Source organism: Aquimarina atlantica, from assembly GCF_000626715.1.
GTDB lineage: Bacteria > Bacteroidota > Bacteroidia > Flavobacteriales > Flavobacteriaceae > Aquimarina > Aquimarina atlantica.
Genome location: NZ_AQRA01000003.1, coordinates 115,343 through 173,013 on the forward strand (window position 1 = coordinate 115,343; position 57,671 = coordinate 173,013).

The following is a 57,671-nucleotide window of genomic DNA, read 5'->3' on the forward strand; positions in this document are numbered from 1 at the left end:
AAACCGTTCAGTTGCTCTATGGAAATAATGACCATATTGATCAGATAAACTTATCCTATAATATGGCTATGAGTACTGAGCAAGCTATCGCATTTTCTAAAAAAATTGAAGAAGATCTTAAAGAAAAATTTAAAGTAGCACCAGATGATCAAAGTGCAATCAGAGTACGAAGTTTTGCCGAAGATATAAAAGAAACCATGGTTATTCTTGGAGGTATTTATATGATCATATTTGTTGTTGGGATAGGAACCTTAATCTCTGGAGTTATTGGTATTGGTAATATCATGACGTTTAGTGTTAAAGAACGTACCAAAGAATTAGGAATTAGAAAAGCACTGGGAGCATCACCAAGATCAATCATAGCTATGGTGCTTCAAGAATCGGTTTTAATAACATCTGTTGCAGGATATCTTGGTTTAATTTTAGGGATTCTTGCATTAAAACTCATAGGTAATAATCTGGAAGAGTTTTTTATTCTTAATCCTAAGGTTGATACAGGTATTATTATGACTGCCACATTGGTATTGATATTTTTTGGACTTTTGGCAGGATATATTCCGGCAAGAAGAGCAGCAAAAATAAAACCTATAATTGCGTTGAGAGATGAATAACTAAAAATCGAATTGGCATGAAATTTATATTTGAAAGAGATACCTGGCAAGAAATTTATGGAGCTATTCGTAAGAATAAAATAAGAACCATAATTACAGTTATCGGGGTAACCTGGGGTGTGTTTTTATTTGTGTTTCTTTTAGGAATGGCTAAGGGACTGGATAATAGTTTTAGAAGTCAATTTAATGATTTTGCAACCAACACGATGTTTGTTTGGGGGCAACAAACCAGTATACCTAACGAAGGCTTTAAGAGAGGGAGACGAATGCAGCTTACATTGGATGATGTCGAAACATTAGAATCTCAGGTTGATGATATAGAGTATATCGCTCCACGTAACGTTACAGGACAATGGGGAACCCCACCAGGACAATTTGTAAAAGGCTCTAAGTCGGGTGCATTTAAAGTGTTTGGTGATTATCCAACAATAGATAAAGTATCGAAGAAGAAAATATTTGATGGAGGAAGATTTATTAATGAAGAAGATATAAAATACGAGCGCAAAGTCTGTGTTATTGGCGAGGATATTTATAAGCAATTCTATGATAAAGATGAAGAAGCAATAGGAGATTTTGTAAGAATAAATGGAATTTATTTCAAAGTAATAGGAGTATATAAGCCTACTCAATCTGGATTTGAAGGAGATGATTCTATTTTTTTGCCATTCACAACGTTTCAAACCATTTTTAACCAGGGTAAAAATATATCCTGGATGGTGATCACTGCCAAACCAGATAAGAATATTGTAAATACAGAAGCTACAATAAAAACTACACTTAAAAGAATACATAATGTACATCCAGATGATACACAGGCTTTTGGAAGTTTTAATCTAGGTGAAGAAGTAGCAAAAGTTAACGGATTTCTATCTGGCATGAGGTTGATAACTTATATTGTAGGAATCGCTACTCTTATTGCGGGAGTAATAGCAATAGGTAATGTTCTTCTAATTACAGTTAAAGAACGTACAAGAGAGATTGGAGTGCGTAGAGCATTGGGAGCAACACCAGCAGAAGTAAGAGGGCAAATCATGCTAGAATCTGTATTGCTTACGTTTTTAGCAGGTTTATTAGGTTTTATTTTTGGTACACTGTTACTTTGGGGTATAAATACTGCAATCGGTAATAATGATGATATACCCATTTTAAATCCTACGGTCGATTTCTTTGCGGTAACAGGAGCATTATTGTCTATAGTCTTATTAGGAACAATTATAGGACTTATCCCAGCACAAAAAGCCGTAAGCATAAAACCAATTGAAGCATTAAGAGAAGAATAAAATAAATAACCAGAATAATCATCAATCCAAATGAAAAAGTTTTTTAAAATTTTATTAGTTGTAATTTTCGTGGCCTTACTAGGTTTTTCAGGTAAGTACCTTATAGATTCTAACAGTAAATCTCCGATTGTATTTACAACAGAAAAAGCATTTAAAACTTCTATTGAAGAAAAAACAGTAGCGACAGGGAAAGTAGTTCCAGAGGATGAAGTAGCAATCAAACCTCAAATTTCAGGAATTATAGAGAAGATTTATGTAGAAGAAGGAGCAGCAATAAAAACGGGAGATTTAATAGCTAAGGTAAAAGTAGTACCTAATGAACAATCTTTAAATAGTGCAAGAGGACGTGTTAAAAATGCACAAATCGTTTTAAATAATTCTAAAGTAGAATATGATAGAAATAAAGCACTTTTTGATAAAGGAGTGATCTCTAGCCAGGATTTTAATAATATTGATCTAAGATATAATCAGGCAAGACAAGATCTTTCGAATGCACAGAGTGATCTTCAAATCATACGTTTAGGTTCTGCAGGAGGTTCTTCTACAGCTAATACTAATATACGAGCAACCGTATCAGGAACGATTCTTGAAATTCCTGTTAAAGAAGGTGACCAGGTGATTGAAAGTAATAACTTTAATGATGGGACCACAATTGCTACAATTGCAGATTTGAACAAAATGATTTTTGAAGGAAAAGTAGATGAAGCAGAGGTGAATAAGCTGAAAATTGATATGCCTTTAAAAGTTAGTCTTGGAGCTATACGAGATAAAGAATTTGATGCAAAACTAAAATTTATTGCACCAAAAGGAGATGAAGAACAAGGTGCAGTTCAGTTTAAAATTGAGGGCGAAGTTTTTCTTGATAAATCATATTTTATAAGAGCAGGATATAGTGCAAATGCATCAATTGTTTTAGAAACAAAAAATGATATTCTTGCCGTAAAAGAAGCGCTTTTACAATTTGATAAAGAAACAGAAGATCCTTATGTAGAAGTACGAACAGGAGATCAAAAATTTGAAAGAAGAGATGTTGAAATTGGTATTTCTGATGGTATTAATGTTGAAATTCTATCAGGAATAACAGAAGAAGATGATATTAAAGTTTGGAATAAAACAGAACCTGTTAAAAAAGAAGATGAAAAAGAGTAAAGCCAGCATGTTTTAAAACAATATTTTTGATAGTGGTTAGATAATTAAAAATATTTTTTAAATAATCTGTAACAACATCAATCAAATATATACCTATACCATAGTATGAAAATAATAGTAAAAGATTTAGGCAAGTTCTCATCACAAAAGGACACTATAGATTTTAAACTTATGAGAATTAGAATTTTAATTTTATGTATTACTTTCTTTGGCGTGCTGGAAACTCAGGCACAAGAAAAGAAATGGACATTACGCGAATGTGTAGAATATGCTTTAGAAAATAATATTGCAATAAAACAATCGGCATTAGATGTAGAAGCAACAGATATTGATAGGATTGATGCTATAGGAAATTTTCTGCCATCATTAAACGCATCTGCTTCTAATTTTTGGAGTTCTGGTTTATCTACAGACCCTATTACCAACGAAAATAAAACACAGACATTTAGAAGTTCTAATTATGGTGTAAGTGCAGGAGTAACCATATTTAGTGGTTTAAGAAATATAAAAAGATTTCAAAGAGCTAAACTGAATAAGTTACTTAGTCAATATAATTTAGGTAAGTCTAAAGATGATATTGCATTATTTGTAGCAAATAGTTATCTGCAAGTACTTTTAAATAAAGAATCTTTAAAAGTGGTAGAGAAACAACACGAAATCACATTAGAACAATTACAACGTACTAAGGATCTGGTAGAAGCAGGAGTATTGCCTCAGGGAGATCTTCTCGAAATTGAAGCAACTTCTGCAGATGAATTAACAAGAATTGTACAGGCAGAAAATGCAGTACAGATTGCGTTAATTGGATTAGCACAGCGATTGTTGATTAAAAATTATGAAGATTTTGACATTGCAGAACAAGAGTATTTGGTTCCAGGGTCTGAGATGTTAGAAAAGCCAATTGATCAGGTGATTGCGCAAGCTAGAGAATCAAGATATGAAGTACAGATTGCAGAGCAGAATAAACTTATAGCAGAAAAAGATCTTGAAATTGCCAGAGGAGCATACTACCCTACATTAAATGGTTCTTTTAATTACAATACCAGAGAATCGGGAGCTAAATCTTTTGCACGTGTTTTGGATGCGAATAATCCTGTATTAACGCAAAGTATAGGTGTTGTAGAAGCAACAGGACAGAATGTTATTACCCAAACTCCTAATCTACTTCTTGTAGAACAGGATGCTGCACCATTTATCGATCAGTTATATACTAATGATGGTATTTCTTATGGGTTATCTCTTCAAGTACCAATTTTTAATGGATTTTCTGCAAGGAATGCTGTAAAAAGAAGTAAGGTTAATGTAAAGCGTACAGAATTTCAATTAGAGCAAGCAGAATTAGATTTGGATAGCAATGTATATCAGGCATATCTCGATGCAAAAGGAGCTGCAGAAGCATATGAAGCAGCTCAGGTTTCTGTAAAAGCACAGGAAAGAGCATATGAATATGCAAAAGATCGTTATGATGTAGGGCTAACTAATGCCTTTGATTTTAGTCAATCAAAATTTAGATTAGAAAATGCGCAAAGCCAGGAAGTACAAAATAAGTTTGACTTTATTTTTAAATTAAAAGTGCTAGAGCTGTATTTCGGAATAAAGATCGCTGATATAAAATTATAGAATAGTAGCATTCAATTTTTTTGACTACTCTATATAGAAAAAGGTTGTATTTTCATAGAATTAACGTTAAAGTAAGTCATGAATAAAAAAAGATTACTCTTCATTTTAGGTATAGTTGTCATTGTAATTGTACTACTTGTTTATGGTAAGAAAGCTGGATGGTTTGGTGAAAGCGGAAACTTTAAAGAAGTATCAGTTACCAAAATTGACAAAATCGATATTGTAGAAACCGTTTCGGCTACAGGTAAAATACAGCCAGAAGTAGAGGTTAAACTTTCTTCAGAAGTATCAGGAGAGATCATTGACTTGCCGATCAAAGAAGGGCAACAAGTTCAAAAAGGTGATCTTTTGGTTCGTATAAACCCCGATATTATTCAATCTGGATTAAACAGATCCCAGGCAGCATTAGAAAATGTAAGAGCGGGATTGCGACAAGCCGAGGCTAGTTTAAAAGAATCAAAACTAAGCTATGACCGTAATAAGGCGTTGTTTGATAAAGGAGTGATTTCTAAAGCAGAATGGGATAGAGCAATCTCTGCATACGAAGGAGCAGAAGCAGCTAAGCAATCAGCATATTATAATGTAAGAAGTGCTCAGGCTACTGTTAATGAAGCCAAAGATAATTTAAGCAGAACTACAATTTATGCTCCTATGACAGGCACAATTTCTAAGCTATCTGTAGAATTGGGAGAAAGAGTAGTAGGTACTCAACAAATGGCGGGTACAGAGATCGTGCGTGTTGCAGATCTTAGCAATATGGAAGTAGAAGTAGATGTTAATGAAAATGATATTGTTAAAGTTTCAATCGCAGATTCTACAATTGTTGAAGTAGATGCTTATCTAAAAAAACAATTTAAAGGAATAGTTACAGAAATTGCTAATTCTGCAGAAAATGCTGTAAGTGCAGATCAGGTAACTAATTTTAGAGTAAAAGTTAGAATTTTGGAGGAATCATATGCAGATTTGCTAGAAGGGAAGTCCGAAAACTATTCTCCGTTTAGACCAGGTATGACTGCAACGGTTGATATTATTACAGATAAAAGAAAGGACGTAATAGGTGTTCCTATAAGTTCTATCGTAATTAAAAATGATACCTCGAGTGTAAAAGAGGTTCCTTCTAAGGATGAGATATCATCAGATACCAATAAAAAATTCGAATGTGTATTCGTTAAGAATGGAGAAACAGCCAAGCTAAGAGTGATAAAAACGGGTATTCAGGATGATAGTAATATTGAGATAACCAATGGATTAAAAGAAGGGGATGAGGTTATAACAGGACCTTATAACGTGGTTACCAAAATTCTTAAGACAGGAGATAAAGTAACTACTGAGAAAGAGAAAAAATCTACCAAATAAAACCAGTAGTAGTTTAGGTACTCGTCAAAATTCTATTAGTTAAAACTTCAATAAAACATTTGGGAATGAGTATGCCTAATTAGATTATCTTTGCCTAAATTTTTGATAGATGGCTTATATCCTTTGTATAGAAACTTCAACAACTAATTGTTCTGTCGCTTTAGCTAATGACAAAGAAGTGATTGGATTAAAAGAGGATTATGATAGTACATATTCTCATGCAGAACGGTTACATAATTTTATTGATAAAATTATAAAAGAAGCTGGATTAACCCCAAAAGATCTTTCTGCAGTTTCGGTTAGTAAAGGTCCTGGTTCATATACAGGATTACGAATTGGTGTATCGGCGGCAAAAGGGTTATGCTATGCATTAGATATCCCATTAATAGCTGTTCCCACTCTACACGCATTAGCGTTGCAGGTATCGCAAGAAAAAGATAGTTATATTGTTCCTATGCTAGATGCTCGAAGAATGGAAGTGTATTCTGCCGTTTTTTCGAATACATATGAAGAAATAAGAAAAACAGAGGCAGAAATTCTTACCGACACTTCTTTTGAAACATATTTACGGGAGAAAAAAGTATATTTTATAGGAAATGGTGTAGAAAAATTTTCAGCGATTTGTAACGATACTAATGCTGTATTTGTACAAAACAAATTGCCATCTGCAAATGAGATGGCAATGTTAAGTTATCCTAAATTTTTGAAAAAAGATTTTGAAGATGTTAGTTACCTCGATCCGTATTACTTAAAAGACTTCGTGACGGGCTAGAATCTGAGCTTTTTAATGCATTATATCTAGCTACAAGACGAATTAAATCTTCTTCTTTTCTCAAACGAATACGTTCCTTTTTTAGGTAATCCTTTAATTCGTTTTCTTTATCATTAAACGCTGCAAGCATTTCTTTTTTATTCATTGGTAATTCCATGATAACACCAGATTCTTCAAGGTAATATGAAGTAATCATTCTAAGTGTTCCGGGCTCAGAAGGGCCACTGATTATAGGACCCTTTTTTTCGGGATCTTTTATCTTTAGTGTAAATTTCTTATAAATACGATATCTATCGGTTAATTCTACTAATACATAATAGCCATCTCTATTGCTCCCTCGTTGATTTTTAAATTCACAGTAATAGAAATAATCACCATCGATTCGAGCATGAATAGTGGGGCTTTTAACCACTTCATATAGTTTGGATTGCGAGCTATATTCTAGAGCATCAGAATAAATGTTGTATTTAAGTTTGGCATCAAAAGTTCCAGATTTCTCATCAATAACACTAGATTCTTTATAACGACTCTTCATATATATACTACCATCATAATCATCATATAAAGAAACTCTGGTAGTAGATGTGAGTAAATTTCGGGGTAATTGTGCAAATAATGCAGACGATGCTATTAAGCATAAAAAAAGTAATATTCTTCTCATAGTTTTTCGATTTAGGTATGATAAACTTAAAGAAATAACATTTTAAATACAATTAATATGCTTTTTTGATCAAATTTTTACGAATTTCATAATTCAAACATGTAAAGCGTTAAATTATTAGGAATAAAATTGCGATTTTAACAAATAATTCACATAGGTGTTTTACGGCAAAACCGTAATAATTGTAGGATTTAGACTACGATAAAAATATTTAATTAAGGTTTAACGGTTTTAAAAAATCTATAAAAAACGCTTTTTTAACACTTTTAGAGTAGATTAAAATAAAAAGCGATTAAGCGTTTTTTACTGTCTTTTTAAAAAAAGTATTACAATGTGCTATAGAAATTTACTAATTTAACCAGGTCTTTTTCTTTCTTTAAACTTAACTTTTCTTTACCAATAAAATCTTTTACTTCTTTTTGATTGTTAGGAAAGATACTTATCGTTTTCTTTTTACTTGAGCTAACTAGGAATAGTTTTTCGCCTATTTCTAAATAATAAGTATGTTGATCTGTAAACTTTGCGGGAGTATTTTTGTGGTATGAAGTATTTGCAGCTTTGGCTTTGGTATATTTTTTTACAAGTAACTTGTACAAACTAATTTTGGTATTGCTTCTTAGTTTGATTAAATACCCCTTCTTGGTTTGATTGTTTAAATCTTTATACCTCTTATAATGATATTCTTTATTATTAATACGGGCATATATATGATCACTTTTAAGAAGACCATGTAATTCAGACGCTTCTAAGGTTTTGCTTACTTCTATCTGATCATTAAATGCATTATACCGTAAAAATAATTTTTGTATTTTTTGCTTAGAATTCGTATGTACGATTTCTCCTAATTCAAGTTTTTCATTTTCATATGGAGTTCCTATAACTTCACTAAGAATACCATTAGGATTTTTGTTATTAGTAAAAGATTTGTGTATATGGAATAAAGGAGTTAAAAAATTAGTTTGACTATGATTACCCATTTTTAGTTGTGCATTTGCAGCAAACATAAACATGGAGGTTATAAAAAATAAGATCATTTTTTCCATAATAAATGAATTTTGGATTAGTGTTGAAATAGTATGTTATACAAATCTGGCTCAAAAACCACGCCAGTTTAAATTAAAATTCAATATTGGCTTCAGGTAAATATCGTATAGGTTTTTCCCAAATTTATTTTAAGGGTAAAATATCTTCAAATTCTTCAACTGGATATTTACATGAATTATTTACACATAAATAAAACAAAGTTTTGTCTTTAACAAATCTGTTTTTTAATAAGGCAGTATCAGAATCTGATGTACCGCCCGCTATTAGTTTATTTGGAATATAAGTTTGACCTACTTCTTTTAATTTGATTTTTGCTTCTTTACCTATTATAACTAATTCATAAAAGTCAAAAGAAAAATTGAGCATAAGATCTAACCAATTAGAGTATCCCGACGCATAAGACTTGATTTGTGGTTTAATATTATGTAACATTTGTTCACTTATTTCTTTGTAATTAGAACGATCAAAATAATGAGATAATAGAAATAAGTTCTTAGCCATTATCGAATTAGATGCAGGGATTACATTATCACTGTATTCTATAGTACGTGTAATAAGTTTTGGATCTTTATCAGAAGTAAAGTAGAATATGTTTTTGTTTTCATTGAAAAAGTGGTGCAAAGTATATTGTGTAAGTTGCTCTGATATCTTTAACCATTCTGGATCAAATGTATTTTGGTATAAGGTTATAAAAGCTTCAATAACTAATGCATAATCTTCTAAATATCCATTAATGGTACTTTTGCCGTTTTTGTAATTATGAAATAAAGATGTATCATTTTTTAATTGAGTAGTCTTGATAAAATTTGCATTTTTTATCGCAGCATCCAAAAACCTTTTCTCGCCAAAAACTCTATAGGCATCCAAATAGCCTTTTAGCATTAAAGCATTCCACGAGGTTAATGTTTTGTCATCTAATCGTGGTCGAGAGCGTTTTTCGCGCTCATGAAATAAAATTTGCTTCCATTGAGCGATCTTTTTAATCAAAACTTCACTATCGATGTTATTATCACTACAAAATTTTTGATGAGCATCCTTTCTAATTAAAACATAGTTTCCTTTTTCCCAGAAACCATACGAATTTATATTATAATAATCAGTAAAGAGAGTGTAGTCATGATCAGGTACTATTTTTTTTAATTCTTCTTTGGTCCATACATAAAAAGCCCCTTCTTCTAGTTCTCCGTCCAAAGTGTTACTATCTGCATCCAAAGACGAATAAAATGCTCCTTCTTTATTAGTAAGCTCTCTTGCTACAAAATCTAAAGTCTCATAAACCACATCTTTAAACCAGGGATCTTTGGTAACTAAAAAGGCATCAGAATACAGACTTACTAATTGCGCATTATCATATAACATTTTCTCGAAGTGGGGGACATGCCATTTCCCATCTGTAGAATATCGTGCAAACCCTCCACCGACATGATCATATACCCCTCCATATGATATTTTTGTCAAGGTGTTTTTTACAAATTTTAATAGTGTTTCGTCTTTAGTTTGATACGCATACCGAAGAAGGAAATGATAATTATTGGGCATCATAAATTTAGGAACTCGTTTTGTACCTCCTTTTTGATGATCAAAATGAGAACTCCATTCTTTTACAGAAGATACTATAAATTCTTTGTCAAAATTAATAGCATTAGTGTTTATTTCGATGAGATCTATGGCTTTAATGCCTTGTTCCAGTTTTTCGGCATATTCTATTAGCTTATCAGGTTGTTTTTCATATAAACTTGCAATTTGTTTTAAAGCATCAACCCAATTTCCTTTAGGAAAATAGGTGCCTCCCCAAACAGGTCTTCCGTCGGGTAATACAACCATATTAAGAGGCCAGCCACCACTACCAGTCATTAATTGCACTGCACTCATATATACTTGATCTATATCGGGGCGTTCTTCACGATCTACTTTAATATTCACATAATTTGTATTCATGATTTCTGCTACCTTAGGATCTTCAAAGCTTTCATGCTCCATAACATGACACCAATGGCAAGCTGCGTATCCTATACTTACAATAATAAGTTTGTTTTCTTTTTTGGCTTGTTGTAGTGCTTCTTCTCCCCAAGGTTTCCAATGTACAGGATTGTGAGCATGTTGCAAGAGATATGGACTGGTTTCATCAATAAGATCATTAGTATAAGCATGTTGTTCCATAGGTGGTTTATTTTGACTTGTGCATGTCGTGAATAATAGCGATAATGTAATGATACATAAATATTTCACCAGAGTCGATTTTAGTAATGTATAAAAATATAAAAAGCATCCCGAATACATCAGGATGCTTTTTATAAAGAAGTAATAAAACTTGTTATTTTACTTCAAAAGAGATTTTTAGGTTTACTCTGAATTCTGTTACATCATTGTCTTTAACCACAACACTTTGATCTGCAACATAAGCAGATCTAATGTTTTTTACAGATTTACTAGCTTGTTTTACAGCATTTCTAGTAGCATCTTCCCAGCTTTTTTCAGAATTTGCTAATACTTCGATAACTTTAATAATCGCCATGTTGTGAGTTTTTTAAATTAAAAAATATAAGAATATCTAAGATACAACAAACTGTTGCTTTTTAGAAAAAATAGCATGTATTCTTTTCCAGAATTTTTCGATATAATTATAAATTTATCGTTAAAAAGCATGTTGGTGTAAAATCATCTAGTTTTTTGATGAATAACCGTTATTCTGCTCCTATTAATTTTTTATACGCATTAGCATCTAATAGATCGTTAATCTCATCTGGATTAGAGATTTCTATTTTAGCAAGCCAACCATCGGTATAAGGATCAGAATTTACCATTTCCGGATTTGACTCCAGCTCTTCATTAATTTCAATAACAGTACCCGAAACTGGCATAAAAATGTCAGAAACGGTTTTAACTGCTTCAATAGATCCCATTACTTCTCCTTCATTAAGTTTTTCATCCAAAGATTCGAGTTCTACATACACGATATCTCCTAGCTCACTTTGCGCAAAATCTGTAATGCCTATATGAGCAATATTGTTCTCTACTCTGATCCATTCGTGATCTTTACTATATTTTAATTCTTCTGGAATGTTCATAGTTTTATTTTTTTATAAAAGGTGTTTTTTTAACTACTGCTTTGATGCGTTTATTTCTAATTTCGATAAAAATGGTACTATCTGCTTTAGCGTGGGGAATAGTTACATAACCAAGTCCTATTCCTTTTTCTAATATAGGTGATTGACTTCCTGAAGTTACTTTTCCGATACGTTCATCATTTTCATTATAAATTGCATATCCAGCTCTTGGGATACCTTTTTCTATCATTTCAAAACCAACTAACCTTCGCGTAATTCCCTCTGCTTTTTGTTTTTGTAAAGCTTCAGAATTGATAAAAGGTTTGGTGAATTTTGTAATCCAGCCTAATCCTGCTTCTAATGGAGAAGTGGTATCATCAATATCATTTCCATAAAGACAGAATCCCATTTCTAATCGTAATGTATCTCTTGCTCCAAGTCCGATAGGCTGAATGTTATCTTCTTTTCCGATTTCGAGAATTGCATCCCAAAGCTGTTCTGCTCCAGAATTAGGAACATAAAGTTCAAAACCTCCTGCACCAGTATATCCTGTAGCAGAAATGATTACATCTTGTATTCCTCCTATTTCACCCATAACAAAAGTGTAATATGGAATATCAGCAAGTGTTACTTTTGTAAGTTTTTGTAAAACCTGGCTTGCAAGTGGCCCTTGTACGGCAAAAAGTGATATTTCATTAGAACGATCAATCATCTCTACATTATCTGTATTATGACTTTTTATCCAGTTCCAGTCCTTCTCAATATTAGAGGCATTAACTACCAAAAGATATTCTTCGTCACCTAGTTTATAGATAATAAGATCATCTACAACACCACCTTTATCATTGGGCATACAAGAATACTGTGCACTCCCAATATTTAATTTAGTGGCATCATTACTGCTTATTTTCTGAATTAAATCTAACGCTTTAGGTCCTCTAAGGATAAATTCACCCATATGGGATACGTCAAATATACCAACACCTTCTCTTACAGTTTTATGCTCCTGTACTACAGAGGTATATTGAAGTGGCATTAAATATCCTGCAAATGGGACCATTTTTGCTCCCAATTCCTGATGCTTAGCTTCGAGAGCTATACTTATTAGTTCTGTTTCCATATTAGTTTATAGTTATTTCTGCATTCTTTGTATCTTCTTCAAAAGCCGAAACAGGTAGACAACTACACATTAAATTTCGGTCTCCATGGGCATCATTTACACGACCTACACTAGGCCAGAATTTATTACTTTTTATATGTGGTAGCGGAAAAGCTGCTTTTGTTCTAGAATACGGCATATCCCAATTATCCTTAGCGATAAACTCCATCGTATGAGGAGCATTTTTTAATACATTTTGCTCTCTAGAGGCGGTTCCGTTTTCTATTTCTTTTATTTCATTTCTGATACTAATCATAGCATCAATAAAACGATCTAGTTCTTCTATAGTTTCACTTTCTGTAGGTTCTATCATAATAGTTCCTGCAACAGGAAATGATACTGTTGGAGCATGAAATCCGTAATCCATAAGTCTTTTAGCAATATCGGTTACGGTAATGTCTTCTTCTTTAAATGCTCTACAATCGATAATAAGCTCATGGGCATTGCGACCTTTTTCTCCGGTAAACAGGATTGGATAATGATCAACAAGCTTTTCTTTTATGTAGTTAGCGTTTAGAATTGCCATTTTTGTAGCAGAGGTTAATCCTTCGCCACCCATTAATGCGATATATGCATAAGAAATAGAAAGAATACTTGCGCTACCCCAGGGAGCTGCAGAGATAGCTGCTATAGCCTTTTCTCCTCCTGCATTTTTTACTACAGCATTACCGGGAATAAATGGAGCAAGTTCTTTACTTACTGCAATAGGTCCCATTCCTGGTCCACCACCACCATGCGGGATACAAAAGGTTTTATGAAGATTAAGATGACATACATCTCCGCCGATAATTCCAGGGCTAGTTAATCCTAATTGAGCGTTTAGGTTTGCTCCATCCAGATATACTTTTCCTCCATTATCATGAATAATCTCACAAGCTTCTTTGATGTTTTCTTCAAAAACACCATGAGTAGATGGGTAGGTAACCATTAATGCCATTAAATTATCTTTATACTTTTCGGCTTTAGCCCGTAAGTCATCGATATCGATATCTCCATTTTCTCTACAGGATACAATAACTACTTGTTGTCCTGCCATAGTTGCTGTTGCTGGGTTGGTACCATGCGCAGAAGAGGGAATAAGAGTTATGTTTCTATGCGTTAGGTTTTTATCTGCATAATATGCTTTTATAACCATTAATCCTGCAAGTTCTCCCTGGGCTCCACTGTTTGGTTGTAGAGAAGTAGTATATAAACCGGTAATTTCTGCCAGCCACGAAGCCAAATGTTCAAACATTTGATGGTACCCTTTTGCTTGATTTATGGGAACAAAAGGATGAATATTGGCAAGCTCACCCCAAGATAAAGGCATCATCTCTGTTGTGGCATTAAGTTTCATAGTACACGAACCTAAAGCAATCATAGAATGCACTAACGAAAGATCTTTGTTTTCTAATCTTTTTAGATATCTAAGCATTTCGTGCTCTGCCTGATAAGAATTAAATACAGGATGTTCTAAATAAGAAGATTTTCTTTGCAAAGAAGCAGGGATTGCAGTTGCATTAATTTTCCAATCTGTTATGTTTACCGTTTTACTTTTTGCTGTAGCGAAGATTTCGACGATATCTTGTAGATCTGTTAATGTCGTTTTTTCGTGCAGTGATATCCCTATATGATTGTCATCAAAATACCTGAAATTAATTTCTTTATCGAGTGCTATTTTTTTGATACTTTCTTTGTCTTCTACTTCTATTTTTAAAGTATCAAAAAAGTGAGTATTGATTTGTTTGTATCCAAGTTTTTCTAATTCCTGATTAAGCTTCGAGGTTGATAGATGGATTTTGTTGGCAATCTGAGATATACCATCTTTTCCGTGATAGACTGCATACATCCCGGCCATTACAGCAAGTAATACCTGTGCGGTACAGATATTAGAAGTAGCTTTTTCTCGTTTAATGTGTTGCTCTCTCGTTTGTAGTGCCATTCGATATGCAGGACGACCATGGCTATCTTCTGTTACTCCAATAATTCTACCAGGAATATGACGTTTATACCCTTCTTTTGTAGCAAAATAAGCGGCATGTGGACCTCCATATCCCAGAGGTACTCCAAATCTTTGCGAAGTACCAACAACCACATCTACTCCCATTTCACCTGGTGCTGTAATATGTGTTAATGCCATTAGATCTGATGCTACGGCAATTTTTACTTCATGCTTTTGTGCTTCGGTAATATATGGTGTTGGATCAGTGATTGCTCCATCACTATCAGGATATTGTATAAGAAGTCCGAAAAGGTCAGGGTCTGACATATCAAGTTGGGCAATATCTCCAACAACCACATTAATGCCAATAGGTTCTGCACGGCCTATGATAAGCTCTATAGTGTGTGGAAATGTTTTTTTATCAATAAAGAATGTACTGGCTTGTTTTTTCGCTCTACTTTTTACGCGATATAACAGTGTCATAGCTTCTGCTGCAGCTGTAGCTTCATCCAAAAGAGAAGCATTGGCAAGCTCCATCCCAGTAAGATCAGTTATCATGGTCTGATAGTTGATCAAGGCTTCTAGTCTACCTTGTGCAATTTCTGCCTGATATGGTGTGTAAGCTGTATACCAAGCAGGGTTCTCAAGAATATTTCGTTGAATAACGGGTGGTACAATACAATCGTGATATCCCATTCCTATAAATGAGCGGAATACTTTATTGTTTTTCATCATAGATTTGAAGCTGGTAAGAAACTCCAATTCTGTTTGGGCTGCTGGTAATGTTAATGGTTTTGCAGAACGAATGTTTTTTGGAACCGTTTCATCAATTAACTGTGTTAATGACGAAACACCAATCACGTTTAGCATTTGATCAATTTCCTTTTTACCTGGACCTATATGTCTGGGTAGGAATTCTTGTTTAAGTGTAATTAGATCTTTCATCTGTTCTTTTTATTGTTCTTTAACGGTCAGATGGAATTCACCATTCAAAATTTTCGATAAATACAAACTTGGTTTATATGGCTCATTTCATAATATAACTATCCGCTAGACTGTTTTTATTTATACAATGGAAAATTTTTCATCCAGTTATTTACTTCTGCTTTTATAGATGAAATCTTAGCATCATTATTGTGATTTACTAATACTTCATCTATATAACCAACCATAGTATACATATCATCTTCTTTCATTCCTCTCGTCGTAATAGCCGATGTTCCTAATCGCATACCAGATGTTACAAATGGTGATTTATCATCAAAAGGTACCATGTTCTTATTAATAGTGATATCTGCTTTTATCAATGTGTTTTCGGCTAATTTTCCTGTGATATCTTTTGATCGCAGGTCAATAAGTGCCATATGATTATCGGTCCCGTTAGAGATAATATCATACCCTCTTTCTATTAAGGCAGCACACATCGCTTTGGCATTTTTTGCAACTTGCTCTACATATACTTTATAATCCTCGGTAAGTGCTTCGCCAAATGCTACCGCTTTTGCTGCGATTACGTGCTCTAATGGTCCTCCTTGAGTTCCAGGAAAAACAGCCATATCCAAAATATTAGACATCATTTTGGTTACTCCTTTTTTGGTTGCATGGCCCCAAGGATTTTCAAAGTCTTGCCCCATCATAATCATACCGCCTCTAGGTCCTCTTAATGTTTTATGTGTTGTGGTAGTTACAATATGACAATGTTTTATCGGATCGTTTAATAAACCTTTGGCAATTAATCCTGCTGGATGAGAGATATCTGCCAATAATAAGGCGCCTACCTGATCTGCAATAGCTCTTAATGTTTCATAATCCCAATCACGACTATAGGCAGATGCTCCGCAAACAATTAGTTTAGGCTTTTCTCTTTCTGCTGTTTCTGCTACAGTATCCCAATTGATGAGCCCCGTTTCTTTTTCTACTCCATAAAAACTAGGCTGATAAAGTTTACCAGAAAAGTTAACCGGTGACCCATGAGTAAGATGACCTCCGTGTGACAGATCAAAACCTAATATTTTATCACCAGGATTAAGGCAGCCTAGCATTACTGCGGCATTTGCTTGTGCTCCAGAATGTGGTTGTACGTTTACCCATTCTGCTCCGAAAAGTTTTGCAGCTCTATCAATAGCAAGTGTCTCTACTTTATCGACCACCTCACAGCCACCATAATATCGTTTACCAGGAAGACCTTCTGCATATTTATTGGTTAGAGAAGAGCCCATTGCAGCCATAACCTGTTTAGATGTAAAGTTTTCTGAAGCAATTAGCTCTATTCCGTATTCCTGGCGTTCTGTTTCTTCTGCGATAAGATTTTTTATCTCATTGTCCTGAATATCTTGTACCATATTTTCTTTTTTAACATATTACATCCAATATCGTGCATCGGATTTTGGTTACTATATTTTTTTTAAAATGTTGATTCTTGTTTTTTGATGTATAGAATCTTTACCAATCAAAAAATAATGGATGCAAATTGTGAAGAATAAAATTGAAAAAATAGTACAAAATTGCACTCGAATAGTTGTATCGATTCTTTAAAACAAATAAGAGGGCAGTATGTTGTTTTGTAGTCTTTAAGAGTGTTACTTAGGTAATTACCTTATTGGCAAATTGCTTAGGAGTAATACCTATTATTTTTTTAAAATGCCGGGTAAAATGACTTTGATCAAAAAAACCAGATTGGTATGCAACTTCTGTAGCAGACAATCTTTCGGTGAGTAGTTTTTTTGCTTTTTCTATTCTGAGATTTACCAGATATTGATGTGGAGGAAGTTGATAATGCTGTTTAAATGATTTGATCAATCCATATTGTGAAATACCTGTTAGGTTAGAAAGATCATGAATAGAAACTTCTTCGAGATAATGGTTGTGTAAGTATTCTTTAATTTGTTTTGCTACAATAAATTTTTCTGAAATTGGCTCGTTATTTATTTCAGTATGTGCATACCTTTGAATAAGCTCTTTAAGAAAATCCATGAGTAAATATTCGGACTTTGGATGATGTTGATTGTATATCAGATTTGGGAATACAGCTTTTCCTTTTTTAAATAATACCTTATTAGTTATAATATTTTCTTTGAAAACAGGTAATTCTATAGGCGAATTTAAGGTGCCCATGGCTTTTTTCATGATCCCAATAGGAACATACATTGTAAGAAAATTCCATGGCGAATTTTTTACAGGCTTTCCTGTATGCACTTCATAGGGGTTGAAAACGAGAATTGAGCCAGTAGATAAAATAAAATTAGAAGAATCGTTAGAATAATCACCAATACCATAATCCATAAAAATTATAGTATAACTTTCATGAAAATGGGGTTTAAATTGATGCGATGTAAATGACCCTTTAAACAACTCTAAATTATCGAGAGCATTATTTATAAAATGCTGGACATTGTTATGTTTATTTTTGTCATACATTATCTCAATAATTTATTTTTGAGTGATTTTTTAGTCATTCAAAACCTAAAAACTATTTTTTACTTCTCTTACGTGGCTAATATATGTCGGTTTTATAAATTATCTATGATCAATAGTTTGAAATGTATTAAAAAGTGTATGTTTTGATGTTTTAGTATTAGTATATGGATAATTTAGTATAGCAGTGAATAGATAAAAAACTATTTTGAGATACTTTATACATATATTAACCATTTATAGCTTCTACATATTCTACTTTATCTTTTAACATCTCTTTTAGCATATTTTCGATTCCGTTTTTTAATGTAAAAGTAGAAGACGGGCATCCACTACATGCTCCTTGTAAAATTACTTTTACGCCTTTGCTCTCCGGATCATAAGAGTCAAATAATATGTTACCTCCGTCACTAGCTACAGCAGGTTTGATATATTCATCAATAATATTTACAATATCTTTTGAGACATCATCCAGGTTTTCAAAATCTAAATCAGATTGTTTTTTTACTTCTTCTTTTGTCACTGCAGCATTTGCGGTTAAAACTTCTTTACCTTGCTCTAGATAAGTGCGTATAAAATCTCTGATTTCGGTGGTAATATCATTCCAATCTGCCATATCATATTTCCCTATAGAAATATAATTTTCATCAATGTATACTTCTTTTACAAACGGAAAATGAAATAACTCTTGTACCAAGGGCGCTTCGCTGGCATCATCAATGTTTTTAAATTCATGTCCCGCAGTAACTAGTTTTTTATTAGCAACAAATTTTAACACAGCAGGATTAGGTGTACTCTCTGCATAAATAGTAATAGGAACTTTTTTTGTGGCTTTCGTTTCAGTTTCAATTATAATAGGCTGACCACTATTGAGATAATTTTTGATTTGTTGTGCAACTTCTTCTTGCACATCAGGCCATTCTACAATATCATACTTATCGATAGCAACAAAATTTTGTGCAATAAATACCCTTTTTACAAATGGCAGATAAAACAATTGTTGTGCAAGAGGAGCATTTTTTGCCTGATCTATATTCTCAAATTCATAACTGGTATGCTGGGTTAGAAAATAATTAGCTTCAAATTTAACAATACCTGGATTTGAAGTAGGCTCTATTTTTATTTCAAAACTCTTTTCCATGCGCTATTTTTTTGCAAATCTACTAAAAAGCAACACGATATTAGTAATGTATGTGTAATGCTAACAATTTTTAACTAATCTTGAATACATCTAGACAGGTATAGTACATAATTTTGACTTTTGTTATTGAAGTAGATAATAATTGTAGAGGCATAGAGAAAAGCAAGATTATTGATTAAAATTTATCGCAAAATCTAAATTAAACATAGGCTTATCATGGAGTGCAGCTATGTTTGTGCAAAAAAGTATAATGGTCAAAAACTGATTTCTAATGCCTATAATTGATTAAAAATAATAACCAGAAGATAGAATATATTCTTTAACTCGTCTTGACCTCAAAAAGTATTGATCTTGTATTCTGACAAAAATTTATATCTTTGGAGCGATTGAAATACAATGATTTATTTAAAAAAATAAGGTGAAGCCTCACAATATAAACTGTTTTTAATAGTTTAAATTGAATTCACAAATTCTATTTAGCCCCTAAATAATAGTGCTCAAATGAACTTAAAAACATTCTATGTAGTAGTATTAGTACTGGTATCTCCATTTGTCTTTTCGCAAGAAGGTATTCCTGTATACTCTGATTATCTCTCTGATAATTTGTACTTGATACATCCTGCAATGGCTGGTGCATCAAATGCTAATAAAATTAGGCTTACTGCCAGAAAGCAGTGGTTTGATGTGAACAATGCACCTAATCTACAGACTTTAAATATTAATTTTAGAACTGGCGAGAAATCGGGTTTAGGAGGAATTGTATATAGAGATGAAAACGGTAGATTTTCTCAGACAGGACTGTATGTAACATATGCTTATCATCTTTTGTTTTCGAGAGATAGAACAGATTTGAATATGTTATCTTTTGGTCTTAGTGCCGGATTAATACAATCTAATGTAGATTTAAGAGGACTTGACGATCCTTTTGATCCAGATCCTGTAATTCTGGATAGGGTGCAAAAAGATGTATATTATAATGTTGATGTAGGGCTATCGTATAACTATTTAGAGTGGTATGCACATATTACTGTTAAAAATATATTGCCAACTGTGCGTGATATTTTTGATAATGATACCCCGATACGAGAATCTAATAATCAACGTAGATATATTTTTTCTTTAGGATATTTGTTTGGTATTGGTGCTACTCCCTGGAGTTTAGAACCATCCATCATGTATCAGGCGACAGATGAAACTCAAGAAAGTACTATTGATGCTAATTTAAAAGTATACCGGGATTTTAGTACCAGTACTTTATGGGGAGGGATATCATACAGACGTAGCCTGGATGGAGCAGAGTTTTCTCAGGATGGTACTTCTGTAGAAAGTCAGCAATTGCAATACATAACCCCATTTTTGGGGATTAATTATAAAAAATGGATGGCTGGGTATACCTATAGTTATCAATTAAATTCGGTAGTGCTTAGCAATGGAGGTTTTCATCAAATTACCCTAGGATACGATTTTGGTAAACGTAAGGAGAGATGGGATTGTAATTGCCCTGCGGTTAATTCTAAAAACTAATCATAGCATAAAAATTATTACATAAAAGATAAAATAAATGCCTGCAATTTGCAGGCATTTATTTTATTTGGTAAACGTACCATCAAATTGTAGTCTTTGATCTTTTATAGGAACCAAAGAGGATAATTCATATACATTTTTATAACCATACCCATAGAGATTTATAAATGTTGGGATATTTAATGCCAGAGGAGCCTTTTTGGAAGCAAAATTAATTGAATCTCCATTGATATTGTTATTACAATAAATCAAAATACGAGTCTTTTTAGAAGGTATTTTTTTTGCTAGTTTACCTGCTGTAAAATCAGAAAAATTGATATGTGTTGCTCCTTTAAGATGTTTTTGTTTGTAAGCGCTTTCAGAACGAGTATCTAGTAAAATAGTATTCTCATCTGTCATATACTGTAGAAAAGTTTCTAGAGGGATTAATCGTTCTTTTCTATATGCTAAAATTTCTTCAGATATTTCTAGAAAAGAATCATAATCAACATTTGATTTTGATAACTTATTTTGTTGTTGTGCCTGCATAGACATAGGTATCAGAATTAGTATAATCATTTTTATGACCTTTTTCATCTTAAGTTTTATTTTTTTGAATAGACTTTTTTATGATTTATTCTTCCCAAGAGAAAGATTTTTTTCTTCCTTGCTTTTTGATAGCATTTAGTAAAGCAGCTTCCAGGTTGGTGTCATCTTTTTTACTATTTTCTTTGATATACAATACACGCTTTTTATTTAACTCTTTAATTTTTTGTTGTATCTCTTTACGAGTTTTACTTTTTTCTGCGATATATTGCTTTAACTCGGCTTTAGATTTTCCTTTAAGCTCTTTTGGTAATTCGTCTTTTGCTACTTTTTCAACTTCAAAAGCTTCGTCCTCAGCTGCATCGATTAGATCCCAACTTTTGTTTTTATAGAAACCAGAGCTCTTACTAACGGTTCGACTTACAGCATTAGCAGAACTGTAGGATCTTGCATTACTATCCTGTTCGGCTTGCAATTGTCTTTTTTGAGCACCTTGACGACCATAATATATATATGTACCATTTAGTTTATGATTAAGCTTAAGAATAATATCATCATATGGTGTTGCAATATGTACGGTTTCACGATTATGATCAATTGCACTATATTCTCCGGTTGTGATATCGGCTCCGTGTTTCCACATCGTTTCAATACCTTGTCTGTAGTTACCACAAAAAATAGTGTTAATCGTAATATCTTTTTCTAATGCATCTGTTGCAGCATCTTTATAATCGACCGGTCCCTGGGTAAAGGGTTCGTTGCCGGCTATGAAGATTAGTTTTAAATGATCATTATTTTTTTTCCAACCTAATTGGTTAATTGAAGTATTGATCACTTTACCACAATATTCGTTTCCTCCATTAGTTGTAAGTGCAAAAAGTTCTTTTGATATTTCATCTAGGTCATCAGAGAATGGTAAGACCTGTCTAATAAATCCTTCTTGAGATGGTAAACCATCATTACCATATTCGTATAATGCTATTTCGAGTTTTATTTTGTTATGACCGCATTTCGCATAAGAAAGCTCATTTACGATTTCCCATAGTTGAGCTTTGGCCTGATCAATAAGTCCATCCATACTATTGCTGGTGTCTAATAGTAAAGCTACTTGTATGTTGCGTGTATTAGGATCAGTTTTGGTAGTTTGTATTAGGTGATTTTTTTCTTTTTGAAATGCCAGATCGGAGTTCGGTTTATTATTTGCGTTACAAGAAATAGTAACCAACAAACACAACATACTCCATGTAAAAAATGTCTTCATAGTTTCCTTTTTTAATTTTGGATAAAACTATAGTTAACTTTTTTGACTAAAAATCTATAATGAGGGATTGGTTGATATAAATGAGGGAACTTACTTTTTTGATTAGGGAAGTTTCTTTTTTACCCTAAAAACCTACTGTAAAACAGTATAATCACGGGATCCGAATTTTATTATCCCATTTAAATGGGTTAAGTTTACCTTGTTTTAATAGTATATAATGAAGAAGATTGGCTTGATAATAGTATTTCTTTGGCTCCTTCCAGTATTGGTTTTGGGGCAAGAAAATGCTAGAATGAAACGACCAGAATCAATGAGTATTAAAGGTTCTGTGAAGGAAAAGAGTACCCGAAAGGCAATTAAGGATGTTGATGTGACTGTACTTGGGAAAGGGACTGTTACTACTGATGTTTTTGGTAATTTTAGGATTGAAGCCCGTGTTGGAGATGAGCTTGTAATTGCTCATGATAGTTTTAATACGATACGATATACCATTAAAGATGGTCAAAGAATTGATATCGAAGTACAAGATAATCCGCAGGAGGCTAAATCACCTTCGATTTCAAAACGAAAAAGAGAGTCTAGATATCAGGAAAACCTTAAAGCCGCAAAAAGTTCCTTAAAAAAAGATGCGGCTACGAGTATAGAGTATATTACTAATGCTTTAGAAACTATACGAGATGATGATCCTTCATCAGACGATAAAAAAGCTGAATTATTTGAGTCTTTAGCTGATATTTATGAGTACTGGAAACAACCAGATCTTGCAGAGAGTAACTACCTTCTAAGTCTTAAAAATAAATATAGCACAGATGTAAAAATTAAATTGGCTAATGCCCAACTGGAAGGAAAGAATTACCAGGCAGCTCTAAATACTTTTGATGAATTGCAGCGATCTAGATTAAGTAATACTCAAAAGGTTATTGTTTATGAAGGTCTGGGAGATAGTTATAAAGGGTTGCAAAATTATCCTGATGCCATTACTAATTATAATAAGGCTCTTTCTATAAGCCAGAGAAAAAAGCTGGATGATAAGGTGATTCTGTTAAATTCTAAGCTGGCCGAAGTATTACAAGAAGAAGGGAATATTAGAGATGCAGAAGAGTATTTGGATAATTCGGTACAACTGGCACAACAAAAGGATAAAAAAACATCAGCAAGACAACGATCTGTTGCAGCAGACTTTTATAATAAGAGTAATAGCTATGGTAAAGAGATACAATTAAGAAAAGAAGCACTCGAGGATATCGAAGAGATTGAAGAAAGTAATGAGCATGAAGGTCCACAGGCAGAGGAAGACAACTCGTTAACTACGCAGGTGCAAAATTATAAAATCGCCAGTGCCTTTGCAGCCCAGGAAGCATATGATGAAGCCATACCATATTTAGAAGAAAGTATTAAAGAGGCAGAATCAAAAAATGATCTTATTGTTCAAAAAGACGCTACCCGAAAACTTGGCGAAGTCTATCGAGAAAAAGGAGAGTTAGAAAAGGCCTCAGATGCTTTTAAAGAGTATGAGGTAATTATAGATAAGTTATATATTCAAAAAGATCAGGAGATATCTCAGGCAGCTCGTTTTAGTAGAGAACTAGCGCAGAGAGCAAATAGAATTACTACATTAGAGAAAGATAGGGAGTTAAATGAAGCGAGATATGAATTGGCATTTGCTTCACAAGAAATAGCCAACCAACAAAGTATACGACAACAAATTGTAATCTATTTTTTAATCGGGTTAATGGTTTTGTTACTTCTTGCTGGGTATTTGATGTATCGTAATATGAAGCAACAACGGTATGCAAATAATATTTTGGCATTAAAATCACTACGTTCTCAAATGAATCCGCACTTTATTTTTAATGCTTTAAACTCTGTGAATACATTTATTGCAACAAGTGATGAAAGAACTGCAAATCGATATCTTACCGACTTTTCGTTATTAATGAGAGCTGTTTTAGAGAATAGTGAAGAAGATTTTATTCCTTTAGAAAAAGAGATAGAACTCTTAAGATTATATGTGCAGTTAGAACATTTTAGGTTTCAGGATAAATTTGAATATACAGTTGAGGTTGATCCAGAAATCGATATTAATGAATATATGATTCCTCCTATGTTATTGCAGCCATATGTAGAAAATGCGGTATGGCATGGGCTACGATATAAAACTGAAAAAGGACTACTATCGATACGTTTTCAAAAAGCAACATCAGAGAGTATAGAAATTACAATTACTGATGATGGAATTGGACGTAAAAAATCTAAAGAACTGAAAACGCAAAATCAAAAACTTCAAAAATCCAGAGGGATGGGTAATATTAAAAAGAGAATTGCCATCCTTAATAAAATGTATAAAGATAAGGTTGATGTGTTTATATCAGATCTCGATGATAACACAGAAGGAACACAGATAAAATTAATTCTTAAGAAAGACAAGTAAATGAACTTAACCGCAATCATAGTAGATGATGAAACTAATAGCCGAGCTATACTTAGAAATTATTTAGGAAAGTACTGCCCATCGGTTACCATTTTGGGAGAAGCAGCCAGTGTAAAAGAAACATTGGACTTGCTAGAATCTCAGACTCCCGATATGTTGTTTCTAGATGTAGAAATGCCTTATGGAAATGCATTTGACTTATTAGAGCAAGTACCTGATCGCACATTCGAAATTGTCTTTGTAACGGCCTATGATCATTATGCAGTAGATGCTCTAAATGCTCAGGCAACTTATTACTTATTAAAACCTATTGCGATTGATAATCTTATCAAAGCTGTTGATCATGTAAGTTATATCAAGCAACGGGAAACTGCTCTTTTGGATACTGTTTTAGTTCCTAAGGTAACTACAGTTGAAGGTAAAATTACTATTCCGCAGCAAGATGGTTTCGAGGTTCTGCAGATTTCTGATATTTTGTATTGCGAAGCTGATGATAACTACACGAAAATTTACCTCGATAAAGGCCAGAAGTTAGTAAGTAAAACGCTGAAATATTTTGAAGAATCCCTAAATCCTCATGGATTTGTGAGAACTCATAAAAGCTATTTGGTAAATGTGAGTAGAATAACACGATATCGGAAGGGGAAAGGGGGGAGTATTGTACTTTCTTCTGGAAAAGAGTTAGCAGTGTCTTCTTCTAAAAAAGGAACATTATTGAATTATTTTAAATAATCCTATCCTGTAATTATGAATTTTTAATTTTTTTTGTTAAAACATATTAAAAAAACAAGTGTTAGTTGCTGTAATTTGTAATATCCGGTATTATTAACTACAAAAACTTAAAATAATGAAAAAAAGAGAATCGTTAAAAAAACTATCTCTAGAGAAAATTAAAATTTCTAATCTTGCCTCTAAAACTATCAAAGGAGGAACAGCCAACCCATCATTACACAGTTGCGTGGGACAAGGGAATAACCCTGGTCAGACGTGTTATACTAATAATTGTGGAGGTACTGGTGGGGGAACGGGTACTGGTGGTGGAATTAGCGGTCCTATTTATTGCTAATCTACCTTTTGTAATGTTGTAAAATATGAAGATTGTCTAGAAATAATCTGTTTATTGTCTTTTTTGTGAACCAATTTGTTGCTTTACCTTATAAAAACGAAGAACATGATTTTTTAGACAATCTTTTTTAATATTAAAAATCTAAAGCTTTTACAGTATATGTAACAGTATTTTTGTGCAAAATGTTCTTTAGTATATCTACATTTCCGTTAGTATATAAAGTATGTTTACCTATTTCGGAATCTGAGTTTAAGAGGTGGTTTGCGATCAATACAGCTTTGGTTTGTCGTGCAACAGCCTCTCCCGAATCTATAATTGTAATCTGATCAGAAAGCATTTTTTTTAGAAGGGGGATTAGATAAGGATAATGTGTACACCCAAGAACCAGATGATCTATGTTTTTGTCAAGCATAGGAGTGATATAGGAATGAAGTAATGTGTGCATTTCATCTGTATTTATCTTGCCTTTTTCGATAAGTTCTACCAGTCCGGTACCAACAACTTCAATAACTTCAATATTCTGAGTATACAAATCTGACGTTTTGACAAATAATTCACTAGATAAAGTACCCTTTGTAGCAAGTATGCCTACTTTTTTTGTTTTGGTATAAATAGCAGCAGGCTTTATAGCAGGCTCAATACCAATAATGGGTATGTCGTACTTAGATCGTAGTGTTTTTATGGCATTCGTAGTTGCAGTATTACAAGCAACCACAATGATCTTGCAATTTAGCTCAAGTAGCTTCTCTGTATTTTTAATGCTTAATGCGGTAATCTCTTCTTTACTGCGTTTACCATAAGGAGCATATTTGCTATCAGCCAAAAAGATGGTATCTTCATGTGGTAATAAAGAAGTGATTTCTTTCCAGATTGTGGTTCCACCAACACCTGAGTCAAATATACCAATAGGTTGATTTTGCATATTTATATAATAGTTTATTCCAAAAATAAAAAAACAGTGAGATGTCATCTCACTGTTTTTTTATTTTTATTAAAAGTTTAAAGTAAAACTGTTATATACCTAAATCTTTTTTTACATCTGCCATTAGGTTTTTACCATCAGCCATAATTACTCCAGTACCTGTAGTAGAATCTAATACATATTGAAAACCTTGTGCTCTTGCCACCTTTTGGATAGATGTACGCGCTTGCTCATAGATAGGCTTCATTAATTCGATTTCTTTTTTCTGAAGATCCTGAAGTGCATTTGTTCTATAATCGTTAATACTTTTTTCTGTAGCTTGTACTTCTTGCTGTCTTTTTAAATTCTCTTCATCCGTCTTAGTTTCAGCTTCTTGAGAATATTTTTTAATAGTGTTTTGTAACTCTAACACCATATTTCTGATTTCTGCATCATAAGTCTTATTTAATTTTTCGATCTCACTTTTTGCAGCTTTAAAAGCAGGCATTGCTTCTACAAGCTCCTGTGATGCTATATGTGCTACTTTAGATTGAGCATTCACAAAACTTGAGCTTCCTATGGTAATTGCAATAGCTACTAATAATGTTCTAAATTGTTTCATTTGTAAGTATTATTAAAGGGTGTTATAAATTTATAAATTAATTATTTAATCATTGTCTTTTCTACTATCAGCATCAGACGATGAATCGTTATTTTTTAGATTTTCTCTTTGCGCTTTTAAAGCTTTAATAGAATCTTTCTTTCTTTTTTGTAATTCTAATAATCGAGCTCTTCTTTCTTCAAACTCTTTCTTTTTTGCAGCTCTTATAGAGTCTCTTTGGGCTTTACGCTCTGCGAGAAGTTGTTCTCTTTCTGACAATCTTTTTTGAGCTTCACGTTCTCTATCAGATACTTCGGTTTCTTGTGCTGCATTTCTTTTTTCAGCTCTTTCCAGGGCTTTCTTATCTTTCTTGCTGTTGAGCTGTTTTCTTTTTGAAGCTCTATTTATTCTAAGCAATACCTGATCACTTATATCAAATCGATCTGCGGAATATAGCATTACCAAATCTGCAGATTTATCAAAAACAAAATCATATTTTTTGTTTTTGGCAATTTCTTGAACTGCTACAAAAACCTGATCCTGTACCGGTTGAACCAATCTCTTTTTTTGAATGAAAAGATCTCCATTAGGGCCAAATCTTTTTTGTTGATATTCTAATATTTCTTTTTCTTTAAAAAAGATATCTTCTTCTCTTTCTTCAATTAATTCTTTGGTTAGCAAGACTCTTTCATTATTAAGGTCTTTACGCATTTCTTCAACTTCTTTGAGTTCTGCTTCTATTTCGACTTTCCATTTTTGTACTTTGGTTTCGAGTTCAGAAGAAGCTTCTTTATATTCTGGAACATTTTCCAGAATATAGCCCATATCGATATAGCCAATCCTAATACCTTTCTGTGCATGAACTGCATTTGTGAAAAATAGCCAACTGACTGCTGCAACTAGTAAAAGACCCTTTGTTTTCATAACTTTGTGTGTATATAGAAATAATCGTGCCAAAACTAAAATTGTTGTCCTATAATAAAATGGGTTTCCCATCCATTAGCCTGATTTGTTCCCGGAATAGGATCAAAACCATACCCAAAATCTATACCTAATAACCCAAATGCTGGCATAAAGATACGCAAACCTGCTCCAGTAGAACGACTTAATTGGAAAGGATTAAAACTTTTAAAGCTATCATAAGAAGCTCCACCTTCCAAAAATCCTAACACATATATCGAAGCTGCGGGTTTTAGTGTTATAGGATAACGAAGCTCTAACGAATATTTGTTATAAATTGTTGCCCCATCGGCATCAAAATCTTGATTATTAGTTCTACTTTGAGGTGTAATAGATTGATTTGGGTACCCTCTTAACGAAATAACCTCACGGCCATCAAGACTTGTAGCACCTAATCCATCTCCTCCCAGGAAAAAGCGTTCAAAAGGAATATTACCTCTATTGCTATTATATGCACCTAGAAAACCGTACTCGGCTTTTGTTTTTAAAACCAAGGGTTTTTTCCCTATGTTAACTAAGCTTGTGTACCAGGTACCATCAAATTTTAGTTTATAATATTCTAGCCATTTAAAACGCTCCTGATCGATTTCTCCAATCTCTGTACCTATTTCAGCACTTCTTACTAGATCTCTCGAATTGCTATTATCTAAGTTACTTCTTTCTTCTTCTAAAGCATCTCTACGATCTTTTAATTCACCGTAATCTACACCATCAAAAAGAGAATAAGGAACAGAAAGTTTGGCAACAAGATTAAATTCTGATCCGCCTGTAGGGAAAATAGGGTTAACTGTAGTATTGTTTCTATTGATTCCGATAGTATAAGATAAATCATTAGAAGATCCATTACCAAAAGTAAATAATCGAGTGTTGTAGTTTTTAAGATTATAATGTCTTACACTAATGGCTTGAGATAATGTAAAGTAGTTATCTGGCCAATTTAATCTTTTAGCGATACCTATTGACCCACCAGTAATAAGAAATTTACTATTTCTGTCTACTCTACGCGTTCTGTTGTTAAGTAAGAACTGGATCGTATGAGAGAATGATGTAGAGAGTTGATATGGTCTTTTTCCTCCTAACCACGGTTCTACAAAAGAAAGGCTATAGGTTTGAAAGAATCTACTGGCTTGGGCTCTTATTCTAAGTGTTTGACCATCTCCCATAGGAAGGGGACTATAAGATTCTTTATTAAAGATGTTGCGTATTGAAAAATTGCTAAAAGCTAATCCAAGAGTTCCTACAAAACCACCTCCGCCAAAACCACCCTGAAGCTCAATTTGGCTGGATCCTTTTTCTACTACAGGGTAATTAATATCAATAGTTCCTGCTTGAGGATTTGCATTTTTAAATTGTGGCTCTAGTTGTTCTGGATCAAAAAATCCTAGCTGTCCTAATTCACGAACAGTTCGTACTACAAGATCTTTGCTATACCGTTGACCCGGTCTGGTTCTAAGTGTTCTATAGATTACGTGATCATTTGTTTTATCATTTCCGGTAACGGTAATGTGGTCAAAGTAGGTTAGTTTTCCTTCGCGAACTCTGATTTCAAAGTCAAGAGTATCATTATATACTTTTGTTTCTACAGCATCAATAGAAGAAAATAAATACCCATTATTTTGGTATAAATTCGTAAGGTCATCTGCGTCGGGCTTACTATTATCGGCAATTTGTTTTTCTAGAAGAACGCCATTATACACATCACCTTTTTTGATAACAAGTTGTCTGGCTAATTCCCGGTCGGTATATACACTATTACCCAAAAATGTGATATTCCCAAAATAGTACTTATTACCTTCTTCAAGATTAAGATTAAGTGATACACTATTATCATCTTCTATGATAAGACTATCAGAGATAATACGGGCATCTCGATATCCTTTTTCTTTGTATTTTGTAATAATATTATCTTTGTCCTCCTCGTAATCTGCTTGGATATATTTTGATCGTTTCCAGAATCTTAAGAATTTCTTACGTTTGGTGTTTTTCATTGCCCGGCGAACCTTACCATCAGAAAGTTGCTCGTTTCCTTCTATGTTAATTTTATCAACCTTAACCCGATCTCCTTTGTCGATCAAAACAACCATGTTTACTTTGTTGCTTGCAACGGTATCTTTAACAGGAATGGTGTTGATAACAACTTTAGTATTTAGAAATCCGTCTTTTTTATACTTATTAGCAATAAAATTACGGGTTGTGGTTATCAGGTTTTCTGTAACCTTTGCGCCTTTGGTTAGCCCATTATCTTTAATTAACTCTTCAGATTTACGCTTTTTAATTCCTTGAATTCGGGCTTCATTTAACTCAGGTACTTCTTGTATGTTAATTTCGAGATCAGCGACGTCTCCTTCTACATTGCTAATGTAAAAGTTAATGTCACTAAATAATTCGAGATCCCATAATTTCTTAATGACTTTACTTATTCGATCTCCCGGAAGAAAAATACGTTCTCCTTTTCTAAGACCAGTAAAAGTAATTACTGTATTTTCATTGTAACTGGTAATCCCGGTAACTTTAATATCTCCAATAATATATTCTTTCCCGTTAGCACCAGGTAAATTTTGTGCAGAAAGTGATGTTGATATTAATAAGGCGAGTAACGTAAAATACGTAATAGGTAGTTTTTTTGTCATTTCTTTAACTGAGCTGCTCACTAGTTTTTCCAAATCTTCTTTCTCTTTTTTGATAATTGTATATGGCTTCAAATAAATCGGCTTTTTTAAAGTCTGGCCATAAAATTTCTGTAAAATATAATTCTGCATACGCAATTTGCCATAGTAAAAAATTACTGATACGTTGTTCCCCACTGGTACGTATCAATAAGTCCACATCAGGCAGGTCTTTTGTATACAAATGCTCATTAATGACTGATTCATTTATAAGATGTGGCGAAATTACACCATTTTTAACTTTAATACTTATTTCTTTGATAGTTTTTATAAGCTCTTCTCTGCTTCCATAGCTTAGGGCCAGAGTAAGCGTCATATGCGTATTGGATTTGGTCTTTTCAATAACTTCTAAAAGTTCTACTCTTGCTTTTTCGGGAAGCAACTGCAAGTTTCCAATAGCATTAAGTTTAATATTGTTATCCTGAAGTGTTTTGATTTCCTTTTTTAAGGAATTCACCAAAAGTTTCATTAGGGTATCTACTTCAAGTTTTGGTCTATTCCAGTTTTCTGTAGAAAAAGCATATAATGTAAGATATTTAACACCTATTTCGGCACTGCTTTCAACAGCTTCTTTAACAGCTTTAGTACCATTTTCGTGGCCAACGGCTCTAAATAGACCTTTCTTTTTGGCCCATCGCCCATTACCATCCATAATAATGGCAACGTGCTGTGGGATATTAGAGTTTAATTGTTTTTTATCAATCATTTTTAGAAAGCACAAAAACATGGTATTCTACCCCAGGTATACGATATGGTTATACCTGTAAATACATACCAGTCATTGTTATTTAAATTACCAAATCCTGTTCCATATCTATCATCAGGATTACTGCCGTCAAGGTTATCAGTAAATGTGTATCTGGCGCCTATTTCTGCACCTAATACAAATTTTCTACCTAATGTTTTTTTAATCCCTAAAACCATAGGGATTGCGAAACTCCATTTATCTGCATATGCGCCGATTTGATTATTCGCATTAACAGCCAAAGCACCATAATTAAATGTAGTAATTCCTGTATATAGATAAGGGGTAAATTGGGGTTCTCCGTCGTAAAGATACCAATCCCAGAAATTAAATTCCATTCCTAGCGATATTTCTTTTACAGAATTGCTAAAACTTAATCCTCTTTGTTTTCTTCTATCATCCCCTTTATCGTCATTAGCATTGAGTTTGGCATATAAAAATGAAGCTCTAAAAGCATGTCGTTTACTTCGATTCCATTTTCCGATAGCTCCAAAAGCGACATTATTAGGTGAAATATAGTATGTAGATCCTACATCTCCTATATAGTTAGCTCCTCCAGCCATCAAACCTACTTCGTAAGTTTGTGATGTGATTGGTTGTACAAAAAATACAACAATTATAAGTGATGCTAAGTATCTCATAGATTTTCAAAAGTTTGCAAATATAACAATTAACTTTAGTACACAAGAATTTGAGTAAAATAGTATGAATAAAAAACACTTTTTAGCACATTTTATTGTTCAATTGCGTTTATCTTCCCCCCAAAGCATCTTTTTACGCAATGTTTTTAGAAAGCTTTCATCTTGCAGAACTACCATATTAATTTTGAATGGAGCTTTTTTAATAACTACTGTAGCTTCATTTGGTAGTGTATGTATTCTCGAATCTAAAGAAATTAAGTAGGTGTCTTCTCTTCCCGAAACCTGTAATTTGATTTCTTGATTATCGGGTATAACAAGAGGTCTTACATTAAGATTATGCGGGGCGATAGGAGTTAGTACCATGCTTTCTGCATCAGGCATCATTACGGGACCACCACAACTTAATGAGTATCCTGTAGAACCAGTAGGAGTAGAAACAATTAGACCATCTGCCCAATATGAAGTGAGAAATTCATTGTTAAGAGTGGTATGTACAGTAATCATAGAAGTTGTATTTCTTCGACTTACTGCGATCTCATTCATTGCAAAGTTTAATACTCCAAATTCTTCTGTTGCAGGTAAAGTTTCTACCGTTACGAGGCTTCTTGAAGAAATATAAAACTTTTTGTCAAGGATGAGTGCTATAGTATCTTTAATTTCTTCTTTTTGAATCGTGGCTAAAAAACCCAATCTTCCGGTATTGATTCCTGCAATTGGGATTCCTAAATCCCGAACATAAGTGATCGTTTTGAGAATAGTACCATCTCCTCCAATACTAAAAAAAAGATCATATGATGTGTCAAGTTCTTCAAAAGTGCTGAAATGAGAATATGTTTTATCTATTTCATCATGAAGATTTATCAATTCAAGAAAATTTTTCTCAATTACAACTTCTACACCATTTTTGTCAAGAGTCTCTAATAACTGTTGAATGTAGATTCCCGAATTTTTATGATAGAACTGCCCGTATATACCGATCTTCATTATAATTTGATTTGTGTTATTAGTAGTTGAATTAGGGAAACTGTCCTATATATTAAGGTATTTTGCTAAATATTGAGATCTTTCTTTAAGATTAGTTAAAAATGTATCCTCTTGGTGTCTTGAGACTATATTATAGCTATATCTTCTAAATGTTTGTACTATATTGTTAATATCACTATCGCTAATCTTTAATGTTATCTGGGCGACATCATTTTTCATATTTGATATAAATAAACCCAATACTTTAGCATTATTTGATTCTACAATTTGCGAAATTTCACTAAAAGAATAATCCAGAACTCCTTTTTCTACTATTAAAATATTACCAGGCTCACTAAGAAACGGGGTCTCGTTAAAAAGGTTCATGATATCACCAAGTTCAAAAAAACCTAGATAACTATTGTTGTCATCTAATACTGGCATAATATTAGAATTACTCTGCGCAAAAGATTCTAGGATATCCAACCAGTTATCAGTTTCTCTTACATAAAATCCTTCGAGGGCATATTGATAAGCATCTAAAGTTTTGTCGGTTTCAAAACATCGGATATCTGCTTCAGAAACACACCCTAAATATATGTTCTGTTTTATAACAGGAAAATGGGTATAGGTAAGTTCATTAAATAGTAATTGGGCCTCTGTTACTTTGACAGTTACGTCAAGAGGTTCTATTTCATTAACTATGTACAAATTCGTTTTCATAACTTATAAGGGGCTATATTATGCAAAATAATCAAAAAATATACAATCAAGGCGTTCTCAACTTTGTATTTTTGCTTTTTTAGTAAAAGATATCAAAAACCATGACAAAGTTAAGTGTTAACGTTAATAAAATTGCAACTTTACGTAATTCGAGAGGAGGAGATACTCCTAATTTAATTCAGGTAGCGACCGATATTCAGCATTTTGGAGGAGAAGGAATTACAATTCACCCAAGACCAGATGAAAGGCATATACGATATCAAGATGCGTATGATCTAAAGCCAATTGTTCATACAGAGTATAATATAGAAGGAAATCCTATTCCTAAGTTTATAGAGTTGGTATTAGCTGTTAAACCAACGCAGGTTACTTTGGTGCCAGATGCAGAGGATGCTATAACAAGTAATGCAGGTTGGAATACAAAAAAACATGAAAGTTTTTTGAAAGAAGTAATATCTGAGTTTAAACGTAATGATATTAGAACCTCAATATTTGTAGATCCTGTTCCTGAGATGATAGAAGGTGCGGTAAGTACCGGAGCAGATAGAATTGAATTGTATACCGAAGAATTTGCTTCAGAATACGCAAAAGGAAATTTGAAAGCGATACAGCCTTATTCGACTTGTGCTCAACAAGCAATTGATCTTGGGATCGGAGTAAATGCAGGTCATGATCTCTCTTTAGATAATATTAAGTTTTTTAAAGAAAATATCCCCGGACTTCTTGAAGTTTCTATTGGGCATGCTTTGATAAGCGAATCTATATATCTGGGATTAGAAAATGTAGTTAATATGTATTTACATCGACTAAAGTAAACTGTGGATATGAAATGAGCCATAATAATTAGGTTAATATCAACTGACATGATCAATGGCGAATTCCATCTGACAATTAAAAAAAACAATAAAAAAAGAACAGATGAAATTACATTCTAATGTTTTTGGCGAAGGGCAACCTTTTATAATTCTTCATGGATTTTTAGGAATGGGAGATAACTGGAAAACACTTGGGAAGAAAATCTCTGAACAAGGGTTTCAGGTTCATTTGATAGATCAACGAAATCATGGTAGAAGCCCTCATAGTGATGAGTTTAATTACAATATACTTGCAGATGATTTAGCGACGTATTGCGAAGAACACCATTTGCAGAACTGTAATATTTTGGGGCACTCTATGGGTGGGAAGACCGTAATGCTTTTTGCGTCAAAATATCCTGATTTGATTGATCATTTAATTGTAGCCGATATAGGACCAAAATATTATCCATTACATCATCAGGACATTTTGGATGGGTTAAGTGCTTTGGATTTTGAGATTTTAAAATCCAGAGGAGAAGTGGATGGTGAGTTAAGTAAGTATGTGCCTGATACAGGTGTAAGAATGTTTCTTCTTAAAAATCTATATTGGAAAGAAAAAGGAGTTCTTGGGTTGCGAATAAATTTAGAGGTATTGATAAAAAATGCTCACCAGATAGGAGTGGAATTACCAGAACAATATAGTTATTCTGGAGATACTCTCTTTCTAAGAGGAGAACGATCTAATTATATTTTGGATGAAGACGAAACCAGAATAAAAAAACAATTTCCTAATTCAATAATCGGGGAAATTTCAAACGCAGGTCATTGGTTGCATGCCGAAAACCCAACGAATTTTTTGCAAGAAGTGTTAGAATTCATCAAAAAATAGAGAAAAAATGCTATGTATGCATAATATTTTGATGAATTCGTTGGATAATTAGTATTTTCTATTAAATTTGGAAAATCAAATTTTAATATAGAACTTATCTAAACTTTTTGTTTACCTACGAATTTTACATTTTGGCCTCTAAATTTTTGTGTCTATACCATAATATGGCATGGTGATGCTCTCATAAAATCTTTTATTCTAGATTAACCGCCAAAATTTTTTACTCACAAACAAAAAAGTAGACAAGTTCATTCTAACATAACAAACAATACTAAATTAATTATGAGAAAACTTTTATTATTTATTCTGTTCGTCTCGGTAACTTTGGTTACGTATGCAGGCGGATATAGAGTTAGTGTGCAAGGACAAAGAGCGATTGCAATGGGGCATACTGGAGTAGCGGTAGTGAATAGTGCTGAGTTGGTATTTTTTAACCCTGCGGGTCTTGTGTACTTAGAAAATAAATTAAACGTAAGTGTTGGTGTAAGTGGAATCTTCACAGATGTAATATATCAAAATCGAGAATTAGGTACTTCTTCAGAAACAGATAGTTCTGTAGGAACTCCTCTTAATTTGTATGGTTCTTATAAAGTAAATGACTGGATGTCTATCGGTCTAGGGGTATATACTCCTTTTGGTAGTGAAGTAGAGTGGCCAACAGACTGGGCTGGCTCTCATTTGGTAAATAATATCGAATTGGCAGCAATATATATACAGCCCGTAGTGTCGTTTAAGATTTCTGACCGATTTAGTATTGGGGGAGGACCTATTTATGTTACCGGCTCTGTGAATTTTAATCGTAATGCTAGTAGGACAACAACTGATCTAGAAGGTAACCGTTCTAATATTACGGTTGAGGATTCTGGAGTTACGAATTGGGGATGGAGTATAGGTGCTATGTTTAATCCTACCGAAGATCTGCATATAGGGTTTAGTTATCGTAGCGAGATCATAATGGAAGTTGAAGGAGGAGAAGCTACATTTTCAAATTTTCCAAATTCTCCGGCAGTACCAGCTAATGGAACTACAACCTTTAATGCAGAATTACCATTGCCAGCAGAACTTACATTAGGGCTTTCATACGAATATAAGAAATGGGTATTTGCATTTGATTATAACAGACAATTCTGGGATGTTTATGAATCATTAGATCTTACTTTTGGTAACGGTTCTAGCTCTATAAATCCACGTAATTATAAAAATTCTTCGGCATACCGACTTGGATTGCAGTATCAGGCAACCGATAAAATTACCTTGAGAGCTGGGTATTATCGTGATGAAACTCCCGTGCAACCAGGCTATTTTGCCCCAGAAACTCCTCGTAATGACTCTGATGGATTTACCGGTGGTTTAAGTTTTGCTGTAACACCTAAGTTAGCGATTGATGCTTCATTCTTTTACTTGAGATTTGAAGAGGTAGATGCTTCTTATGATTTTGGTACAAACTCAACAGGTGGTAGAGAATCTTTTGGAGGGACATATAAATCCAGCGCATTTGCTCCTGGACTTGGTTTAACTTATAAAATGTAATAAAGATGATGAGGAAAAATATAAAATACTTAGCGATTCTTGCATTAGGAATAATAGCATGTGAACCAGAATTTGATAATCCGATTGATGAAGCAGGAACGTATACAAGTGGAGAAGCTGATTTTAGTAACTATGTTGCATTAGGAAACTCGCTTACAGCAGGTTTTGCAGATGGAGCATTATATATAACAGGGCAGGAAAATTCGTATCCTAATATACTATCTAAGCAATTTGCATTTGCGGGTGGTGGAGATTTTACGCAACCTTTAATGTCGGATAATACAGGAGGGTTTAGTAATGATCCGGTTACCTTCCCTCCGAGATTTGTGTTGGTATTTGATGCAGATGGTAAGCCGGTTGGTCCAGCAACATATACAGGAGCAGTACCTTCAACTGACTTCACGAATAATCTAGCCAGTTCTTTCAATAATATGGGAGTTCCCGGAGCAAAAAGTTTTCATTTGGCTGCACCTGGATATGGTAATGTAGCAGGAGTGTCAAGCGGTTCTGCGAATCCATATTTTGCAAGATTTGCTTCTTCTTCGACAGCAACGGTTGTAGGAGATGCTGTAGCTCAAAACCCTACGTTTTTTAGCTTATGGATTGGAAATAATGATATTCTTAGCTATGCTACTTCTGGTGGTGTAGGTGCAGATCATAATGAAGTGCCTAACCCCGATCCATCTACATATGGTCCAAATGATATTACAAATACTACGGTGTTTGCTGGTGTCTATAGCCAATTAATTGATGCACTTACTGCAAACGGAGCTAAAGGAGTATTGTTAAACTTACCAAGTGTAACTTCTATACCATTTTTTACAACGGTTCCTTATGCGCCATTAAGTCCTTTGAATCCAGATTTTGGACCACAAATACCTACGCTTAATGCAACCTATGCAGGGTTAAATCTTGCGTTTGCAGGTATTGGTGTTCCAGAAAGAGCGATAGAGTTTTCTACTACTGGACCAAGTGCTGTGGTAATTAAAGATAAATCACTTGATGATAAAACAGCACAATTGACTGCTGCTTTAACTCCTACATTTGGAGCGGCAAAAGCAGCTCTTTTTGGTGCGCAATATGGTCAGGCAAGACAAGCTACAGCAGAAGATTTGTTAGTGCTTACCAGTTCAAGTATTATCGGAAAACTTAATGAAGCCAGGTTTGCAGAATTGGTTGGCTTAGGTTTATCTCAGGAAGAAGCCGGACAATTAGCGGTTAATGGTGTTAGTTTTCCTCTAGAAGATAAGTATGTGTTAGTACCTGCAGAACAAACGGCTATAGAAAATGCTCGTACAGGATTTAATGCTACTATTGCAGGCCTTGCTACAGCTAAAGGATTAGCGTTTTATGATGCTGCAGCCGATTTGGCACAAGCTGCAAACGGAGGTATTCCTATTGATGGAGGAATTATTACATCAGAATTTGTTAGAGGTGGAGGTTTCTCGTTAGATGGAGTACACCCAACACCAAGAGCTCATGCTTTGATAACTAATGGAGTATTAGATGCTATTAAAGCTACTTATGGAGCTAATTTGCCGAGGGTTAATCCTGCAGATTATGGTACAGTTACCTTAAGTAATGATGTTAATTAAGATACTAATTGTATCAGATATATTTAAATATGCCAGGATAAATAATTTATCCTGGCATATTTTATACTTTTTTAATTTAGTTTATATATTTTATAGGTGTTATTTTTGTCTTTCACAATATATTTACCTTTAGGTAATTGATTAATAATATTAATTTCATCCAGCTTGTTTTGGGTTTTGCTTTCCTGAATTAGAAGGCCTTCAAAAGAAAAAACTTTGAAATTATTTTGATTTAATTGATATGTTAAATTATTCATTGATGAAATTAGATTCATATTTGTGTTGGAATAACTTCCTATAGTTTGTTTTTGAATTGTTTCTATTGTCTCTCTTGCTAACTTAGAATTGGAATTATATTTGAAAGAGAAAACAATAATATTATCAGAATCAGTTTCATTAGATTCTTGTACCTGATTGTTGTAGTCTATATGACCATAAACATAGTAGATTCCATTGTTGACTAGATTTAGACCTCCAATAAACGATCCTACATTATATGTAACTGATACTGTTTCCGGAGTATTGGGATTTACGGATCCGACATCTGTGGTAAACATTCCATAAACTGGATGCTGATTTGCAATTGGATATGCGTCTGAGTTAATGGATGCTAAAAATTGGGTATTGGATGAATTCGCAAAACCTGCGTCATTATTGTTGATGGTTATTTCAAATATTGCATTCTTATCTTTTTTCAGAATGGGTACCTGTCCATTAAAAACATTGTAAGTGGTATTGTCAACCTTGATTTTGAGACCACTAATTTTTAGATTTGGTTTAGCATTATTGTCAATATCGTCACAAACATCTCCAATACCATCGTTATCTGAATCTGACTGATCAGAATTACTGTTTAAGGGGCAATTGTCTGAGGAATCATTAACTCCATCATTGTCATCATCTTCATCGCAGGCATCTCCTGTACCATCATTATCTGTATCTATTTGTGAAGGATTGGAGGTGCTAGGGCAGTTGTCACATAAATTTCCTTTTCCATCGTTATCTGAATCCAGTTGATTAGGATTTGGAGTATTTTTGCAATTGTCAATTGAGTTATCTACGCCATCATTATCGTTATCAGTTGTATATCCATTTAAATCTTCGGGACCTATTGTTTTAAAAAAACAGCTTGTTGCTAATGGGTTGAATACATGAAAGCGATAAAGGCGAAATTCAAATTGTATTTTTGGTCTAGATTTTGGAGATAAATACAAAACTTTTGATCTGTAATTAAAAATTGCATTATTTCCACTAAAGAATTCATCGTTACCTCCGATGATTTCTGTTTCCCAGTTACTTGTAGGAACTAAGTTATTGTCTAACGTTCTATATTTTATTACAAATGCTCCGAGTCTGTTATTAGCTACATCACTATTAAAAAATCCATTGTTGTTAAATGTAATGTTAAAAACTTGACCGCCATCTGTTCTTGGTCCGGCATATTCAAATTTTAGATTGTTATAGGCAGATGAACATTGGGAGGAAACTGTTTGTTGAAACAATAATAAAAAGAAAGTAAATTTTAAGATTATTTTCATGATGTATTTGGTTTTAAGATTTATATAAAATTACTATATTTCACATGTTTTATTATTGAGGGCGACTCTCAAACTTTTTACGGGTTTTATTGAAAAAAAATGGTAAAAAAAGAAGTATGAATCTTATTCTTAAACTTATTTTAAATGCATTAGCAGTACTTCTATTGGCTAAAATTCTGCCAGGAGTTGGGGTCGATAATTATGTTAGTGCATTAATAGTTGCCGTTGTTTTGGCAATTTTGAATACAATTGTAAAGCCTTTACTTATTATTTTAACACTACCGGCTACAATACTTACCTTGGGATTGTTTCTTTTAGTTATTAATGCAGCAATTATTTTATTGGCAGATTATTTTATTGCCGGTTTTAGTGTAAATGGATGGTTGTGGGCGCTGATCTTTAGTGTCTTGTTATCTGTGTTTCAATCAATACTACATTCTATTTTGAAGAAAGACAAAAATTAATGTAACGCTTGCTGTTTTTCAAGGAGTTAAAAGTTTGTTGTGATCTAAAAAAGTATTACTTTTGCAAGCCAATTTTTAGAGTAAACGTAGAGATAATGAATATTTCAAAAGAGCAATTAGACGAATTAAATGCAGTGGTAACCGTAGATATCGCTAAAGAAGACTATAGTGAAAAGGTCGAAAAAATCCTTAGTGATTATCGTAAAAATGCTAACATTCCTGGTTTTAGAAAAGGTCACGTTCCTATGGGACTTGTTAAAAAACAATATGGAAAAGCAGTTTTGGTAGATGAAGTAAATAAACTGTTACAAGATGCATTAAATAAATACCTTACAGAGGAAAAACTTGATGTATTAGGAAACCCATTGCCAAAGGAACAGGAAAACTTTGACTGGGATACCGATGATTACTCTTTCGAATTCGAACTTGGATTAGCTCCAAAATTTGAAGTAAAGCTTAATGGTAAAAAAGCGATCACTCACTACAAAATTGTAGCAAATGATGAGATGATCGATAATCAGATTAAAACCATCCAGAAACAATATGGTAAGCTTATATCTAAAGATGTTGTAGAGCAAGAGGATTTGGTAGCTGGTTCTTTTGTTAATGAAGAAAAAGAAATTGATAATGCATTTACTGTTTCGTTAGATAAAATTAAAGGTAAAAAGAACCTTGATAAATTTATAGGAGCAAAAGTAGGTGATGTTATCAAGTTAAAGACAAAAGGGTTATTTGCTGATGATCACGATTTGATAAGTGCTTTAAAAATAAGTCATGATGAAGCGCATGATCTTAACATAGAAGTAACTTTTACAGTTTCAGAAATAAATACCCAGGAACTTGCAGATTTAGATCAGGAATTATTTGATAAGCTATATGGTCCTGGTACTATAAAGTCTGTTACTGATCTGAAAGAAAAAATAAAAGAAGATGCCGAACGTCAATTCGAGCAACAGTCAGAACAACAACTGCTTAATGATATCACTGAAAACGTTTTAGAGAATACTAAATTTGATCTTCCTAATGAGTTTTTGAAGAAATGGATTAGAGCGACAGGAGAGAAGCCTTTGACAGAAGATGAAGCAAAGGATGAATTCGAAAAAAGTGAAAAAGGGTTACGTTATCAATTGATTGAAGGTAAAATAATTAATGATAATAATCTTCAGGTAACTTTTGAAGAATTGAAAGATTTTGCAAAAGAGTTAATCAAAGGTCAGATGGCTCAATTTGGGCAAAATTCTCCAGAAGATAAAGAACTAGAGGATATTGCAGCAAGAATATTATCCAATCAGGAAGAGGTTAAAAGAATCTCTGAACAATTGATGAGTAAAAAGCTACTTAATTATTATAAAGAAAATGCAAAGCTAAAGGTAAAAGAGGTTAGCTTTGATGAATTCATAAAAGAAGTTTACAAATAATTAATGTTGTAATTTACTAAGGAATTATACTTATATTTAGGGCGTTAAACTATCTTTAGGTTAACGCCCTTTTTATCAATAAAAATTTCAGAAAAAGAAATATGGACTACGGAAAAGAATTCGAAAAATACGCTACTAAGCATCATGGTATTAATAGCAACTATTATAACCAGATCATTAGTAGTATGTATCCAACCGGGATGACTCCTAATATCATAGAAGAACGTCAAATGAACATTGCTATTTTTGATGTTTTCTCGAGATTAATGATGGATCGTATTATATTTTTAGGAACCGGGATTAATGATCAGGTTGCTAATATTGTTCAGGCCCAATTGTTATTTCTCGAAAGTGTAGATTCTTCTAAAGATATTCAGATTTATATCAATTCTCCGGGAGGAAGTGTTTATGCAGGTCTTGGTATTTATGATACAATGCAATTTATCAAACCAGATGTAGCTACTATATGTACAGGTATGGCTGCATCTATGGGAGCTGTATTATTATGTGCAGGACAAAAAGGAAAACGTTCTGGATTGCCTCATAGTCGTGTTATGATACATCAACCATTAGGAGGTGCCCAGGGACAAGCAAGTGATATAGAAATTACGGCACGTGAGATTTTGATATTAAAAGAAGAATTATATAAAATTATTGCCAAACACTCCGGACAAACCTACGATAAAGTTTATGAGGATAGTGATAGAGATTATTGGATGAAAGCAGATAAAGCTCTAGAGTATGGAATGATTGATGAGATTTTGACTAGAGAATGATACGATTTTTCTTGTTAATTAGGGGATTTTTCCCTTATACTTGTATGTATGTACGAAAACAAGAGAAGTTTTTATGAAAATGAAAATAAATAACTATGGCTAAGGAAGATTTAGAATGCTCTTTTTGTGGAAGAAAGAAGCCTGAAACTAATTTGCTTATTGCAGGGCTAGATGCCCATATTTGCGATCGATGTATTGTTCAGGCACATGGAATTGTGGTGGAAGAAGCTAAAGATGAAGAAACAGGTGAGCTTAGTAACGAATTAATGTTACGAAAGCCTATGGCTATCAAGAAGTTTTTGGATGAGTATGTAATAGGACAGGAGTTTACAAAAAAAGTAATGTCTGTAGCGGTATATAATCATTACAAACGTTTATTACAACCACAAACAGAAGATGATATTGAGATTCAAAAGAGTAATATCATTATGGTAGGGCAGACAGGAACTGGAAAAACATTAATGGCTAAGACCATTGCTAAAATGCTTAACGTTCCATTAGCTATTGTAGATGCAACTGTACTTACCGAAGCAGGGTATGTAGGTGAAGACGTAGAAAGTATTCTTACACGATTACTTCAAGCTGCAGATTATAATCTTGAGAAAGCACAACGTGGTATTGTATTTATTGATGAAATTGATAAAATAGCTCGTAAAAGTGATAACCCTAGTATTACCAGAGATGTTTCTGGAGAAGGAGTGCAACAAGCTTTACTTAAGTTACTTGAAGGTACTGTAGTAAATGTTCCGCCAAAAGGTGGTCGTAAGCATCCAGATCAAAAATTTATTGAAGTAAATACCGAAAATATTCTTTTTATTGCGGGAGGTGCTTTTGATGGGATCGAGAAAATGATCCAGAAACGATTAAATATGCAGGCTGTTGGATATAGCGCCTCTAAAAGTGAAGACGCTATAGAAAAAGATAATCTGTTACAGTATATTATTCCTAGAGATCTAAAAGATTTTGGATTAATTCCTGAAATTATTGGTAGACTTCCTGTACTTTCTTATATGAATCCTTTGGATGAAGAAACCCTTAGGTCTATTTTAACAGTTCCTAAAAATGCTATAATAAAGCAATATAAGAAGTTGTTCGAAATGGATAATATTGGTTTCTCAATCACCGATGGTGCATTAGAATATATTGTAGAAAAAGCACTTGAATATAGATTGGGAGCAAGGGGTCTTAGATCACTTTGCGAAGCAATTTTAACAGATGCGATGTATGAACTTCCAGAAAGCGAAGAAACAGAGTTTAGAGTGACTAAGGATTATGCCGAAAAGAAGTTGAATAAATCTACGATTAAAAAGCTTAAGGCGGTTTCTTAAAGTAAAAGAAAAAAGCTTTATATAAAAAAACACCTTTATAAATTTTATAAAGGTGTTTTTTGTTGGTTGATTAGTTGATAATCTATTTATTCTGTATATGATATTCGATCCTTATTGTTGGTAATGATATCTTCTGTGTTTTTTAATACAATATCACTATTGTTAAGATATATTTCTAAACCATTTTGGCGAATTAAAGCTTCGTAAAATGTTGCTTTAGAAATTTCACTATAGCAAGTATCTTCTTCTAGCGTATTTTCTGTTTTTAAAGCCCTTGTAGAAGAAACATCAGTAATAGCCTCTTTTGAAGTTACATCAGCCGTTTCATTGGCATTAGTACTATGATTTTCAGTTTTGATTTCTTGTGCGTTAATTCCTATAGTTAGCAGTAATAAAGTGATGCAAGATATCGTAGTTTTCATATTTTGGGGCTTTGATATATTTAATAACTATCTGAGGACAAATTTAATATGAAAAAGAGAGCCTAAAAAATGATTTGATATTTTTTAGATCAAACGCTTTTTTTGAACGATGAAATACTAATTTTTTTGTTAAAAACGACAATTCTTACATAATTTTTTTACGGTTTAACCGTAATTATTTATGTATTTATTTATGATTTTTATGGAAAAAAGATCGATTTAGAAAGACTTAACTATTTCTTAATCAAGGAGAATAAGAACTCACATTGTTTAGTGCAATTAGCTCATCGATATACGTTCGTTTATTAGAAAGTCTTGGTACTTTATGCTGCCCTCCCAGTTTATCATTCTTTTTTAACCAATCATAGAATAGATTTTGTCTTGCAATACGTATATGAAGAAGGTTAAGCGTTGTGTTGTTGTATCTTTTGGCTTCATAATCACTATTTACCTGTTGCAGATTTTGATCAAGAATATGAGTAAATTCTTTAATATCTTCGGGGTGTTTCTTAAATTCAATGATCCATTCATGTGCACCTTTTTCACGTCCTTTCATAAAAATAGGAGCTACGGTATAATCTACAATCTCACTATTAGTGATTTTGGTTGTCTTTCTAAGTGCTTCTTCTGCATTTTCGATAATAAGCTCCTCTCCAAAGACATTAATATGATGCTTGGTTCTTCCTGATACCTTGATTCTATATGGATCTATAGAAGTAAAACGAATAGTATCTCCAATTTTATAGCGCCATAATCCAGCATTAGTGGTAATGATAATGGCATAATTTTTTCCAACCTCTACTTCGCTTAACGGGATCACTTTTTCAGTTTTGGTACCATAGGTGTCCATAGGTATAAACTCATAAAAAATCCCATAATCTAACATCAATAATAGCTCAGAAGAATTGTTATGATCCTGGATAGCAAAGAAACCTTCAGAAGCATTATATATTTCGTAATATTTAAAAGAATTTCTGGGTAAAATTTTGCTGTACTGATCTTTATAAGGTTCGAAGCTTACCCCTCCATGAAAATATACTTCGAGATTATTCCAGATGTCGAAAATACTTTCATTTCCTGTAATTTCAAGCACTTGATTAAGTAAAACCAGCATCCAGGAAGGGACACCTGCTAAACTGGTTACATTTTCCTGAATAGTCTCATTAACAATAGCCTTCATTTTATACTCCCAATCACTCATTAATGATACTTCGTTACTTGGGGTAGAGCTAAACTCTGCCCAAAAAGGCATATTGTCTATAATTATTGCAGATAAATCTCCAAAAGAAGTTCCGTTTTCTTTATACAATTCTTTACTACCTCCTAATCTAAGACTTTTTCCTGTAAAGAGTTTTGATTCCTCATTATTGTTAAGATACATGCATAAGAGATCTTTTCCGGCTGCAAAATGACAATCTTCTAGTGATTCTTCGCTAACAGGAATGAATTTACTTTTAGCACTGGTAGTGCCACTGGATTTTGCAAACCACTTGATAGGAGTGGGCCAAAAAATATTATGTTCACCCAAACGACTTCTTTCGATTATTGATTCATAATCTTCATAAGACCGTATGGGTACCCGTTCTTTAAAAGTTTCATAATTATTTATAGTTGCAAAATCATAGTTTTTTCCAAATTCTGTATTCTTAGCTGTTTCTAATAGCACATGCAGCAATTCAAGCTGAACCTCATTGGGATACTTAAGAAAAAGCTCCATTTGATGAAAGCGTTTTTTTAAGAACCAGCTGGCTATAGAATTAACTAATGGGATTGGCATTTTTTAATGTATATTTAGGCAGAAATAATGTATATCAATTCTTAATATAAAACCGGGAATACATTATTTTTGTTGTTGTCAATTAGAAACTAAAATAATAAAAATAATCACATTCTTCTTATTAGATTATTATATAACGAAATTTTATGCAATATCAGGGGGTACTAACAAAAATGCAAACAGAAATTAATGATCCTATTCAATATTATTTGGTTTTCGAATCCGATTTTATTCACATGAATCAGTTATTGGATAAAAAAGTACGAATAGAATTTGTAGGATATCAGTGCCTTGCCTGTGGTGAAAATAAAAAAATATTTAGACAAGGTTATTGTTATGATGACTTTTACAACCAACCTCAGGTGGGAGATTGGGTAATGCGTCCAGAGTTAAGTACTGCACATTTAGGTATTGAAGATAGGGATTTAGAATTTGAAAAAAAGGCACAACTTCAGCCACATATCGTATATCTGGCTAATTCTAGTAATGTTAAGGTGGGAGTAACCAGAAAATCCCAGGTGCCTACCAGGTGGATAGATCAGGGAGCTCATGAGGCAATAGAAATTGTTGAGGTTCCTAATCGATATTTGGCAGGTATTACCGAAGTGGCTTTAAAAGAAAAGGTTGCCGATAAAACAAATTGGCGTACTATGCTTAAAAATGAAATAACAGATGAAGACCTGATCTCTTTTAAAAACAAGCTAAAAGATTTTATTCCTAATGAGGTAAAAGAGTATTTTGTCGAAAATGGTAAAGAAACTCAACTTCGTTTTCCTGTACTTCAGTACCCTAATACTGTAAAAAGCCTTAACCTCGAGAAAACACCAGAATATTCTGGTGTGCTAAAAGGTATTAAAGGACAATATCTTATTTTTGAAGATAATACAGTATTTAATGTGAGAAATAACGAAGGATACGTGGTTAGTTTAACAATAACCTAGCATGGCTCTTTTGTAATCAAAGCCAATTCTTCTTTTCCGTAGATTTCACATTGTTGTAATGTACTTTTAATATCATCAATAGTTGTTCTTGGGTTTATAAGGCACATTCTAAGTACGATCTGACCTTGCAAAACTGTAGTTACCAGTATTGCTTCTCTAGAATCGACTATTTTTTTAGAAATATTCTGATTGATACGATCTAATTCTTCTTCAGAAAGTTGATGGCCAATAGGATGATATCTAAAGTTAATTATAGCTAATGTAGCCGGCGATGTAATTTCCCAATATGTACTTTTTCGTAAAAGCGCTTCAGTTTGTTCGGCAAGATCTATATTGTATTGTATAGCTTTTCTAAAAGATTCGAGGCCAAACGTTTTTAATGACATATAAAACTTTAAAGCACGAAAACGTCGGGTTAATTGAATACCATGATCATAAAAATTAATTTCAGATTCATTACCTTCTATATCTCTTAGATACTCTGGTTTTTCACTAAATGTACCACTTAACCAATTATGATCTTTAACCAATAAACAACCCATTTCATAAGGTTGAAAAAACCACTTGTGCGGATCTACAGTTAGAGAATCTGCTCGTTCGATACCTTTTAAAAGCTTTTTTCCTTTATTTGCCAAAATTGCTGCACCTCCGTATGCTCCATCAACATGCATCCATAAATTTTCTTCCTGGCAGATATCCGCAATTTCATCCAGAGGATCTACAGTTCCTGTATTGGTAGTTCCTGCAGAAGCTATTATGCAAAACGGTTGAAATCCTTCTAAACGATCTTTGGCAATTACATTTTTTAATTTGTTTAAAGAAACTTTAAACTCCAGATCTGTAGGAATAAGTCTGATTTGTTCTTTTTTAAAACCAATTACTTTGATCGCTTTTATGTTTGAAGAATGAGCTTGATCCGATAAGTAGATGATTGCTTTAGAAAAATCTTCTCCACATTTTACTCTTCTGGCTGTTACCAATGCGGTAAGATTTGCCATAGAACCCCCACTGGTAAATATTCCTCCTCCCATTTTTGTTGGAAACCCAAAAATCTTAAGCAACCAGTTCATAACTACTATTTCTAATTCTGCTGCTGCAGGAGAAGCTGCCCAGCCACCAGAAAATATATTAAAACCTGTGGCAATGGTATCAGCCATAGCACTTATGTAGTTACTTGGGCCAGGTACAAAAGAATATGATTTTGGATGAGACACAATACTACTGTTCGGAATAACTTGATCCATTATAAAATCCAGAACTTCGTTTGCAGGAGTAGGGTGATCAGGAAGATCTTCTGTTAATAAAGAATCCATTTCTTCTCTTGAAGCAATAGTTACAGGTTTTTTTGAGTTCTGAGTCTCAAAATGATCCACAATATGATCTATAATCTTATATCCGTAGCGTTGCATTTCTTCTTTTGGCAAGCTTAACTTAGAGTTGAAATCGTCTTTATTCACAGCAATATAATTTTATCAGAATTGCTGGCAAATATAAAAACACTTAACAGATAATTACTTGTATAAATGGTTTAAAAAATGGTATTTTGGTATAGCTAACTTCATTCTGCCAAAAAATTGATGCCTTGAAAAATAGAAATAACAACCAGGATTATTCCTATAATCTTAGAAAGCTTTGCTTTTGAATCGCCAGGTTGTTGTGCAATTTTGTTTCCCCATCGACTATAAAAATATAATGTTCCTATTTTTCCTAAGTAGACCCCAAGAAAGAAAAGAAAAAGAGAGATGAGTGGATTTTGAACCGTGAGTTTAAAAACATATTTGTTTACCAGTGAAATAGCTAAAACCCAGTAAATGATTACAGGAGGGTTTAATAGAGCTAAAGAAAAACCAGTAAGGAATTTAGATTTGGATAATTTTAATTTTTTGGATTTATGTTTGGTATTTATTTTATTCTTAAAAAGTAAAAAATATACACCAATAGAGAAGAAAAGTATAATGAACGTAATTTGAATCCACTGATTTTCTCGAAAAAAATCAGATAATTCCATACTAGAATGCAATGCAAAAAGAGCCAATAGTACTTCACCAATTCCGGCTGCCAGTGCTATGTAGGAAGCGTTTTTAATATTTTCTTTTACAGAGGTATGAATAACAGCCAGATTAACTGCTCCCAGAGGAAGTGCTCCTATTACAGCAGTAACAATTCCTAATAAGAAATATAGTACAGATAGTGTCATAAATTCTTAGTAGTTATAAACAAAGTAATCTTACAATTGGATAAAACAATAGAAGCGGCAACTGCCGCTTCTAACCCTAAGTAAAAATATGATAATTTAAACACATTACTAATTTAATTTTTAAAAGTTTCCGTTAACTCCAATCCTCATTTTTTTAATGACTTCTTCATAGTAGAGGATTGTCCAGATAATTTTTTCTGTATCTGCATAAGGAACCAATTCTTCAATAGTTTCTTTGGTAACTTCTAAATTTTTTTGTGTAGACTCTTTATTATTTCTAAGAATTTTTAGATGTCGAGAATCTTCTTTAATACCAATATCACTTAGCCTTACACCAGGTTCATTGGTAAGTGATAGGAGTGGGAGTATAGTGATGATCTCTTCGACCCGATCCTGATACAGTTTTACGAGTTGGCCTTTCTTTAAGGCTTGCAGATCACTAATTGTGTGAAATTTATTAGTCTGACTCCTTTGCGTAAAGAATATGGCTTCATTTACGTGTTGTGCATAAATTGTACTTGTTGCAAGAAAGAAGATTAAGCTTGTTAATATTTTTGACATAGTGTTTGTAATATACATTCGATTTTGATTGATTTTATACAGTAAAATCAGAGCAAACTATTTTATTATTGCATCACCATATAATTGTTTAATGATTTTTTTAACTGAAACTTAGGTACAATAGAGCTTTTTGGGTCATTAAATAAATCATTTACACCTACAAAGCTTTCAGTAAATCTGTTGTATTTTAAAATATCCAAGGCTCCGTTAATCGCTGTATTACTTGTAGTTATTCCTTTACCATGAATATTAAAAAAACTATTATCCATCATAAATGCTTTTTGTATTACGGCTAAAGATGTATATGATTTATCAAATTTAACAACATCAGAGAATCCAGATATTTTAGAATTGTGTATATATGTTATTGCCGAATTAGATGTAGAAATAGCTGCAGTGGTATGTTGGTAATTGGTCTTGTCAGACAAGTTAACAAGAGTTGCATTAGCAATCGTAACATCTGTTATCGCATCTGGTTTAATGTAACCAAGTTCTGTATTGTATCCATCAATTTCGATAGCATACGATCCCTGAGGGCTGTTAATGTATGGATGTCTTATAGCAAGAACATTCTTAATTGTTCCTCTAAAACCTTCAGAAATTTGATAATCATCATCTTGCGCTTTAAGGGAAACCAGATTCTGAATATTATTTTTTCCTCCATGAATATTATAAGAATCCTGGCCCGAATAACTAACCATGATATCTTTTACAATAGAAGAAGTTCCTAAACCATATAAAGATAATCCATTAGATCCATTGTTTCCAGAAAATTCGATTCTTACAAATCGTAGTATTGTTGTTTCTTCATTTATATTATTTCCACCATAAACAGAGTACTGGGGGTTAAAATCGCCTTCAAGTATACCATTACCCGAAACTGTATTTACTTTTCCGGATCCGGCAATAATTATACCTCCCCAATCTCCACTGTTTCGGGATTTAGGAGCTTTGCTGGATGTAAAAACGATAGGATACGCTTTGGATCCTGCTGCAATCAATTTTGAACCTTTAGAAATAATAAGATTTGCAGGATTCTCATGATCACATCGTATAATTGTTCCTTCTTGAATAGTTAAAGATGCACCATTCGTTACATATACATCACCAGACATTGAATACACAATATCATTTCTTAAATAAGTGTGATCCATTATAATGTTAGGTAGTTTCTCTTCAGCTTCTGGATAGTCAGTTTTATTAGGCGTAAAATTTGTCCATCCCTTGACCCATCTGTCATTATTTTCATTAAAATCTTGTGCAATAGCTAGATTAGAAATTAGTAGTAGGATAAAAGCTGTTAATAGAGAACATCTTTTTTTCATAATAGTTTATTTTGGGGTTAAACTTTATTTGGAAGAAATTTCTCTCTCCCAATTTTGGGACTACTAAGATATAAGAGTTTTAACAAAAATGGTTACGTGTTTACCGTAGACTTTGTACGTTAGTCGTTATTTTAACTTAAATTAGCAAAATATTATGAGTAAAATTCCTACATAATTATTTTTTATGTTGTTGATAATCAAAAAATTAACGAATGTCTATTGGATTTTCGTAAATATTAAACAACTTTAGTTAGTAAATTCGGTTTTTGCTAAAAAAGGGGCGTTTACCCCCGTTTTTGGACACTATTTATAAGTAGTTTTTCTATTAAAAAATGCATTTAAGAACAAAAAAAGACGATATATTACATACAATGAATATGGTTTGTAAGTAAAAAGTATTTTGAAAACCTATGTATAAAAAAATCAGCTTATTGATTTTAAGCTGATTTGATTTATGTGGATAGAAATATCTACTAATATATTTGATTAAAAATTTCCATTAGCGCCTATTCTAACTTTTTTAATTACTTCTTCAAAATATAAAATACCCCAAATGATCTTTTCTGTATCCGCATAAGGAATAAATTCTGAGATTAGGTTTTTATTACTTTCGGTCATATCTGTAGTCATCGTGTGATGCTTGTTCAGCGATTTTAAATGGTCAGAACTTTCTTTAATACCAATATCAGACAATTTAACACCAGCTTCATTGGTGAGAGCTAGATAAGGTAGAACAGTTATTATTTCGTTAATACGATCTGTATACAATTTAACAAGTTCACCTTTTTTTAGGTCTTCTAATTCATCTATAGTGTGAAACTTCTTGGTTAATGCCTTTTGCTCAAAAAAAACATTCTTTCTTGTTTGAGCATAATTAAGGTTGATAATAAAAAATACAAAGAAAGCGGTACTAAATAATTTCATTATTGTGATGATTTTAAGTGCATATATTCAAATTTACTGCATTACAGTATAATTTTCCGAATCCTTTAGCGTAAATATTGGTTTTTTTTGATCAAATGGATCGGTAAATAGGTCGGCGGCACTTTTAAAATGATTGGTATACATATTATATTTCAATAATTGATCGGTATTTATAGTAGCACTATATTGTGTGAGGACTGATTTACTATGTACATTAAAAACACTATTTTCTAACGAGAAATACTTCTGAAGATCTGAATAAGATTTGTAGGTTTTATCAAATTTTACAACATTAGCAAAACCAGATATACGCATGTTGGTAAGATTGAGTTTAGCTAAATTCTTAGACGAAATTGCAGCTGTAGTATGTTGGTAATTATTTTGATCGGATAAGTTGATCAAAGTTGCATTTTTGATACGTATGTTTGATAATGCTTCTAGATCGATAAACCCTTCTTTTTTATCATATCCATCTGCTTCGATAACATAAGAACCACTAACATCACTAATGTACGGATGTCTAATTGCAAGAATATTGCTTAACTCTCCATTATATCCTAATGTAAAATCATAATCATCATCTTTTGCTTTGTAGGAGATTAGGTTAGACATGTTCACGCGACCTCCAAAACATTCGAAAGAATCATCTGCCGAATAACTAATCATAACGTTGTTTATAATCGAATTACTTCCTAATGCATAAAGAGATAATCCATTTAATTCTTTGGATTGATTAATTTTTTTTCCTGCATATTCGATACGAACATACGACATCATAGTTGTTAATTCATTTTCTTGTGTTCCTCCGTACGAAGAATATTGAGGTAGAAAATTTCCTTCTATAGTTTTAGATACCGCAGGCGAATTAATAATACCGGATCCGGCAATTATGATACCACCCCAATCTCCGGCTTTTCTGGATTTTTGGGCTTTATTTGATGTAAATACAATTGGAAACCCTTTTGTGCCTCTTGCAATTAATTTAGAACCTTTGGTTATTACCAGACTTGCTGCATTTTCGACGTCACACCTGATTATTGTCCCTTCTTGTATCGTTAAAGTAGCATTATTAATTACATAAACATTTCCAGACATTAGATATGTCACATCATTTTTTAAATAAGAGTTACTATCAATAATATTAGGAAGCACTTCTTCTGGCTCTGGATACTCTCTTTGATTAGGATCAAAATTTGTCCATCCTTTAATCCAGCTCATTTGATTGTCATTAATTTCTGTTTGTGAGAATGATAAAAAGGAAAGAGAATAAAAAAGAATTATGGGAATACTCTTCAATTTCATAGCTAGGGGGATTTAGTTTTGCAGTAAAATTATAACTATATGTATACTTATATTGTAGGTATAAGATTACTAAATTGTTAACGTATCTTTAACACATGTATTGCTCCTCTAGCTATGTTTTTATTAAGAGAGAATGTTAATAACTTTAGTTACTTATAGCTTTAGTCATGTGTTTTATATTGGGCATATATGCACTAAAATCTTGTTCTACACACTATTAATTCTTTGTTTTTGTAGAATCTTTTTTCTTTTTCTTACCTAAAAACCCTCCTAAGATATTTTTTGCAGTATTTTTTAAAGTTTCTTCGGTATTGTTAGTATTTGCGTTAGAAGAATCATTTTGGTTTTTAGAATTTCCTAATAGATCTGTTATTACTTTCTGACCCTTACCAATAAGCTCTCCTTTTACTTTTTCTTTCTGTTTGTCTACTATTTGTTGTGTGAGTTGCTTTATTGCGAGATCTGTATTTAAATTAATCTTTGGGTTTTTAAAATTACCAGAAAGCCCAATTGGTAGTCCAACGGTCATAGTATTTGCTTCTTTTTGATCAAGTTGTGAGATTAGGTTTCCAACCTCGCTGCCTAGATATTTGGCTGGTACATCTAGTTTGATGTTATAATTCATGTTTTGATCAAAACTATGATCTCCACCAGCTGTAATCTTTATCCCCTTAACATCAAATTCGAAGGGTTTAACATTAATTTTTCCATCATCAAAACTTAGATTAGTTTTAATGTCTTTTAAGTTTAATTGATCGATTTCTAAAAAATTAAGCTGGTTGTCTAATGTAGCCAAAAATGGAGTTTTAGTTGTAGATACCTGGGCATTAAGAATCTCGGCAAGTGCTTTACCTTTTAATGAGGTTAAAACCGGAATAAGGTTCTCGTTAAGTTTACCATTCAGGTTAATTTTGGTAGTCAGGTTACCTGTAAGTGCTTTTGCGATAGGAGCTAAACCTTTTATTAATTCTAAATTATTAAAAGACTTTACAATATCAATTTTACTTAAGTCCAGAGCCATGTCAAAGGTAGGAACTTTGGCCTTGGTAGATACATTACCATTAAGAGCCATCCCTCCATCAAAAATATTAGAAGTCACGTTTTCTAAATAAGCGGTTTCATCTTTTATTTTTACGGTCCCTTTTGTGTTCTGTAATTCTAAATTATCGTAGAACACTTTTTTGGTATCAAAGTTTAGCGTGGCATCCAGAAAAGAGGGAATTCTCATAGTTTCATCTTCTGTTGTACTTGCAACCTCTTCTTCGGATTCTTGTTCACTCACCATAAAATCATCTACAGCAAACACATTAGAATTTACATTAAAATCGCCTTTTAGGTCTTGTTTTGCAAATAAGAATCCCATTAGGTTTTGTATAGTACCTGTGGCAGCAAGATCTGATCTTCCTGTAGTGGCCTGCATTTTGTCTAATGAAATAGTTTCTGGTGTAAAACTTACATCAGCATTTTCAATTTTTATTTCATTTGGTGTATCAGTAGAAGCGTACGTAAATTTAGAAATACTGGCAGTACCAGAGCTTTTTATATTTTGATATTGTTCTTTTTCTAAAGATTGCATATCAAAATGAGTTTTGACATCTGCATTAACAATTCCATTTACTTTTTCTTCGAGTTGTAAAGGATATGCCTGATTCAGGTTAGCCAGGTTTAATGTGCCTTTCAGCATCATATCTACAATCATATTTTTAGTTAGATTTCGCAGACTACCTTTGGCAGCAAAAGAATCCTGATCTATTTTGAAAGTTAAATTGTCGATATTGATATAGGTGTCATCTACCAATCCTGTTTCATTTTTAATCTTAGTGTCGATATTTATATTTTTAACGCCTTTTGGTAAATCAGGATATTTAAAAGAAGCATTACTTGATGCAATCTTGATGTCCATTTTTGGGATATAGGTGTCATCAGATTTTCCTTTGATGATTCCGTTAATAGAAAAATCTCCACTAGTTTGTACGCCATCTAGGTTTTTGACATAAGTTTCGGGAATAACGGCTAGGAAATTCTTAAAATCAGATGAAGGAGTTTTAAAGCTGAGATCTACATCGGTGTATTTTTCGAATAACTGAACATACCCCGCAAATTCAAGAGGTAATCGATTAACCAGGGCTTTGTTTTCTTTGAAAGAATAACGCTGATTCTCAAGATCTAATTCTATTTGGGCATCAAGTTGTAATTTGTTTTTGTTTAGATATTTGGTGCCATCAAGATTTAATGAGGCTTCTGTATTCGTTTTAGTATCTAAGATTATTTTCTCTCCAGAGATGGATCCATCACCACTATGATTAAGATCGGTCATTGCTAATATAGTTTTACTTATATCATCTCTAAATAGAATTCTACTATCATTTATTTCATAATGATCTAAAGCAAAGGTAAAAGCACCACTTTCTTCTTCTGGACTAGTTTCTGTAGCATCATCTTGTTTTCTAACAATATCAACATTAGAATTTCCTAATGAGTCAGTCTTGATTGCAATATTGGCTTCATCGATTACTATTTTTTGAACACTAATAGGTTCTGAAGCGTTTTTAAATAATTCTTTGATAGACATATCCAGGGCTATTTTTTTAGAATACGCCAGGGTATCCCCTTCAAAAGGAGTATAATTAATAATTGAAAACTCATCAATAACCACAGATGCTTGCGGAAAGCTTCTGATAAGACTAATATCCAAATTTGCAAAGTCTACTTTTGCATGCACATGCTCATTCACCAGGTAGCGCACTTTGTCCTGGATAGTTCCCTTAAACAAAAAAGGAATTGAGATAATACCTATGATAAATAGTAGTAAAAAAATACCAAGAATTTTGAGGACTTTTTTCATGATAAAATAGCTTTGAGATAAAGTAACGATTTACAAAGATACAATGTTACTTTTTTTAAGTTAACTATTTGTTAGATTTTAAATTTCCAGGGCTAATTCATCACCTTGTTTTAGTTTAAATCGCTTTCTTATAGCATACACACACAGATATAAAATAGGCGTATCTAGTGCAGCAACCAATATTTTAAATAAAAAACCATTAAGTAGCAATACTCCAAAACGATCCCAATCTATAATACCAGCAGAACATAATAACAAAAGAACGGTTAGGGTATCTATAAATTGAGAAGAAAAAGTAGAAAAATTGTTTCGCAGCCAAAGATGTTTTCCTTTTGTAACACGTTTCCAGAAATGAAAAATCTGGATATCGATATATTGTGCAAAAAGATAAGCCATCATTGAAGCAAATACAGCGATTACTGTAGCGCCAAAAACCTGATTAAATATATCGTCATTTATAGGAGACCAGGCAGTTGCAGGTACCGAAGCTGAAGCGTATACAATGAGTAATGAAAAGAAAGATGCAAAAATACCAGCTGTAACAATTTGATTTGCTTTTCTTTTGCCAAATATTTCACTAATTATATCGGTTATCAAAAAAGTAATAGGGTATGGTAGGATTCCTACAGAAATTTCAAAAGTGTATACTCCAAAAAAATCCCAATAAAAGAATTTTTGAAAAATAAGATTAGATACTACTAATGATGAAATGAAAAGCGCGCCAAGTATCAGGTATATTCGATAGGCTGCTCGTTTGTTTTTTAAATTCAGAGGAGTTTCTGTCAAAATGAAATAATAGTTTACTTAAAAATAAGGCGAAGTGATTTTGTTTTGTTTAATTTGTTCTAAAAATAAGGAGT

The 57,671-nt window shown here is 32.9% G+C and carries 50 protein-coding genes (1 of these 50 cut by a window edge); 19 read left to right on the plus strand and 31 right to left on the minus strand.

The window, feature by feature from the left end:
* The 6 genes from ATO12_RS07300 to tsaB form a co-directional block, all read left to right on the plus strand.
* On the plus strand, window positions 1-611 hold the 3' end of the coding sequence (locus ATO12_RS07300) for an ABC transporter permease (protein WP_034240801.1). It extends 619 nt beyond the left edge of the window; only the last 611 of its 1,230 coding nucleotides appear in the window; its start codon lies beyond the left edge, outside the window; it ends in the stop codon at window positions 609-611.
* 17 nt (window positions 612-628) lie between these two features.
* The gene (locus ATO12_RS07305; protein WP_034240804.1) at window positions 629-1,891 is read left to right on the plus strand and encodes an ABC transporter permease; all 1,263 of its coding nucleotides are present in this window, start codon (window positions 629-631) and stop codon (window positions 1,889-1,891) included.
* 30 nt (window positions 1,892-1,921) lie between these two features.
* On the plus strand, window positions 1,922-3,040 hold the full coding sequence (locus ATO12_RS07310; RefSeq protein ID WP_034240807.1) for an efflux RND transporter periplasmic adaptor subunit: 1,119 nt from the start codon (window positions 1,922-1,924) through the stop codon (window positions 3,038-3,040).
* 105 nt (window positions 3,041-3,145) lie between these two features.
* Entirely contained in the window at window positions 3,146-4,660 is a 1,515-nt protein-coding gene (locus tag ATO12_RS07315; RefSeq protein ID WP_240486106.1) for a TolC family protein, read from the plus strand.
* A 78-nt stretch (window positions 4,661-4,738) separates the two neighbouring features.
* Window positions 4,739-6,016 carry an efflux RND transporter periplasmic adaptor subunit gene (locus ATO12_RS07320; protein WP_034240812.1) on the plus strand — a complete coding sequence of 426 codons (1,278 nt, stop codon included), beginning with the start codon at window positions 4,739-4,741 and terminating at the stop codon, window positions 6,014-6,016.
* A gap of 109 nt (window positions 6,017-6,125) precedes the next feature.
* Entirely contained in the window at window positions 6,126-6,788 is a 663-nt protein-coding gene (gene tsaB / locus ATO12_RS07325; protein WP_034240815.1) for a tRNA (adenosine(37)-N6)-threonylcarbamoyltransferase complex dimerization subunit type 1 TsaB, read from the plus strand.
* Here the strand turns inward: tsaB and ATO12_RS07330 are convergent.
* The 10 genes from ATO12_RS07330 to ATO12_RS07375 all read right to left on the minus strand — a co-directional run bounded on the left by ATO12_RS07330 (window position 6,742) and on the right by ATO12_RS07375 (window position 19,175).
* On the minus strand, window positions 6,742-7,449 hold the full coding sequence (locus tag ATO12_RS07330; protein ID WP_034240818.1) for a hypothetical protein: 708 nt from the start codon (window positions 7,447-7,449) through the stop codon (window positions 6,742-6,744). The two genes, tsaB and ATO12_RS07330, sit on opposite strands and share 47 nt — an antisense overlap.
* A 326-nt stretch (window positions 7,450-7,775) precedes the next feature.
* Window positions 7,776-8,492, minus strand: coding sequence for a hypothetical protein (locus ATO12_RS07335; protein WP_034240821.1), 717 nt, complete (start codon window positions 8,490-8,492; stop codon window positions 7,776-7,778).
* 124 nt (window positions 8,493-8,616) lie between these two features.
* Window positions 8,617-10,653: a thioredoxin domain-containing protein gene (locus tag ATO12_RS07340; RefSeq protein WP_034240823.1), complete on the minus strand. Its 2,037-nt coding sequence runs from the start codon at window positions 10,651-10,653 to the stop codon at window positions 8,617-8,619.
* 154 nt (window positions 10,654-10,807) lie between these two features.
* Window positions 10,808-11,008: a dodecin family protein gene (locus ATO12_RS07345; RefSeq protein ID WP_025667189.1), complete on the minus strand. Its 201-nt coding sequence runs from the start codon at window positions 11,006-11,008 to the stop codon at window positions 10,808-10,810.
* A 169-nt stretch (window positions 11,009-11,177) separates the two neighbouring features.
* Window positions 11,178-11,561 carry a glycine cleavage system protein GcvH gene (gcvH, locus tag ATO12_RS07350; RefSeq protein WP_034240827.1) on the minus strand — a complete coding sequence of 128 codons (384 nt, stop codon included), beginning with the start codon at window positions 11,559-11,561 and terminating at the stop codon, window positions 11,178-11,180.
* Window positions 11,562-11,565: 4 nt separating this feature from the next.
* Window positions 11,566-12,660 carry a glycine cleavage system aminomethyltransferase GcvT gene (gene gcvT, locus ATO12_RS07355; protein ID WP_034240830.1) on the minus strand — a complete coding sequence of 365 codons (1,095 nt, stop codon included), beginning with the start codon at window positions 12,658-12,660 and terminating at the stop codon, window positions 11,566-11,568.
* A 1-nt stretch (window position 12,661) separates the two neighbouring features.
* Window positions 12,662-15,565 (minus strand): aminomethyl-transferring glycine dehydrogenase, encoded by a 2,904-nt coding sequence (gcvP, locus tag ATO12_RS07360; protein WP_034240833.1) that lies wholly within the window; start codon window positions 15,563-15,565, stop codon window positions 12,662-12,664.
* Window positions 15,566-15,681: 116 nt separating this feature from the next.
* The gene (locus ATO12_RS07365) at window positions 15,682-16,962 is read right to left on the minus strand and encodes a serine hydroxymethyltransferase (RefSeq protein ID WP_034240836.1); all 1,281 of its coding nucleotides are present in this window, start codon (window positions 16,960-16,962) and stop codon (window positions 15,682-15,684) included.
* Window positions 16,963-17,203: 241 nt separating this feature from the next.
* The gene (locus ATO12_RS07370) at window positions 17,204-18,037 is read right to left on the minus strand and encodes an AraC family transcriptional regulator (RefSeq protein WP_034240839.1); all 834 of its coding nucleotides are present in this window, start codon (window positions 18,035-18,037) and stop codon (window positions 17,204-17,206) included.
* A 226-nt stretch (window positions 18,038-18,263) separates the two neighbouring features.
* Window positions 18,264-19,175 (minus strand): NifU family protein, encoded by a 912-nt coding sequence (locus tag ATO12_RS07375; protein WP_034240843.1) that lies wholly within the window; start codon window positions 19,173-19,175, stop codon window positions 18,264-18,266.
* 501 nt (window positions 19,176-19,676) lie between these two features.
* Between ATO12_RS07375 and ATO12_RS07380 the strand changes: the two genes are divergently transcribed.
* Complete coding sequence (locus ATO12_RS07380) at window positions 19,677-20,699, plus strand: PorP/SprF family type IX secretion system membrane protein (protein WP_034240846.1); 1,023 nt, start codon at window positions 19,677-19,679, stop codon at window positions 20,697-20,699.
* A gap of 63 nt (window positions 20,700-20,762) precedes the next feature.
* Here ATO12_RS07380 and ATO12_RS07385 read toward each other — a convergent pair whose 3' ends face one another.
* Both ATO12_RS07385 and ATO12_RS07390 read right to left on the minus strand, forming a co-directional pair.
* Window positions 20,763-21,275: a rhodanese-like domain-containing protein gene (locus tag ATO12_RS07385; protein WP_081801997.1), complete on the minus strand. Its 513-nt coding sequence runs from the start codon at window positions 21,273-21,275 to the stop codon at window positions 20,763-20,765.
* A 37-nt stretch (window positions 21,276-21,312) separates the two neighbouring features.
* A complete protein-coding gene (locus ATO12_RS07390) occupies window positions 21,313-22,485 on the minus strand; it encodes a vWA domain-containing protein (RefSeq protein WP_034240849.1) in 1,173 nt (390 codons plus the stop codon).
* Window positions 22,486-22,702: 217 nt separating this feature from the next.
* On the opposite strand from ATO12_RS07390, the gene ATO12_RS07395 reads away from it, so the two are divergent.
* The 3 genes from ATO12_RS07395 (at window position 22,703) to ATO12_RS07405 (ending at window position 25,982) form a co-directional block, all read left to right on the plus strand.
* Window positions 22,703-24,916 (plus strand): histidine kinase, encoded by a 2,214-nt coding sequence (locus tag ATO12_RS07395; RefSeq protein WP_034240852.1) that lies wholly within the window; start codon window positions 22,703-22,705, stop codon window positions 24,914-24,916.
* On the plus strand, window positions 24,917-25,648 hold the full coding sequence (locus tag ATO12_RS07400; protein WP_034240854.1) for a LytR/AlgR family response regulator transcription factor: 732 nt from the start codon (window positions 24,917-24,919) through the stop codon (window positions 25,646-25,648).
* A 115-nt stretch (window positions 25,649-25,763) separates the two neighbouring features.
* The gene (locus tag ATO12_RS07405; protein ID WP_034240856.1) at window positions 25,764-25,982 is read left to right on the plus strand and encodes a hypothetical protein; all 219 of its coding nucleotides are present in this window, start codon (window positions 25,764-25,766) and stop codon (window positions 25,980-25,982) included.
* Between the two features lie 133 nt (window positions 25,983-26,115).
* Here the strand turns inward: ATO12_RS07405 and murI are convergent, their stop codons facing one another.
* The 8 genes from murI to ATO12_RS07445 form a co-directional block, all read right to left on the minus strand.
* On the minus strand, window positions 26,116-26,904 hold the full coding sequence (murI, locus tag ATO12_RS07410) for a glutamate racemase (protein ID WP_034240858.1): 789 nt from the start codon (window positions 26,902-26,904) through the stop codon (window positions 26,116-26,118).
* Between the two features lie 91 nt (window positions 26,905-26,995).
* A complete protein-coding gene (locus tag ATO12_RS07415; protein WP_025667203.1) occupies window positions 26,996-27,505 on the minus strand; it encodes an OmpH family outer membrane protein in 510 nt (169 codons plus the stop codon).
* A 45-nt stretch (window positions 27,506-27,550) separates the two neighbouring features.
* A complete protein-coding gene (locus ATO12_RS07420) occupies window positions 27,551-28,408 on the minus strand; it encodes an OmpH family outer membrane protein (RefSeq protein ID WP_051575697.1) in 858 nt (285 codons plus the stop codon).
* A gap of 35 nt (window positions 28,409-28,443) precedes the next feature.
* Complete coding sequence (locus ATO12_RS07425) at window positions 28,444-31,074, minus strand: BamA/OMP85 family outer membrane protein (protein WP_205625228.1); 2,631 nt, start codon at window positions 31,072-31,074, stop codon at window positions 28,444-28,446.
* 4 nt (window positions 31,075-31,078) lie between these two features.
* The gene (locus ATO12_RS07430; RefSeq protein WP_034240865.1) at window positions 31,079-31,816 is read right to left on the minus strand and encodes an isoprenyl transferase; all 738 of its coding nucleotides are present in this window, start codon (window positions 31,814-31,816) and stop codon (window positions 31,079-31,081) included.
* A gap of 2 nt (window positions 31,817-31,818) precedes the next feature.
* A complete protein-coding gene (gene porG, locus ATO12_RS07435; protein WP_034240867.1) occupies window positions 31,819-32,496 on the minus strand; it encodes a type IX secretion system protein PorG in 678 nt (225 codons plus the stop codon).
* A gap of 99 nt (window positions 32,497-32,595) precedes the next feature.
* A complete protein-coding gene (locus ATO12_RS07440) occupies window positions 32,596-33,480 on the minus strand; it encodes an NAD kinase (protein ID WP_025667208.1) in 885 nt (294 codons plus the stop codon).
* Window positions 33,481-33,525: 45 nt separating this feature from the next.
* Window positions 33,526-34,182 (minus strand): CBS domain-containing protein, encoded by a 657-nt coding sequence (locus ATO12_RS07445; protein ID WP_034240869.1) that lies wholly within the window; start codon window positions 34,180-34,182, stop codon window positions 33,526-33,528.
* Between the two features lie 101 nt (window positions 34,183-34,283).
* Between ATO12_RS07445 and ATO12_RS07450 the strand changes: the two genes are divergently transcribed.
* The 4 genes from ATO12_RS07450 (at window position 34,284) to ATO12_RS07465 (ending at window position 38,993) form a co-directional block, all read left to right on the plus strand.
* Complete coding sequence (locus ATO12_RS07450; protein WP_034240872.1) at window positions 34,284-34,997, plus strand: pyridoxine 5'-phosphate synthase; 714 nt, start codon at window positions 34,284-34,286, stop codon at window positions 34,995-34,997.
* 103 nt (window positions 34,998-35,100) lie between these two features.
* Complete coding sequence (locus ATO12_RS07455) at window positions 35,101-35,868, plus strand: alpha/beta fold hydrolase (RefSeq protein ID WP_034240875.1); 768 nt, start codon at window positions 35,101-35,103, stop codon at window positions 35,866-35,868.
* A gap of 282 nt (window positions 35,869-36,150) precedes the next feature.
* A complete protein-coding gene (locus ATO12_RS07460) occupies window positions 36,151-37,398 on the plus strand; it encodes an OmpP1/FadL family transporter (protein ID WP_034240878.1) in 1,248 nt (415 codons plus the stop codon).
* Window positions 37,399-37,403: 5 nt separating this feature from the next.
* Window positions 37,404-38,993, plus strand: coding sequence for a G-D-S-L family lipolytic protein (locus ATO12_RS07465; protein WP_316932919.1), 1,590 nt, complete (start codon window positions 37,404-37,406; stop codon window positions 38,991-38,993).
* A gap of 71 nt (window positions 38,994-39,064) precedes the next feature.
* On the opposite strand, the gene ATO12_RS07470 is transcribed toward ATO12_RS07465, so the two are convergent.
* Window positions 39,065-40,531, minus strand: coding sequence for a thrombospondin type 3 repeat-containing protein (locus ATO12_RS07470; RefSeq protein WP_034240883.1), 1,467 nt, complete (start codon window positions 40,529-40,531; stop codon window positions 39,065-39,067).
* Window positions 40,532-40,647: 116 nt separating this feature from the next.
* Between ATO12_RS07470 and ATO12_RS07475 the strand changes: the two genes are divergently transcribed.
* From ATO12_RS07475 to clpX, 4 genes are all read left to right on the plus strand, one after another.
* Window positions 40,648-40,995, plus strand: coding sequence for a phage holin family protein (locus ATO12_RS07475; RefSeq protein WP_034241331.1), 348 nt, complete (start codon window positions 40,648-40,650; stop codon window positions 40,993-40,995).
* A 95-nt stretch (window positions 40,996-41,090) separates the two neighbouring features.
* Complete coding sequence (tig, locus tag ATO12_RS07480; RefSeq protein WP_034240886.1) at window positions 41,091-42,413, plus strand: trigger factor; 1,323 nt, start codon at window positions 41,091-41,093, stop codon at window positions 42,411-42,413.
* Window positions 42,414-42,514: 101 nt separating this feature from the next.
* Entirely contained in the window at window positions 42,515-43,189 is a 675-nt protein-coding gene (gene clpP / locus ATO12_RS07485; RefSeq protein WP_034240888.1) for an ATP-dependent Clp endopeptidase proteolytic subunit ClpP, read from the plus strand.
* Window positions 43,190-43,284: 95 nt separating this feature from the next.
* On the plus strand, window positions 43,285-44,517 hold the full coding sequence (clpX, locus tag ATO12_RS07490) for an ATP-dependent Clp protease ATP-binding subunit ClpX (protein ID WP_034240891.1): 1,233 nt from the start codon (window positions 43,285-43,287) through the stop codon (window positions 44,515-44,517).
* Window positions 44,518-44,603: 86 nt separating this feature from the next.
* Here the strand turns inward: clpX and ATO12_RS07495 are convergent, their stop codons facing one another.
* On the minus strand, window positions 44,604-44,939 hold the full coding sequence (locus ATO12_RS07495) for a hypothetical protein (protein ID WP_034240894.1): 336 nt from the start codon (window positions 44,937-44,939) through the stop codon (window positions 44,604-44,606).
* A gap of 244 nt (window positions 44,940-45,183) precedes the next feature.
* Complete coding sequence (locus tag ATO12_RS07500; RefSeq protein ID WP_034240897.1) at window positions 45,184-46,716, minus strand: GH3 auxin-responsive promoter family protein; 1,533 nt, start codon at window positions 46,714-46,716, stop codon at window positions 45,184-45,186.
* A gap of 146 nt (window positions 46,717-46,862) precedes the next feature.
* Between ATO12_RS07500 and ATO12_RS07505 the strand changes: the two genes are divergently transcribed.
* Window positions 46,863-47,657 carry a DUF2797 domain-containing protein gene (locus ATO12_RS07505; protein ID WP_034240900.1) on the plus strand — a complete coding sequence of 265 codons (795 nt, stop codon included), beginning with the start codon at window positions 46,863-46,865 and terminating at the stop codon, window positions 47,655-47,657.
* Here the strand turns inward: ATO12_RS07505 and ATO12_RS07510 are convergent.
* The 8 genes from ATO12_RS07510 to ATO12_RS07545 form a co-directional block, all read right to left on the minus strand.
* Entirely contained in the window at window positions 47,654-49,066 is a 1,413-nt protein-coding gene (locus ATO12_RS07510; RefSeq protein ID WP_051575698.1) for a pyridoxal phosphate-dependent decarboxylase family protein, read from the minus strand. The two genes, ATO12_RS07505 and ATO12_RS07510, sit on opposite strands and share 4 nt — an antisense overlap.
* 149 nt (window positions 49,067-49,215) lie before the next feature.
* A complete protein-coding gene (locus ATO12_RS07515) occupies window positions 49,216-49,854 on the minus strand; it encodes a LysE family transporter (protein ID WP_034240902.1) in 639 nt (212 codons plus the stop codon).
* 120 nt (window positions 49,855-49,974) lie between these two features.
* Entirely contained in the window at window positions 49,975-50,415 is a 441-nt protein-coding gene (locus ATO12_RS07520; protein ID WP_131248787.1) for a hypothetical protein, read from the minus strand.
* A gap of 65 nt (window positions 50,416-50,480) precedes the next feature.
* Entirely contained in the window at window positions 50,481-51,740 is a 1,260-nt protein-coding gene (locus ATO12_RS07525) for a hypothetical protein (RefSeq protein ID WP_051575670.1), read from the minus strand.
* 486 nt (window positions 51,741-52,226) lie between these two features.
* Window positions 52,227-52,664, minus strand: coding sequence for a hypothetical protein (locus ATO12_RS07530; RefSeq protein WP_051575671.1), 438 nt, complete (start codon window positions 52,662-52,664; stop codon window positions 52,227-52,229).
* Window positions 52,665-52,697: 33 nt separating this feature from the next.
* Window positions 52,698-53,966 (minus strand): hypothetical protein, encoded by a 1,269-nt coding sequence (locus ATO12_RS07535; protein ID WP_131248788.1) that lies wholly within the window; start codon window positions 53,964-53,966, stop codon window positions 52,698-52,700.
* Between the two features lie 217 nt (window positions 53,967-54,183).
* Entirely contained in the window at window positions 54,184-56,811 is a 2,628-nt protein-coding gene (locus ATO12_RS07540) for an AsmA-like C-terminal region-containing protein (protein ID WP_034240904.1), read from the minus strand.
* A 78-nt stretch (window positions 56,812-56,889) separates the two neighbouring features.
* Window positions 56,890-57,597 (minus strand): queuosine precursor transporter, encoded by a 708-nt coding sequence (locus tag ATO12_RS07545; RefSeq protein WP_240486108.1) that lies wholly within the window; start codon window positions 57,595-57,597, stop codon window positions 56,890-56,892.
* Between the last annotated feature and the right edge of the window lie 74 nt (window positions 57,598-57,671).

Coding starts and splice junctions, on each gene's coding strand:
- ATO12_RS07305 (WP_034240804.1), top strand. CDS start 629: ATGAAATTTATATTTGAAAGAGATACCTGGCAAGAAATTTATGGAGCT.
- ATO12_RS07310 (WP_034240807.1), top strand. CDS start 1,922: ATGAAAAAGTTTTTTAAAATTTTATTAGTTGTAATTTTCGTGGCCTTA.
- ATO12_RS07315 (WP_240486106.1), top strand. CDS start 3,146: ATGAAAATAATAGTAAAAGATTTAGGCAAGTTCTCATCACAAAAGGAC.
- ATO12_RS07320 (WP_034240812.1), top strand. CDS start 4,739: ATGAATAAAAAAAGATTACTCTTCATTTTAGGTATAGTTGTCATTGTA.
- tsaB (WP_034240815.1), top strand. CDS start 6,126: ATGGCTTATATCCTTTGTATAGAAACTTCAACAACTAATTGTTCTGTC.
- ATO12_RS07330 (WP_034240818.1), bottom strand. CDS start 7,449: ATGAGAAGAATATTACTTTTTTTATGCTTAATAGCATCGTCTGCATTA.
- ATO12_RS07335 (WP_034240821.1), bottom strand. CDS start 8,492: ATGGAAAAAATGATCTTATTTTTTATAACCTCCATGTTTATGTTTGCT.
- ATO12_RS07340 (WP_034240823.1), bottom strand. CDS start 10,653: ATGGAACAACATGCTTATACTAATGATCTTATTGATGAAACCAGTCCA.
- ATO12_RS07345 (WP_025667189.1), bottom strand. CDS start 11,008: ATGGCGATTATTAAAGTTATCGAAGTATTAGCAAATTCTGAAAAAAGC.
- gcvH (WP_034240827.1), bottom strand. CDS start 11,561: ATGAACATTCCAGAAGAATTAAAATATAGTAAAGATCACGAATGGATC.
- gcvT (WP_034240830.1), bottom strand. CDS start 12,660: ATGGAAACAGAACTAATAAGTATAGCTCTCGAAGCTAAGCATCAGGAA.
- gcvP (WP_034240833.1), bottom strand. CDS start 15,565: ATGAAAGATCTAATTACACTTAAACAAGAATTCCTACCCAGACATATA.
- ATO12_RS07365 (WP_034240836.1), bottom strand. CDS start 16,962: ATGGTACAAGATATTCAGGACAATGAGATAAAAAATCTTATCGCAGAA.
- ATO12_RS07370 (WP_034240839.1), bottom strand. CDS start 18,037: ATGTATGACAAAAATAAACATAACAATGTCCAGCATTTTATAAATAAT.
- ATO12_RS07375 (WP_034240843.1), bottom strand. CDS start 19,175: ATGGAAAAGAGTTTTGAAATAAAAATAGAGCCTACTTCAAATCCAGGT.
- ATO12_RS07380 (WP_034240846.1), top strand. CDS start 19,677: ATGAACTTAAAAACATTCTATGTAGTAGTATTAGTACTGGTATCTCCA.
- ATO12_RS07385 (WP_081801997.1), bottom strand. CDS start 21,275: ATGAAAAAGGTCATAAAAATGATTATACTAATTCTGATACCTATGTCT.
- ATO12_RS07390 (WP_034240849.1), bottom strand. CDS start 22,485: ATGAAGACATTTTTTACATGGAGTATGTTGTGTTTGTTGGTTACTATT.
- ATO12_RS07395 (WP_034240852.1), top strand. CDS start 22,703: ATGAAGAAGATTGGCTTGATAATAGTATTTCTTTGGCTCCTTCCAGTA.
- ATO12_RS07400 (WP_034240854.1), top strand. CDS start 24,917: ATGAACTTAACCGCAATCATAGTAGATGATGAAACTAATAGCCGAGCT.
- ATO12_RS07405 (WP_034240856.1), top strand. CDS start 25,764: ATGAAAAAAAGAGAATCGTTAAAAAAACTATCTCTAGAGAAAATTAAA.
- murI (WP_034240858.1), bottom strand. CDS start 26,904: ATGCAAAATCAACCTATTGGTATATTTGACTCAGGTGTTGGTGGAACC.
- ATO12_RS07415 (WP_025667203.1), bottom strand. CDS start 27,505: ATGAAACAATTTAGAACATTATTAGTAGCTATTGCAATTACCATAGGA.
- ATO12_RS07420 (WP_051575697.1), bottom strand. CDS start 28,408: ATGAAAACAAAGGGTCTTTTACTAGTTGCAGCAGTCAGTTGGCTATTT.
- ATO12_RS07425 (WP_205625228.1), bottom strand. CDS start 31,074: ATGACAAAAAAACTACCTATTACGTATTTTACGTTACTCGCCTTATTA.
- ATO12_RS07430 (WP_034240865.1), bottom strand. CDS start 31,816: ATGATTGATAAAAAACAATTAAACTCTAATATCCCACAGCACGTTGCC.
- porG (WP_034240867.1), bottom strand. CDS start 32,496: ATGAGATACTTAGCATCACTTATAATTGTTGTATTTTTTGTACAACCA.
- ATO12_RS07440 (WP_025667208.1), bottom strand. CDS start 33,480: ATGAAGATCGGTATATACGGGCAGTTCTATCATAAAAATTCGGGAATC.
- ATO12_RS07445 (WP_034240869.1), bottom strand. CDS start 34,182: ATGAAAACGAATTTGTACATAGTTAATGAAATAGAACCTCTTGACGTA.
- ATO12_RS07450 (WP_034240872.1), top strand. CDS start 34,284: ATGACAAAGTTAAGTGTTAACGTTAATAAAATTGCAACTTTACGTAAT.
- ATO12_RS07455 (WP_034240875.1), top strand. CDS start 35,101: ATGAAATTACATTCTAATGTTTTTGGCGAAGGGCAACCTTTTATAATT.
- ATO12_RS07460 (WP_034240878.1), top strand. CDS start 36,151: ATGAGAAAACTTTTATTATTTATTCTGTTCGTCTCGGTAACTTTGGTT.
- ATO12_RS07465 (WP_316932919.1), top strand. CDS start 37,404: ATGATGAGGAAAAATATAAAATACTTAGCGATTCTTGCATTAGGAATA.
- ATO12_RS07470 (WP_034240883.1), bottom strand. CDS start 40,531: ATGAAAATAATCTTAAAATTTACTTTCTTTTTATTATTGTTTCAACAA.
- ATO12_RS07475 (WP_034241331.1), top strand. CDS start 40,648: ATGAATCTTATTCTTAAACTTATTTTAAATGCATTAGCAGTACTTCTA.
- tig (WP_034240886.1), top strand. CDS start 41,091: ATGAATATTTCAAAAGAGCAATTAGACGAATTAAATGCAGTGGTAACC.
- clpP (WP_034240888.1), top strand. CDS start 42,515: ATGGACTACGGAAAAGAATTCGAAAAATACGCTACTAAGCATCATGGT.
- clpX (WP_034240891.1), top strand. CDS start 43,285: ATGGCTAAGGAAGATTTAGAATGCTCTTTTTGTGGAAGAAAGAAGCCT.
- ATO12_RS07495 (WP_034240894.1), bottom strand. CDS start 44,939: ATGAAAACTACGATATCTTGCATCACTTTATTACTGCTAACTATAGGA.
- ATO12_RS07500 (WP_034240897.1), bottom strand. CDS start 46,716: ATGCCAATCCCATTAGTTAATTCTATAGCCAGCTGGTTCTTAAAAAAA.
- ATO12_RS07505 (WP_034240900.1), top strand. CDS start 46,863: ATGCAATATCAGGGGGTACTAACAAAAATGCAAACAGAAATTAATGAT.
- ATO12_RS07510 (WP_051575698.1), bottom strand. CDS start 49,066: ATGCAACGCTACGGATATAAGATTATAGATCATATTGTGGATCATTTT.
- ATO12_RS07515 (WP_034240902.1), bottom strand. CDS start 49,854: ATGACACTATCTGTACTATATTTCTTATTAGGAATTGTTACTGCTGTA.
- ATO12_RS07520 (WP_131248787.1), bottom strand. CDS start 50,415: ATGTCAAAAATATTAACAAGCTTAATCTTCTTTCTTGCAACAAGTACA.
- ATO12_RS07525 (WP_051575670.1), bottom strand. CDS start 51,740: ATGAAAAAAAGATGTTCTCTATTAACAGCTTTTATCCTACTACTAATT.
- ATO12_RS07530 (WP_051575671.1), bottom strand. CDS start 52,664: ATGAAATTATTTAGTACCGCTTTCTTTGTATTTTTTATTATCAACCTT.
- ATO12_RS07535 (WP_131248788.1), bottom strand. CDS start 53,966: ATGAAATTGAAGAGTATTCCCATAATTCTTTTTTATTCTCTTTCCTTT.
- ATO12_RS07540 (WP_034240904.1), bottom strand. CDS start 56,811: ATGAAAAAAGTCCTCAAAATTCTTGGTATTTTTTTACTACTATTTATC.